This is a genomic window from Kitasatospora sp. NPDC058444 (assembly GCF_042721415.1).
Lineage (GTDB): Bacteria > Actinomycetota > Actinomycetes > Streptomycetales > Streptomycetaceae > Kitasatospora.
This window is the reverse complement of sequence record NZ_JBHXLL010000043.1, coordinates 1-57,671: the sequence shown is the minus strand read 5'-3', so window position 1 is coordinate 57,671 and position 57,671 is coordinate 1. Positions and strand designations below refer to the sequence as shown.

The 57,671-nt window shown below is 76.2% G+C and carries 12 protein-coding genes (1 of these 12 running past the window's edge); 1 reads left to right on the top strand and 11 read right to left on the bottom strand.

Annotation, left to right across the window (positions count from 1 at the left end):
- The 10 genes from ACFWP2_RS32015 to ACFWP2_RS31970 form a co-directional block, all read right to left on the bottom strand.
- Positions 1–873, bottom strand: the 5' portion of a protein-coding gene (locus ACFWP2_RS32015) for a zinc-binding alcohol dehydrogenase family protein (RefSeq protein ID WP_380457995.1). 87 nt of this gene lie to the left of the window's left edge; 873 of the gene's 960 nt are visible here — the first part of the coding sequence; it begins with the start codon at positions 871–873; its stop codon lies beyond the left edge, outside the window.
- Positions 874–955: 82 nt separating this feature from the next.
- Positions 956–1,570 carry a CatB-related O-acetyltransferase gene (locus ACFWP2_RS32010; protein ID WP_380457993.1) on the bottom strand — a complete coding sequence of 205 codons (615 nt, stop codon included), beginning with the start codon at positions 1,568–1,570 and terminating at the stop codon, positions 956–958.
- Between the two features lie 60 nt (positions 1,571–1,630).
- Positions 1,631–3,160, bottom strand: coding sequence for a class I SAM-dependent methyltransferase (locus ACFWP2_RS32005; protein WP_380457991.1), 1,530 nt, complete (start codon positions 3,158–3,160; stop codon positions 1,631–1,633).
- Positions 3,161–3,254: 94 nt separating this feature from the next.
- Positions 3,255–4,250 carry a quinone oxidoreductase family protein gene (locus ACFWP2_RS32000; RefSeq protein ID WP_380457988.1) on the bottom strand — a complete coding sequence of 332 codons (996 nt, stop codon included), beginning with the start codon at positions 4,248–4,250 and terminating at the stop codon, positions 3,255–3,257.
- 75 nt (positions 4,251–4,325) lie between these two features.
- Positions 4,326–5,531, bottom strand: coding sequence for an FAD-dependent oxidoreductase (locus ACFWP2_RS31995; RefSeq protein WP_380457986.1), 1,206 nt, complete (start codon positions 5,529–5,531; stop codon positions 4,326–4,328).
- Between the two features lie 33 nt (positions 5,532–5,564).
- Entirely contained in the window at positions 5,565–10,811 is a 5,247-nt protein-coding gene (locus tag ACFWP2_RS31990) for an SDR family NAD(P)-dependent oxidoreductase (RefSeq protein WP_380458028.1), read from the bottom strand.
- Between the two features lie 46 nt (positions 10,812–10,857).
- Positions 10,858–16,278 (bottom strand): type I polyketide synthase, encoded by a 5,421-nt coding sequence (locus ACFWP2_RS31985; RefSeq protein ID WP_380457984.1) that lies wholly within the window; start codon positions 16,276–16,278, stop codon positions 10,858–10,860.
- A 139-nt stretch (positions 16,279–16,417) separates the two neighbouring features.
- Entirely contained in the window at positions 16,418–28,129 is an 11,712-nt protein-coding gene (locus tag ACFWP2_RS31980; RefSeq protein ID WP_380457981.1) for an SDR family NAD(P)-dependent oxidoreductase, read from the bottom strand.
- Positions 28,110–37,634, bottom strand: coding sequence for a type I polyketide synthase (locus ACFWP2_RS31975; protein WP_380457979.1), 9,525 nt, complete (start codon positions 37,632–37,634; stop codon positions 28,110–28,112). Before ACFWP2_RS31975 ends, ACFWP2_RS31980 begins: the two co-directional genes overlap by 20 nt.
- Positions 37,635–37,717: 83 nt before the next feature.
- Positions 37,718–54,697: an SDR family NAD(P)-dependent oxidoreductase gene (locus tag ACFWP2_RS31970; RefSeq protein ID WP_380457977.1), complete on the bottom strand. Its 16,980-nt coding sequence runs from the start codon at positions 54,695–54,697 to the stop codon at positions 37,718–37,720.
- 287 nt (positions 54,698–54,984) lie between these two features.
- On the opposite strand from ACFWP2_RS31970, the gene ACFWP2_RS31965 reads away from it, so the two are divergent.
- Positions 54,985–55,734 (top strand): thioesterase II family protein, encoded by a 750-nt coding sequence (locus ACFWP2_RS31965; protein WP_380457975.1) that lies wholly within the window; start codon positions 54,985–54,987, stop codon positions 55,732–55,734.
- 216 nt (positions 55,735–55,950) lie between these two features.
- Here the strand turns inward: ACFWP2_RS31965 and ACFWP2_RS31960 are convergent.
- On the bottom strand, positions 55,951–57,671 hold a 1,721-nt coding region (locus ACFWP2_RS31960), incomplete at its 5' end, for a trypsin-like serine protease (RefSeq protein WP_380457973.1).

The window sequence follows — 57,671 nt, the reverse complement described above, 5'->3', positions numbered from 1 at the left end:
GATCCGGATCTCACCGGCGACGGCGGCCGCCATCAGGCGGTTGAACATGTCCAGGAAGGCCTGCGGCGGCGGGAAGCCGCCGCCGACGATGGTCAGGCCCGCGCTGCGGACGGTGCCGGCCGACAGCTCGATGGTGGCGCCCGCCGACTCGCCGATCTGCACCAGCCGGGGGCCGGAGCTCTTCAGGTGGAAGTCCTTGCGGGTCATCGCGGTCAGCAGCGCCTCGGTCGGCTTGCCCCACAGGTAGTCCAGGATCACGTCGTACCCGGTGTCGCCGGCCGCGGCGGCGAACGCCTCGGCGATCTCCTCCTGGGTGCCGTTCAGCGACACGGTGGCGTCCGCGCCGTACCCGCCCAGGGTGTCCAGGACCTCCTGGTCGCGGCCGGCGGCGACGACGCGGCCGGCGCCCAGGTGCTTGGCGATCTGGATCGCGAGCTTGCCGGCGGCGCCGGTGGCGCCCAGCACCAGGACGGTCTCGCCCGGCTGGAGCTTGGCGGCGTGCTCCAGCGGGATCCACGAGGAGAGCGCCGGGTTGGGCAGCGCGGCGGCGGTGAGGTCGTCCACGCCGTCCGGCACCGGCCAGGCGAACGGGGCGCGGGCGACGGTCAGTTCGGCCATCGAGCCGTACGGCTTGCGCGGCCCGCCGAAGAACACCCGGCTGCCGTCCTCCAGCCGGCCGACGCCGTCCAGGCCGACCACCGCGGGCAGGTTGTCGGAGCTGGCGAAGTGGCCGCCGCCGGCCACCGCCTTGGTGGAGGGGTTGAGCGCGGCGGCCAGGACCCGGACGAGCACCTCGCCCTCGCCCGCGACCGGCTCGGGGAACCGCTCGAAACGGGGCGGCCGGCCGAGCGTGTGGAGGACTGCGGCGTCCATGGTGCTACTCCATTCAGAGGTGATCGGGGCCAAACGGGCCCCGGTCCCCGGCCGTGGCGGGCCGGGGACCGGGCGGAGATGATCAGTCGAGCAGGCCGGCTTCCCGGGCGACGAGTTCGAGCTCGGCCGGGGAACCGGTGAAGATGGTGCGGACGTGCTCGGTGACGGCCTCGACCGGCCAGTCCCACCAGGCGATCCGGGCCAGCCGCTCGATGTCGGCGTCCTCGAAGCGCTTCTTGATCAGCTTGCCGGGGTTGCCGCCGACCACGCCGTAGGCCGGCACGTCGGAGGTGACCACGGCCCGGGTGCCGATGATCGCGCCGTCGCCGATCGTCACACCCGGCATGATCACGGCCTCCCGGCCGATCCACACGTCGTTGCCGATGACGGTGTCGCCGCGGCTGGCGATGCCGGCCAGGGTGTCCACGGTCCGCGCGGTCCAGTCCCCGCCGAACATGAAGAACGGGTAGGTGGTGGAGCCGATCATCGGGTGGTTCGCGGCCGGCATGATGAACTGGGTGCCGGTGCCGATCGCGCAGTACTTGCCGATGACCAGCCGCTCCGGACCGAAGTTGTAGAGGACGTTCCGGGTCTCGAAGGCCGCCGGGTCGTCGATGTCGGCGTAATAGGTGAATTCCCCCACCTCGATCAGCGGCGAGCTGATCAGGTTCTTCAGGAACACCACCTTGTTGTCCATTCCCGGAAGGAACGTCTGGGAAGGATCGGGGCTGACGGACATGGCTCTCCTCGAGCGGAACTATTCCTTGACGGCGGTGACGAACAGGAAATTGCCGGGGCCGGACAGGTCGCGCACGGTCATTCCGGCGTCGGCCAGCCAGCCGGTGAGCTGCTCCGGGTCGAAGGAGCCGCGGTGCGCCTGGCGCTCCAGCTTGCGCTGGAAGTGGCGGTAGAGCGGGTCGGCCGCCTGGCGGAAGGTCAGCACGGTGAAGGTGCCGCCCGGGCGCAGGCAGCGGCCGACCTCGCGGATCGCCTGCTCCGGGTCGGGGATGGCCTGCAGGGCGTTCCAGCAGTTCACCCCGCCCAGCGAGGCGTCGCCGAACGGCAGCTCCAGGGCGCTGCCGCGGACGGTGAGGACCCGGTCCAGCTTGGCCCGGAGCTGGGCCAGCATCTCGGCGGAGAGGTCCAGGGCGATCACCCGGTCCTCGCCGAGCGAACGGGCGAGCACCCTGGTCCAGCGGCCGGCGCCGGCCGCCAGGTCCAGCACCGGCCCCTCGGTGGGCCGCACCTGCCGGGTGAGGTAGGCGTCCTCGTCGTCGAGCGACACCCAGCCGCCCCAGTTGGCGCCCATGATCCGGACGAACCCGGCCCGCAGGCCGCGCTCGTAGCGCCCGGCCAGCAGCGGGTCGCTCGGGCCGGACGGCTCGTCGTGGAAGTCCAGCAGCCCGTCCACCACGGGGAACGCGGCCGAGCAGCCGGCGCAGACGGCGGCCTCGGCGCCGGCGGTCAGCGGCCGCAGGCAGCGCGGGCAGCGGAAGGCCTCGGCGTGGCCCCGGAAGACGTCCGCGGCCGGGGCGGCCCCGGCGGACCGCTCCTCCTCGGGGGCGGGCGCCACGAACGGGGAGACGGTGGCGCCGTGCTCGACGGCCCAGACCGCCTTGGCGCCGGAGTAGGCCAGCAGCGCCCGGGTCTCGGTCGCCCACAGCTCGGCGGCGCGCTCGGCGGGCAGGCCGAGCCACTGGTCGAGCGCGGGGTTGGCGGCCCGCTCCTCGTCGGTGAGGCCCCAGACGGCGGGGGAGGGGAAGACCCGGCCGAGGTTCCACCGGGTGGCGGCGTCCGCGCCCTCGTACGGCTGGAGGCAGCGAGCCAGCCGGGACAGGTCGTCCTCGTCCGCCCCGGTGCCGGCGACGGCGGCGAGGATCCGCGCGCCGTCGTCGGGGAAGTGGCCCAGCAGGAAGAGCAGGGCGGCGCCGCGCCCGGCGTCCGTCCGGCCGTCCCCCAGCAGTCGGAGGTACCGGTCCAGACCGGCGCGGACGGCCTCGCGGGCCGGGAGGCCGCCGTCCGGGCCGGCCGCCTCGGCCAGCAGCCCGAGCAGGAGGGCGAGCCGGGCCTGCCCGGCGGGCGGGACGGTGTCCAGGGCGTCCAGCAGGGCCGGAATTCCGGGGACCGCGCCCGGAACCAGGGAACCGTCCTCCCAGAATTCCGTGACGAGCCGGCGGAAAACACCGTCGAGTTCGGCGGGAACGGAGCCGGTGAATCCGGCGGGAATGGAGCCGGTGAATTCTTCGATCGTGGCGTGCGCGACCGAAATCGCGCTCGTTTCACTCATGGTGCGGAGCCTACCCGTCCCGGTCTGCGCGGCAGATCCGAATATGGTGCGAACTGGGGTGTTCTGAGGGGGATTCAGGGGCTGTAGGGGTGTCCTACGGGATGAGCAGGACGCGGCCGCTGGTGCGGCGCTCCTCGACGGCGGCGTGCGCCGCGGCGGCCTGGCCGAGCGGGAAGCGCGAGTCGATCCGGACGGCCAGCTTGCCCTCGCGCATCCACTGGAAGCAGCGCTCCAGGAAGTTCAGCGGCGGCCAGGACTCGTCGAAGAAGTGCGGCAGGCAGAAGCGGGTGACGTACAGCGAGCCCTTGTCGTTCAGCGTCATCAGGTCCATCGGCGGGACGAACCCGCTCGCCTGGCCGAAGTTGATCAGGTAGCCGCGCGGGGCCAGGCTGTCGAGGTTGGCCTCGAAGGTGTCCTTGCCGACCGCGTCGTAGACCACCCGGACGCCCTCGCCGCCGGTGATCCGCTTCACCTCGGCGGCCTGGTCCGCGGTGCCGCCGGAGACGATCACCGCCTCGGCGCCGGCCTCCTCGGCGACGACGGCCTTCTCCGCGCCGGAGACCACGCCGATGACCCGCGCCCCGCGCATCCGGGCGAACTGGGTGATCAGCGTGCCCACCCCGCCGGCCGCCGACTGCACCAGGGCCCAGTCGCCCTCGGCCAGCGGGTACGCCTCGTGGGTCAGCTTGTACGCGAGCAGGCCCTGCACCGGCAGGCCGGCCGCCTCGCCGAGGTCGATGTCGTCCGGCACCGGGATCAGCTGGGCGGCGGGGGCGATGACGTGGCTCGCGTACGAGCCGGCCGCCAGGGCCCAGGCGACCCGGTCGCCGACCCGCACGCCGGTGACGTCCGGGCCGAGCGCCTCGACGTAGCCCGAGCCCTGGTAGCCGGGCTCCAGCGGGAGCGCCGCGTCGGCCCGGTAGTAGTCGCGCTTGGCGAGGTCGCCGCGCCGGTTGAGGATGTCGAAGAAGGTGACGGCCGCGGCGTGGGTGCGCAGCAGCACCTCGCCCGGGCCGGGCTCGGGCAGTTCGAGGTCCTCCAGCTCCAGCACCTCGGGGCCGCCGTAGGCGTGCTGACGGATGATCTTCATGCGGGTGTCACTCTCTCTGGGAACTCTGCGGGAACGGCCGGCGCCGGCCGGGACGGCGTGGGAACGGGCGGCCGGTCAGCGGGGCTTGGCGTTGAGGTAGGTGCTGAACGCCTTGATCTGGAAGCGCTGGAAACCGGTGAAGGAGATGCCGTCCTTGGAGCGCGAGAAGAGCCCGGGCACCGACTGGCCCTGCTTCCCGGTCGCCGCGGCGTAGTGGTAGAGCATCTTGACCCGGCGCCGGCGGATCTTCTCGTAGCGGCGCAGCATCTCGGCGGGCGTGCCCTTCCCGGACAGCGCCCGTCCGATCACCCAGGCGTCCTCCAGCGCCTGGTTGGCGCCCATGCCGGTGCGCGGCGGGACGGCGTGCACCGAGTCGCCGACCATCGTCACCGGTCCGCGCCCCCACTGCTTGGGGACCTGGTGCAGGATGTGCGGGAAGACCTGGACGTCCTCGTCGCTGATCGACTCCAGCAGCTCGGGCAGCGGGGAGGCGAAGCCGGCGAACCTGGCCCGCAGGTTGGCCACCGCGGACTGCGGCTCGCCGTCGGCGCCGATCGGGCCGGTCCCGTCGGGGGAGCCGGGCGCGCCCGGCGGGACGGCGTCGCCGTCCGCCCACGGCGTCTCGAACGCCCAGTAGAGCATGGACTCGCCGAGCGGGTGCATCACGCACAGACCGTGCTCGCCGGCCATGGTCTGCACCCGGTTGCTGTTGGTCAGCTCCACCGGCAGCGGGGTGGTGCCGTGCCAGGTGGCCCAGCCGGTGTGCTCGGCCGGCGAGAAGCCGAAGAGGTGCTTGCGGACGAAGGAGCGGTGGCCGTCCGCGCCGATCAGCACGTCGGCCTCGATCCGCCGGCCGTCCTCGAAGGTGATCGCGACCGGCCCGTCGGTGCCCGGGGCGGGCTCCTCGATGGCGGCGGCGCGGGCGCCGAACCGCAGCACGCCCGGCGGCAGCGCCGCGGCCAGCACCTCCACCAGCTCGCTGCGGCGGATCACCTTGTTCGGCGAGCCGAAGTCGCGCGCGATCCGGTCGAGGTCGACCTTGACCAGCGGCTGACCGGTCTCCGAGGTGATGTCCACCCGGTCCAGCCGGTGGCCGAGGTCGGTGTGGTCGATGCCCAGCTCCTCCAGGATGCCCGTGGCGTTCGGCCAGAGGATCACCCCGTAGCCGCCCTTGCGGAGCTCGTCCGCCTGCTCGTAGAGCTCGACCTGGTGGCCGGCCCGGGTGAGCGCCAGGGCGGAGGCGACGCCGCCGAGTCCGGCACCGATGATGACGATCTTCATGGAACTGTCTCCTGGGGAGGTTCGAACGGTGGATCAGCGGCCGGTGGCGAGCAGCGGCTCGACGGTGTCGGCCAGCCACGCCAGCACGGTCCGTGCGGTGGTCCGGGAGTGGTCCTCCAGGACCGAGAAGTGGTCGCCGGGGGTGTCCAGGGCGGTGTGCGGAAGGCTCCAGACGGCCTGCCAGCCGGCCGACTCCCGGATCTCCTCGGTCCACGGGTCGGCCGCCCGCACCAGCAGGGTCGGGGCGTCGATCCGCTCCGGGCGCCAGCCGGCGAAGATCCGGTGGTAGGCGCCCATCGCGGCCAGCCGGGTGTCGTCGCTGAGCGCGAAGGCGGCCTCGCGGTCCTTCATCGCGGCGGACATCGACGGCTCCAGCAGCGGGAGCTGGTCGTAGTCGGGGTCGTAGCTGTCGACCAGGGCCACACCCGCCGGGGCCGACCCGAGCCGCTCCAGCCGGGCGGCCACCGCGTGGGCGATCCAGCCGCCGGCCGAGCGGCCCACCAGGACGAACGGGCGGCCGGCGGTGTGCCGGAGCACCGACCCGGCGTGCAGTCCGGCCAGCGCGTCGAGGTCGGCGGGCGGCAGCTCGCCGGACAGGAAGCCCGGCTGCGGCAGCACCAGGACCTCGCGGCGGCCCCGGCAGGCGGCGGCGAACCGGGCGTACTCGTGCGGGCCGGAGACCGGCCCGAAGGACGGCAGGCAGACCAGCACCGGGCCGTCCGGGCTCTGCGCGAGCCGGACGGGCTCGGGGGCCGGGGCGCCGTCGGCGTCCCGGAAGGCGGGCCGGCAGCCGGCGGCGGCCTTGAGCAGGTCCAGCGCGGCCATCGAGGAACCCCGCTCGCAGGCCTGCCAGTAGAGCGTGGCCAGCGGGCCGGCCGGCTCGGCGGCGGCCGCGGCGGCTTGTGCCGGCCTGGTCGATCCGGCCGATCCGCCCGGGCGTTCGGTGAGGCGCTGGTCGAGGCGCTCGCGCAGGTGGGTGGCGAGCAGGGCCGGTGCGGGCTGGTCGTAGATCAGGCTGGTGGCCAGCCGGAGCCCGGTGGCGGCGCCCAGCCGGTTGCGCAGCGCCAGCGCCGTCAGCGAGTCGAAGCCGAGTTCGAGGAACCGCCGCCCCGGGTCGACGTCCTCCGGGCCGGCGTGGCCGAGCACCCCGGCCACCTCGCCGCGCACCAGGTCGAGCAGGATCCGCTCCCGCTCCACCTCCCCGGCGCCCGCCAGGCGGCCGGTCAGCCGCTCGGCGGCGGACGGGCCCGAGGACTCCTCGGGGAACTCCCCGGCCGGTTCCGGGCGCCGGGCCGCGGCGGCCGCCGCCAGCTCGCGCAGCAGTGCGGGCAGCGGGGCGGGAGCCGCGCGGCGGCGGAGGGCGGGAAGGTCCAGCCGGGCGGTCACCAGGGTGGCGTCACCGGCCGCCAGCGCGGCGTCGAACAGGGCCAGGCCCTCGGCGGAGGAGAGCGGGGCGATCCCGCCGCCGACCATCCTGGCCAGCTCCGCCTCGCCGAGGTGGCCGGTCATGCCGCTGCGCTGCGCCCACAGGCCCCAGGCGAGCGACTGCGCGGGCAGGCCCTGGGCGCGCCGGTGCTCGGCGAGCGCGTCGAGGAAGGCGTTGGCCGCGCCGTAGCCGGTCTGGCCCGCGCTGCCGAGGGTGGCGGCGGAGGAGGAGAACAGGACGAAGGCGGCGAGGTCGTGGCCGGCCGTCAGCTCGTGGAGGTGGACGGCGGCGTCGACCTTGGGGCGGAGCACCGTGTCCACCCGCTCGGGGGTGAGCGAGTCCAGGATCCCGTCGTCGAGGACGCCGGCGGTGTGGACGACGGCGGTGAGCGGGTGGTCGGCGGGGATGGCGGCGAGGGTGGTGGCGAGCGCGGTGCGGTCGGCGGTGTCGCAGGCGGTGACGGTGACGGTGGCGCCGAGTGCGGTGAGTTCGGTGGCGAGTTCGGCGGCGCCGGGGGCGTCGGGGCCGCTGCGGCTGGTGAGCAGCAAGTGGCGGACGCCGTGCTCGGTGACGAGGTGGCGGGCGAGCAGGGAGCCGAGGGTGCCGGTGCCGCCGGTGATCAGCACCGTACCGGCCGGGTCGAGCGGCCGGGGCGGCTGCACGGGCACGGGCCGCAGGCGGGCCGCGTGGGCGACGCCCTCACGGATCACCAGCTGGGGCTCGTCGCCGGCCAGGGCGGCGGGGACCGCCGCGTCGGAGGCCTCGGAGCCGTCGAGGTCGAGCAGGACGAACTGGCCCGGGTACTCCGCCTGGGCGGAGCGCACCAGCCCCCACACCGGGGCCAGGACGAGGTCGTCGAGGCCGGGGCCGGCGGCGCGGCGGGTGACCAGGACGAGCCGGGAGTCGGCCAGACGGGGCTCGGCGAGCCAGGCGCGCAGCAGGTCGAGGGTGCCGTTGACGGCGGCGCGGACGGCCGTCGGCAGGTCGGTGCCCTCGCCGGCCGGGGCGGGCAGGTGGTGGAGGACGGTGGCGTGGACGGTCCCGGCGGCGGCGAGCGCGGCCGGATCGGCGTAGCGGACCGGCCCGTCGGTGGAGGCGGGGCCGGCGCCGAGGACGGCGATCGCGCCGGCCGGGAGTCCGCCGGTGGGGGAGACAGGCCGCCAGACGGTCCGGAACAGGGCGCCGTCCGACGCGTCCTTGCGGGGCCCGTCCAGCCAGTAGCGGCTGCGCTGGAAGGGATAGGTGGGCAGGTCGATCCGGCGGCCGCCGGCGAAGGCGGGGGTGAGATCGACCCGGACGCCCCGGACGTGCAGCTGGGCGGCGGAGGCCAGGAAGGCGCCGCGGCCGCCGTGGTCGCGGCGCAGGGTGCCGCAGGTGACGGTGGGGGCGGCCGTCTCGTCGAGGGTCTCCTGGAGTCCGGGGAGGAGGACGGGGTGGGGGCTGACCTCGACGAAGGTGGTGAAGCCCTCGGTGAGCAGGGTGCGGGTGGCGTCGGCGAGTTGGACCGTTTGGCGGAGGTTGCGGTACCAGTACGCGGCGTCCAGGGCGGTGGTGTCCAGCCAGGCGCTGTCGACGGTGGAGTGGAAGGGGATGTCGGCGGTGCGCGGGGTGACGGGGGCGAGCAGGTCGAGCAACTGCGGCTGGAGGGCCTCGACGTGGGCGGAGTGGGAGGCGTAGTCGACGGGGACGCGGCGGGCGCGGATGCCGTTCGCGGTGTACTTCTCGACGAGTTCGTCGAGGGCGTCGGTGTCGCCGGCCACGACGACGGAGGTGGGGCCGTTGACGGCGGCGACGGAGACGCGGTCCTGCCAGGGGGTGAGGTCGAGGTCGTTCGCCGGGAGGGCGATGGAGACCATGCCGCCGTGGCCGGCGATGGTGGTGATGGCCTGGGAGCGGAGGGCGACGACGCGGGCGGCGTCGTGGAGGGTGAGGGCGCCGGCGACGGTGGCGGCGGCGATCTCGCCCTGGGAGTGGCCGATGACGGCGTCGGGGTGGACGCCGTGGGCGTGCCAGAGGGCGGCGAGGGAGACCATGACGGCCCACAGGGCGGGCTGGACGACGTCGACGCGGTCGTAGCCGGGGGCGCCGGGGGTGCCGCGCAGGACGTCGATCAGGTTCCAGTCGGTGAACTCGGCCAGGGCGTCGGCGCATTCGGTGATGCGGGCGGCGAACACCGGTTCGGTGTCGAGGAGTTCGACGGCCATGCCCGCCCACTGCGAGCCCTGTCCGGGGAACACGAACACGGTCTTGCCGGTCACGTCGGCCGTCCCGGCCACCACGGCGGCCGGGTTCTGCCCGGCGGCGTAGGCGGCGAGCGCGGCGCGGTCGGCGTCGACCGCCACCGCCCGGTGGGTGAAGGCGGAGCGGCCGGTGGCCAGCGAGTGGGCGACGTCGGCGGCCGCGAGCGAGGGGTGGGCGTCCAGGTGCTCGGCCAGCCGCCGGGCCTGGGCCCGTACGGCGGGCTCGGTGCGGCCGGACAGCAGCCACGGGGCGCCGGAGCCGGCCAGGGTGGTCTCCCGGTCGGCGGGCTGCTCCTCGGGGGCCTGTTCGACGATGACGTGGGCGTTGGTGCCGCTGATGCCGAAGGAGGAGACGCCGGCCCGGCGCGGGCGGCCGGTCCGCGGCCATTCCCGTTCCTCGGTGAGCAGTTCGACCGATCCGGCCGTCCAGTCCACGTGCGGGGTGGGCTCGTCCACGTGCAGGGTTCGGGGCAGCACCCCGTGCCGCATGGCCAGCACCGTCTTGATCACGCCCGCCACGCCGGCCGCGCTCTGGGTGTGGCCGATGTTGGACTTCACCGAGCCCAGCAGCAGCGGGAGTTCACGCTCCTGGCCGTAGGTGGCCAGCAGCGCCTGGGCCTCGATCGGGTCGCCGAGCGTGGTCCCCGTCCCGTGCGCCTCCACGGCGTCGACCTCGGCGGCGGTGAGACCGGCGGAGGCCAGGGCCTGGCGGATCACCCGCTCCTGGGCCGGGCCGTTGGGGGCGGTGAGGCCGTTGGAGGCACCGTCCTGGTTGACGGCGCTGCCGCGCAGCACCGCCAGCACCGGGTGCCCGTTGCGGCGGGCGTCCGAGAGCCGCTCCAGGACCAGCATGCCGACGCCCTCGGAGAATCCGGTGCCGTCCGCCGCGCCCGCGAAGGCCTTGCACCGGCCGTCCGCCGCCAGGCCCTTCTGCCGGGTGAACTCCACGAACAGGCCGGGCGTGGACATCACCGCGACGCCGCCCGCCAGGGCCAGGTCGCAGCCCCGGCGGCGCAGCTCCTGGATCGCCAGGTGGATCGTCACCAGGGAGGAGGAGCAGGCGGTGTCCACGGTGACGGCCGGGCCCTCCAGGCCCATCGCGTACGAGACGCGGCCGGTGGCCACGCTGCCCGCGCTGCCGTTGCCCAGGTAGGCGGCGACCTCCTCGGGCACCTCGTCCAGCCGGGCGGCGTAGTCGTGGTACATCACGCCGGCGAACACGCCGGTCCGGCTGCCGCGCAGCGACTGCGGGTCGATGCCGGCCCGCTCGACGGCCTCCCAGGAGGACTCCAGCAGCAGCCGCTGCTGCGGGTCCATGGCGAGGGCCTCGCGCGGGCCGATCCCGAAGAAGCCGGGGTCGAACTCGGCCGCGTCGTAGAGGAATCCGCCCCGGGCGGTGGCGCTCTCGGTGCCGAGGTCCCAGCCGCGGTCGGCGGGGAACGGGCCGATCCCGTCGCCGCCCTCGGCGAGCAGCCGCCAGAAGTCCTCGGGCGTGCGCACCCCGCCGGGCAGCCGGCAGGCCATGCCGGTGACGGCGATCGGCTCCTCGGCGATCGCGGTCAGCCGCTCGTTCTGCTTCCTGAGCCGCTCGTTGTCCTTGACCGAGGCGCGCAGCGCCTCGACGATCCGCTCCTGGGGCGTCGTCATGGTGTCCTCTTCCTCAGATGCCTGCGGGGTCCACCGAGGTGCCCAGCGCCAGTTCGACCAGGTCGGTGATGTCCATGCCGTCGATCTCGGCCGCCCGGGCCTGCTCGGCGGCGGCCTGCTCCTCGGCGGCCTGCTCCTCGGCGGCCTCGTCGGCCGCCTCCGCTTCGGGCAGCAGCAGCGCCCGCATCCGCTCGGCCAGCGCGCCGGCGGTCGGGTAGTCGAAGACCGCGGTCGCGGGCAGGCGCAGACCGGAGGCCTGGTAGAGCCGGTTGCGCAGCTCGACGGCGGTCACCGAGTCGAACCCGAGCTTGCTGAACGGGAGTTCCGGGTCCACCTGCTCGGCCGAGGAGTGCCCGAGCACCCCGGCGATCTGCGCCCGGACCAGGTCGAGCACGGTCCGGCGGCGGTCGGCCTCGGAGAGCGCGGCCAGCCGTTCGGCCAGCTTGCCGCCGTCGTTCCCGGTACGGGACCGGGCGGCGCGCCGGGCGGCCGGCCGGACCAGGGCGCGCAGCAGGTGCGGCACCGGGGCCTGCCCGCGCAGCACCGCGAGGTCGAGCCCGGCCGGTACCACCAGCGGGGCGGGGACGGTCAGCGCGTCGTCGAACAGGGCGAGCCCGTCCCGCTCGGAGAGCGTCACCATGCCGCCCCGGCTCATCCGCTCCAGCTCGGCCTCGCCGAGGTGGCCGGTCATGCCGCTGGGCTGCGCCCACAGGCCCCAGGCGAGCGACTGGGCGGGCAGTCCGGCCGCCCGGCGGTGGGCCGCGAGAGCGTCCAGGTAGGCGTTGGCCGCGGCGTAGTTGCCCTGGCCGGGGCTGCTGAAGGTGGCGGCGGCGGAGGAGAACAGGACGAAGGCGGCGAGGTCGTGGCCGGCCGTCAGCTCGTGGAGGTGCGCGGCGGCGTCGAGCTTGGGCCGCAGCACCCGGGCGAGCGCCTCCGGGGTGAGGGTCTCGATCACGGCGTCGTCCAGCACACCGGTCGCGTGCACCACGGCGGTGAGCGGGTGGTCGGCGGGGATGGCGGCGAGGGTGGTGGCGAGCTGGTCGCGGTCGGCGGTGTCGCAGGCGGTGACGGTGACGGTGGCGCCGAGTGCGGTGAGTTCGGTGGCGAGTTCGGCGGCGCCGGGGGCGTCGGGGCCGGTGCGGCTGGTGAGCAGCAAGTGGCGGACGCCGTGCTCGGTGACGAGGTGGCGGGCGAGCAGGGAGCCGAGGGTGCCGGTGCCGCCGGTGATCAGTACGGTGCCGGCCGGGTCGAGCGGACGGGCGGGCTCGGCCGGGGTGGCCCGGACCAGCCGGGGGGCGAGCAACGCGCCGTCGCGCAGGGCGAGTTGGGGCTCGCCGCTGGCCAGCGCGGTGGACAGGACGGCGGCGGCGTCGGTGGTGCCGTCAGCGGTGCCGTCGGTGGTCTCGCCGGCGGTGCCGTCGAGGTCGAGCAGGACGAACCGGTCGGGGTGCTCGGCCTGCGCGGAGCGGAGCAGGCCCCACAGCGGAGCGTGGACCAGGGCGGGCACCTCGTCGCCGGGGGCGGCGGCGATCGCGCCCGCGGTCAGCACGGCCAGCCTGGTACCGGCGAACCGTTCGTCGGCGAGGAACTCCTGGAGCAGGCCGAGGACTTCACCGGTCACCCGGTGGGCGTCCGCCGGTGACCCGTCGCCGGCCGGCGGTGCGGGCAGGAGCAGGACGTCCGGTGCGGCGGCGGCCCCGGCGATCGAGTCCAGGCGGTCCAGCCCGGCCAGGGCGTCGAGCCGGAGTCCGGGCAGGGCCCCGGCGTCGCCGAGCACCGCCCAGCGCTCCGTCCGCTCGCCGTCGGCCGGCGCGATCCGGGCCCACTCCACCCGGAAGAGCGCGTCCCGCTGCCCGCGCCGGGCGGCCCGCAGCTGCCCGGCGGAGATCGTGCGGACGGCCAGCGAGGCCACCGAGGCGACCGGGGCGCCGGTCTCGTCGAACAGGGCCAGCGCCACCGAGTCCGGCCCGGTGGGGGAGACCGTCACCCGCAGCGCCTTGGCGCCGGTGCCGTGCAGCCGGACGCCGCTCCAGGCGAACGGCAGACCGGTGCCCTCGGCCGCGCCCTCCCGGCGGGCCAGGCCCATGCCGTGCAGCGCGGCGTCCATCAGCGCGGGGTGCAGGCCGAACCGGTCCGCGTCGGCGTGCGCCTGCTGCGGCAGCCGGACCTCGGCGTGCACCTCCGCGCCGAGCCGCCAGGCCCGGGTCAGGCCCCGGAACACCGGGCCGTAGCCGTAGCCGGCCCGCTCCAGCCGCTCGTAGAAGCCGTCCAGCTCCACGGCGGTGGCGCCGGCCGGCGGCCAGGCGCCCTGCTCGGCGGGCGGCTGCGCGTCGTCGGCGGCGAGCAGGCCGCCCGCGTGCCGGGTCCACGGCTCGCCGTGCGGGGCGTCCTGGGGCCGGCCGTAGACGGCCACCGGTCGCAGGCCGGACTCGTCGGCCGCGCCGACGACGGTCTGCAGGACGACGGCGCCGCGCTCCGGCAGGATCAGCGGGGCCTCGATGGTCAGGTCCTCGACCAGGCCGCAGTCGACCTCGTCACCGGCGCGGACGGCCAGTTCCACGAAGGCCGTACCGGGCAGCAGGACGGTGCCGGAGACGGCGTGGTCGGCCAGCCACGGGTGGCCGCGCAGCGACAGCAGGCCGGTGAGCACCACCCCGTCGCCCTCGGCCAGCGGCAGGGCCGCGCCGAGCAGCGGGTGCTCGGTGGCGCCGAGACCGGCCGCGGTGACGTCCCCGGTGCCGGAGGACGGTTCCAGCCAGTAGCGCTCGTGCTGGAACGGGTAGGTGGGCAGGTCGACCGGGCGGGCGCCAGCCGGCCGGCCGGAGAGGTCCACCGGGACGCCGCGCACCCAGAGTTCGGCGGCGGAGGTCAGGAAGCGGGCGAGCCCGCCCTGCTCGCGGCGCAGGGTGCCGCAGGTGACGGTGGGGGCGGCCGTCTCGTCGAGGGTCTCCTGGAGTCCGGGGAGGAGGACGGGGTGGGGGCTGACCTCGACGAAGGTGGTGAAGCCCTCGGTGAGCAGGGCGCGTACGGCCGTTTCCAGCTGGACCGGGTGGCGGAGGTTGCGGTACCAGTACGCGGCGTCGAAGGCGGCGGTGTCGGTCCAGCGGCTGTCCAGGGTGGACCAGAAGGGGATCTGCGGGGGCAGCGGCCGCAGGTCGGCCAGGGCGGTGAGCAGCTCGTCCTGGATGCGCTCGACGTGGGCGGAGTGGGAGGCGTAGTCGACGGGGACGCGGCGGGCGCGGATGCCGTTCGCGGTGTACTTCTCGACGAGTTCGTCGAGGGCGTCGGTGTCGCCGGCCACGACGGCGGAGGTGGGGCCGTTGACGGCGGCGACGGAGACGCGGTGCTGCCAGGGGGTGAGGTCGATCTGGTGGGCGGGCAGGGCGATGGAGACCATGCCGCCGTGGCCGGCGATGGTGGTGATGGCCTGGGAGCGGAGGGCGACGACGCGGGCGCCGTCGTGGAGGGTGAGGGCGCCTGAGACGGTGGCGGCGGCGATCTCGCCCTGGGAGTGGCCGATGACGGCGTCGGGGTGGACGCCGTGGGCGTGCCAGAGGGCGGCGAGGGAGACCATGACGGCCCACAGGGCGGGCTGGACGACGTCGACGCGGTCGTAGTCGGGGGCGCCGGGGGTGCCGCGCAGGACGTCGAGGAGGTTCCAGTCGGTGAACTCGGCCAGGGCGTCGGCGCATTCGGTGATGCGGGCGGCGAACACCGGCTCGGTGTCGAGGAGTTCGACGGCCATGCCCGCCCACTGGGAGCCCTGACCGGGGAACACGAACACGGTCTTGCCCGTCACGTCGGCCGTGCCGGAGGCGAAGTCGCCGAGGGCGCCCTGGAGTTCGGCGCCGGTGGCACCGACCACCGCCGCGCGGTGGACGAAGTCGGGGCGGGAGGAGGCCAGCGAGTACGCGAGGTCGGCGGGGGCGGGCGCGGGCTCGGCGGCGAGCAGCTCGCGAAGCCGCGCGGCCTGGTCCCGCAGCGCGGCCGGGCTCTTGGCGGAGAACAGCAGCGGGACCGGTCCGGCCGGCGGGGCCGGGGCTGCCGGGGCGTCGACCGGCGGGGCCTGCTCCAGCACGAGGTGGGCGTTGGTGCCGCTGACGCCGAAGGAGGAGACGCCGGCCCGGCGCGGGCGGCCGGTCTCGGGCCACTGCCGGGCCTCGGTGAGCAGCTCCACCGCGCCGGCCGTCCAGTCCACGTGTGGGGTGGGCTCGTCCACGTGCAGGGTCCGTGGCAGCACCCCGTGCTGCATGGCCAGCACCGTCTTGATCACGCCCGCCACGCCCGCGGCGCACTGGGTGTGGCCGATGTTGGACTTCACCGAGCCCAGCAGCAGCGGGAGTTCACGCTCCTGGCCGTAGGTGGCGAGCAGCGCCTGGGCCTCGATCGGGTCGCCGAGGGTGGTGCCGGTGCCGTGCGCCTCGACCACGTCGACCTCGGCGGCCGCGAGCCGGGCGTCGGCCAGCGCGTGCCGGATCACCCGCTGCTGGGAGGGGCCGTTGGGGGCGGTGAGGCCGTTGGAGGCGCCGTCCTGGTTGACGGCGCTGCCGCGGATCACGCCGAGCACCCGGTGGCCGTTGCGCTGCGCGTCGGAGAGCCGCTCCAGCAGCAGCATGCCGACGCCCTCGCTCCACGCGGTGCCGTCGGCGGCGCCCGCGAAGGCCTTGCAGCGGCCGTCCGCCGCCAGGCCCTTCTGCTGGCTGAACAGTACGAACATGCCGGGGTTGGACATCACCGTCACACCGCCGGCCAGCGCGGTCGTGCACTCGCCCTGGCGCAGCGACCGGGCGGCCCAGTGCAGCGCGACCAGCGAGGAGGAGCAGGCGGTGTCCACCGAGACGGCCGGGCCCTCCAGGCCCATGTGGTAGGCGATCCGGCCGGAGGTGACGCTGGAGGTGGTGCCGGTGCCCAGGTACAGGTCCACGCCCTCCGGGATGTCCGAACCGGTGCCGTACAGCTGCGAGGTGGTGCCGACGAAGACGCCCGTCCGGCCGCCGGCCAGCGACTGCGGGTCGATGCCCGCGCGTTCCACGGCCTCCCAGGAGGTCTCCAGCAGCAGCCGCTGCTGCGGGTCCATCGCCAGCGCCTCGTTCGGGCTGATGCCGAAGAAGCCCGCGTCGAAGCCGGCCGCGCCGTCCAGGAAGCCGCCGTGGCGGGTGTAGCTGGTGCCCGCGGCGCCCGGGTCGGGGTCGTACACCGAGTCCAGGTCCCAGCCGCGGTCGGTCGGGAACTCCGAGATCGCGTCGGTCTCGTCGACCAGGATCCGCCACAGGCCCTCGGGGCTGCGCACGCCGCCGGGGAAGCGGCAGGCCATGCCGATGATCGCGATCGGCTCGTGGAGCTCGTCCTCGAGCTCCTTGAGCCGCCGGTGGGCCTTCCGGGTGTCGGCCACCGCCCGCTTGAGGTACTCGCGAAGCTGGTCTTCGTTGGCCATCTCAGATCACTTCCTGCTACGGGTGGTGGCTGCCGGGGTGGTCCGGCTCCGGTGCGGGGCGCGGCCGCGCCGGGGGAGCCGCCGGGCCGGCCCCGCGCGGGGCGGGGGCCGGGCCGGCGGCGGAGGGGGACTCCGGGGACTAGTCCAGGGAGTCGACGAGGGCGAAGAGCTCGTCGTCGGAGGCGGCGTCGAGGTCGCTGTCGTCGGCCGCCAGGCGGGCCCCGGAGGCGTCCGGGCCGTCCAGGCGCTCCAGCAGGGCCCGCAGCCGCGGCGACAGGCCGTCGAGCGCGTGGCCGTCCGCCAGCCGCCGCTCCAGGGCGGCCTCCAGCCGGTCCAGCTCGGCGAGGACGGGCTCCTCCCGCGGCGCGCCCTCCCGGGGCAGCTGACCGTCGAGGAAGCCGGCGAGCGCGGCCGGGGTCGGGTAGTCGAACACCAGCGTGGCCGGCAGCCGCAGCCCGGTCGCCTCGTGCAGACGGCTGCGCAGTTCCACGGCGGTCAGCGAGTCGAAGCCGATCTCCTTGAACGCCCTGGCGGCCTGCACGGACTCCGCCGAGGCGTGCCCGAGCACGTCCGCGACCTGGGCGCGCACCAGGTCGAGCAGGGCCCGGGCCCGCTGCTCCCCGGTGAGGCCGGCGATCCGGCGGGCCGGATCCTGCCCGCCGCCGGTCTCGGCGGCCCGTCGGCCCGGGGCCCGGACCAGGCCGCGCAGCAGCGGCGGCACGTCCCCGCCCCGGAAGGCGGCCGGGTCGAGCCGGACCGCGACGGCCACCGGGTCGGCGCAGGCCCGGCCGGCGTCGAACAGCTCCAGGCCCTGCTCCTCCCGCAGCGGGGTCAGCCCGCCGCGGGCCATCCGGCCGAGGTCGGCCGCGCCGAGCCCGCCCGCCATGCCGCCCCGGGCCGGGTCGTCGAGCAGCCACGGGCCCCAGGCGATCGAGGTGCCCGGCAGGCCGTCCGCGCGACGGACGTGGGCGAGGGTGTCCAGGAAGGTGTTGGCGGCGGCGTAGCCGGCCTGTCCGGCGGCGCCGAACACCCCGGCGACCGAGGAGAACAGGACGAAGGCGTCAAGGTCCCGGCCGGCCGTCAGCTCGTGCAGGTTGACCGCGCCGTCCACCTTGGGGCGCAGGACGGTGGCGATCCGCTCGGGGGTGAGCGAGTCGATCACGCCGTCGTCGAGGACGCCGGCGGTGTGCACCACGGCGGTGACGGGGTGCTCGTCGAGCAGCGCCGCCAGGGCCGTCCGGTCGGCGGCGTCGCAGGCGGCGAGGGTGACCTCGGCGCCGAGCGCGGTGAGTTCGGCGGTGAGGTCGTCCGCGCCCTCGGCCAGCGGGCCGCTGCGGCTGGTGAGCAGCAGCCGGCGGACGCCGTGCGCGGCGACCAGGTGCCGGGCGACCAGCCGGCCGAGCGCACCGGTGGCGCCGGTGACCAGGACGGTGCCGTCCGGGCGCAGGGCCGGGGCGGCGGTGGCGTCGGCGGTGGCCCTGGTCAGCCGGGGCGCGGACACCGTGCCCCGGCGGACGACCAGCTGGGGCTCGTCGGTGGCCAGGGCGGCGGGCAGGACGGCGGCGGAGGCCTCGTCCCCGTCCAGGTCGACCAGGACGAACCGGCCGGGGTGCTCGGCCTGCGCCGAGCGGACCAGGCCCCAGAGCGGGGCGTGCGCGAGGTCCCGGACGTCCGATCCGGCCGCGTGCCGGGTGACGAACACCAGCCGGGAGTCGGCGAAGCGCTCGTCGGCGAGCCACTCCTGGAGGAGGGTCAGCGCCCGGCCGGTGGCCTGGTGCACCCGCTCGGCGAGCGGGCCCGCGCCGGTGGCCGGCCAGGTCACCAGGACGGTGCCCGGGGCGGCCCGGCCGACGTCGGTGCGGTCGGGATCGGCGCCGTGGACGTCGGTGCCGTGGAGGTCGGCCAGCTGCGGCCGGCCCGGCAGGCCGAAGGCCGGCTCGCCGAGCACGGCCCAGTCCGCGCGGTCCGCCGGGGCCGGGGCCGCCGGGAGCCGCAGCTCGGTCAGCTCGACCCGGTGGAGCGCGTCCCGGCCGCCCGTGCCGGCCCCGGTGATCGCCTCCGGCGAGACCGGACGCATCACCAGGGACTCCACCGAGGCGACCGGCGCACCGGTGGCGTCGGCGATGGCGAACGCCACCCCGCCGGTACGGGCCGGGGTGAGCCGGGCCCGGACGGCGGCGGCGCCGGACGCGTACAGCTCGACCCCGGTCCAGGCGAAGGGCAGCCGGCCGTGCGGGGCCTCGTCGGTGGAGATCCGCTCCAGCAGGGTGGAGGCGGCCATCGCCTGGAGCACCGCGTCGAACATGCCGGGGTGGATGCCGAACCGGGCGGCCGCGGCGCGACCCTCCTCGGGCAGCGCGACCTCGGCGAAGACCTCGTCCCCGCGCCGCCACAGTGCCGTCAGGCCGGCGAACAGCGGTCCGTAGGCGAATCCGGTCTCGGTGGCGCGCCGGTAGAAGCCGGTGAGGTCGATCGGCTCCGCGCCGGCCGGCGGCCAGGCCCGGAGGTCGAAGTCCGCGGCCGCGGTGCCCATGGCGAGCACGGCGTCGGCGTGGTGGGTCCACTCGCCCTCGGGGGCGTCCTCCGGCCGCGAGTGCACGGTCAGCGGGCGCCGGCCCGCGGCGTCGGCCGGGCCGACCCGCAGCTGGAGCAGCACACTGCCGGTGCGCGGCAGGACCAGCGGCGCGAGGTGGGTGATCTCCTCGACCCGGTCGCAGCCCACCTGGGCGGCCGCGTGCAGGGCCAGCTCGGCGTAGGCGACGCCGGGGACGACGGTGCGGCCCATCACCCCGTGCTCGGCGATCCACGGGTGGGTCCGCTCGGAGAGCGAACCGGTGAACAGGAAGCCTGTGCCGTCGGCCAGTTCGGCCATCGCGCCGAGCATCGGGTGCTCCGGCGAGCCGAGTCCGGCCCCGGCCAGGCCGACCGGGCCCTCGGCGTCCTCCAGCCAGTACCGCTCGCGCTGGAAGGCGTAGGTGGGCAGCTCGGTGCGGCGGGCACCGGGCAGCAGCCGGGACCAGTCGACCGCGGCGCCGCGCAGCCGCAGCGCGGCTAGCGCCTCGACCAGCGACTGCTCCTCGGAGCGGTCCCGGCGCTGGGCGGCGATCAGCGCGAACCCGGCGTCGGGCAGGCTCTCCCGGCCGGCCGCGGTGAGCACCGCGTCCGGGCCCAGCTCCAGGAAGGTGGTCACGCCCCGGTCGGCGAGCGCGAGCAGGGTGTCGTGGAAGCGGACGGCCTCGCGCACGTGCCGCACCCAGTACTCGGGGTCGGTGACCTCGGCCGGCAGCGGGATCTTCGGCTCGTGGTACGTCAGCGACCGGGCGATCGCGCGGAACTCCGCCAGCATCGGGTCCATCAGCGGGGAGTGGAAGGCGTGGCTGACCCGCAGCCGCCTGGTGCTCCGCCCGCGCTCGGCGAGCGTGCCGGCGACGGCCAGCACCGCGTCCTCCGGCCCGGCGATCACCACGGCCTCGGGGCCGTTGACCGCGGCCAGCGCGACCTGCGCGCCGAGCAGCGGGAGGACCTCCTCCTCGGTGGCGCGGACCGCCACCATCGCTCCGCCGGCGGGCAGTCGCTCCATCAGCCGGCCGCGGGCGGCGACCAGGCGGGCGGCGTCGGCCAGCGACAGCACCCCGGCCGCGTGGGCCGCGGCCAGCTCGCCGACCGAGTGGCCGGTGACGAAGTCCGGCCGCAGGCCGAAGGATTCGACCAGGCGGTAGAGGGCGACCTCGACGGCGAACAGGGCGGGCTGGGTCCAGCCGGTGCGGTCGAGCAGCTCGCCCTCCTGGAGCACCACCTCGCGCAGCGGCCGGTCCAGGTGCCGGTCCAGCTCGGCGCAGACGGCGTCGAAGGCCTCGGCGAACTCCGGGTAGACCTCGTACAACTCGCGGCCCATGCCGAGGCGTTGGGCGCCCTGGCCGGTGAAGAGGAAGGCCGTCCGCCCGGTCGCGACGGTGCCGCGCGGGCCGCGGCCGGCGGCCAGCGCCGCCAGGCCGCGCAGCAGGCCCTCGCGGTCCCGGGCCGCCACGGCGCCCCGGTGCGGCAGGGCGGCCCGGGAGGCGGTCAGCGAGTGGGCGAGGTCCGGCAGGCCGGTCTCCGGGTGCTCGGCCAGGAAGGCGGCCAGCCGCCCGGCCTGGGCCGTCAGCGCCTGCTCGGAGCGGGCCGAGAGCAGGAACGGCAGGACGCCGTGCCCGGCCGGGGTGGTCTCCCGGTCGGCGGGCTGCTCCTCGGGGGCCTGTTCGACGATGACGTGGGCGTTGGTGCCGCTGATGCCGAAGGAGGAGACGCCGGCCCGGCGCGGGCGGCCGGTCCCGGGCCACTGCCGGGCCTCGGTGAGCAGTTCGACCGATCCGGCCGTCCAGTCCACGTGCGGGGTGGGCTCGTCCACGTGCAGGGTCCGGGGCAGCACCCCGTGCCGCATGGCGAGCACCATCTTGATGATGCCGCCCACCCCGGCGGCCGCCTGGGCGTGCCCGATGTTGGACTTCAAGGAGCCGAGCTGGAGCGGGAGTTCGCGGTCCTGGCCGTAGGTGGCGAGGAGCGCGTTGGCCTCGATCGGGTCGCCGAGGCGGGTGCCGGTGCCGTGCGCCTCGACGGCGTCGACCTCGGCGGCGGTGAGCCCGGCGGTGGCCAGGGCCTGGCGGATGACGCGTTCCTGGGCGGGGCCGTTGGGGGCGGTGAGCCCGTTGGAGGCGCCGTCCTGGTTGATCGCGGTGGACCGGACCAGGGCCAGCACCGGGTGCCCGTTGCGGCGGGCGTCCGAGAGCCGCTCGACCAGCAGCACGCCCACGCCCTCGGCGAAGCCCGTACCGTCGGCCGAGGCGGCGAAGGCCTTGCAGCGGCCGTCCGCCGACATGCCGCCCTGCCGGTCGAACTCGGCGAACAGCCCGGGCGTCGACATCACGGCCACACCGCCGGCCAGCGCCAGGTCGCACTCGCCGCGGCGCAGCGCGGCCGCCGCCAGGTGCAGGGCCACCAGCGAGGAGGAGCAGGCGGTGTCCACGGTGATCGCCGGGCCCTCGAGCCCGAAGGTGTACGCCACCCGGCCGGAGATCACGCTGGCCGCGCTGCCGTTGCCCAGGTAGCCCTCGACCTCGCCGGGGACGCGGCGCAGCCGCGAGGCGTAGTCCTGGCCGCTGGTGCCGGTGAACACGCCGACCCGGGTGCCGTGCACCGAGGCCGGGTCGATGCCGGCCCGCTCGAAGGTCTCCCAGGAGGTCTCCAGCAGCAGCCGCTGCTGCGGGTCCATGGCGAGGGCCTCGCGCGGGCTGATGCCGAAGAAGGCGGCGTCGAACTCGGCCGCGTCGTGCAGGAAACCGCCCTGGCCGCCGGGCTCCCAGCCGCGGTCGGCGGGGAAGCCGCTCAGTGCGTCGCCACCGGCCAGCAGCAGCTGCCACAGGTCCTCGGGCGAGGCGACCCCGCCGGGGTAGCGGCAGCCCATCGCGACGATCGCGATGGCGTCCTGGTCGGAGCCCGGTGCGGCCGGGGCCGCCGTCACCGCGCCGGCGGCCGGGGCCTGCCCGTCGAGCAGCCGGCCGCGCAGGTGGCGGCCGAGCGCGGTGGGCGTCGGGTGGTCGAAGACCAGGGTGGCGGGCAGGCGCAGCCCGGTCGCCGTGCTGAGCCGGTTGCGCAGCTCCACCGCGGTCAGCGAGTCGAAGCCGAGGTCCTTGAACGCCCGGTCCGCCTCGATCGCCTCGGCCGAGCCGTGCCCGAGCACCGCGGCCGCGTGGCCGCGGACCAGGTCCAGCAGCAGCTCCGTCCGGTCCGCCTCGGGGAGGGCGGCGAGTCGGCGGGTCAGCGCCGAACCGCTCGGCCCGGACGCCGCCTCGGCCTTGCGCCGGGCCGGGGCCCGGAGCAGGCCGCGCAGCAGCGCCGGGACGGGCCCCCGCCCGCGCCGGGCGGTCAGGTCGAGGTCGGCCGGCATCAGCAGCGGCTCGTCCAGCAGGGCGGCCGCGTCGTACAGGGCCATGCCGAGCTCGGAGCCGAGCGGGGTCATGCCGCCCTCGCTCATCCGCTCGACGTCCCGGGCGTCCAGGTGGCCGGTCATGCTGCTGCGCTGCTCCCACAGGCCCCAGGCGAGCGAGGAGCCGGCCAGGCCGTGGGCGCGGCGGTGCTGGGCGAGGGCGTCCAGCAGCGTGTTGGCGGCCGCGTAGCCGCCCTGGCCCGCGCCGCCGAGCACACCGGCGGCGGAGGAGAACAGGACGAAGGCGGCGAGGTCGTGGCCGGCCGTCAGCTCGTGCAGGTTGAGCGCGCCGTCGGCCTTGGGCCGCAGCACCGTGTCGATCCGCTCGGGGGTGAGCGAGCCGATCACGCCGTCGTCGAGGACGCCGGCGGTGTGGACGACGGCGGTGAGCGGGTGGTCGGCGGGGACGGCGGCGAGGGTGGTGGCGAGCTGGTCGCGGTCGGCGGCGTCGCAGGCGGTGACGGTGACGGTGGCGCCGAGCGCGGTGAGTTCGTCGGTGAGCTCGGCGGCTCCCGGGGCGTCGGGGCCGGTGCGGCTGGTGAGCAGCAGGTGGCGGACGCCGTGCTCGGTGACCAGGTGGCGGGCGAGCAGGGACCCGAGGGTGCCGGTGCCGCCGGTGATCAGCACGGTGCCGGCCGGGTCGAGCGCGGGCGGTACGGTCAGCACGACCTTGCCGATGTGCCTGGCCTGGCTGACGTACCGGAAGGCGTCGACCGAGCGGCGGACGTCCCAGGTGGTGATCGGCAGCGGTCGCAGCGCACCGGCCTCGAACAGGGCGACCAGCTCGGTGAGCATCCGCTGGATCCGCTCCGGACCGGCCTCGAACAGCTCGAAGGCGCGGTACGCGACGCCGGAGTGCCGGGCGGCGACCTCCTCGGCGTCCCGGATGTCGGTCTTGCCCATCTCGACGAACCGGCCGCCGCGGGGCAGCAGTTCGAGCGAGGTGTCGACGAACTCCCCGGCCAGCGCGTTGAGCACGACGTCCACGCCGCGGCCCCCGGTGGCCGCCAGGAACCCGCGGCCGAAGTCCAGGGTGCGGGAGTCGGCCAGGTGGGCGCCGTCCAGGCCGAGCGGCCGCAGCGCCTCCCACTTGCCGGTGCTGGCCGTGCCGTAGACCTCGGCGCCCAGGTGGCGGGCGAGCTGGACGGCGGCCATGCCCACGCCGCCGGCCGCGGCGTGCACCAGGACGGACTCGCCGGCGCGCAGGCCGGCCAGGTCGGTCAGGGCGTAGTAGGCGGTGAGGAAGACGATCGGGGTGGACGCGGCCTCGGTGAAGTCCCAGCCCTGCGGCATCCGGACCAGCAGGCGGTGGTCGGTGACCGCGGTGGTGCCGAAGGAGCCGGCGAACATGCCCATCACCCGGTCGCCGGGGGCGAGCGCGGTGACGTCGTCGGCGACCTCCAGGACGGTGCCGGCGCCCTCGTTGCCGAGCAGGCCGGCCTGGCCCGGGTACATGCCGAGGGCGTTGAGCACGTCGCGGAAGTTGAGGCCGGCGGCGCGCAGGGCGACCCGGACGTGGCCGGGGGCGAGCGGTTCCAGGGTGTCCGGGCAGGCGGTCAGGGTGAGGTTGTCCAGCGTGCCGCGGCCGGTGGTGTCCAGCCGCCAGGGCGTGCCGGCGGGCGGGGTGAGCGCGCCGGAGCTTGCCGCGCGGGCCAGCCGGGCGGCCAGCACCGTCCCCTCGCGCAGGGCGAGTTGGGGCTCGCCGGTGGCGAGGGCGGCGGGCAGCGCGGCGGCCGAGGCGGCGGTGCCGTCCAGGTCGACCAGGACGATCCGGTCCGGGTTCTCGGACTGCGCGGAGCGCACCAGGCCCCACGCGGCGGCGCCGGCCAGGTCGGTGACGGCCGCGCCGGGGCGGACGGCGATCGCGCCGGTGGTGGCGAGGACCAGCCGGGCCCGGTCGAAGCGGTCCTCGGCCAGCCAGGTCTGCAGCAGCTCCAGCACCCGGTGGGTGACGGCCCGGACCTGCTCCGCGGCGCTGCCCTCGGCCGGCGCCTCGATCCGCACCAGGACGGCCTCCGGCACCTCGGTGGGCAGCGCGTCCAGGCTGTCGGTGCGGAACGGCTCGACGGTCTCCTCGGGGAGCGGGACGGCCGTCCAGTCGAGCCGGAACAGGGCGTCGGGGGTGCCGGGCCGGGCGACGGTGCCGGGGGTGGCGATCGGGCGCAGCACGAAGGAGTCGGCGCTCGCCACCGGGGCGCCGGAGCGGTCGGCGGCCAGCAGCGAGACGCTGTCCGGGCCGGTGCGGCTGAGCCGCACGCGCAGCTCGGTCGCGCCGGAGGCGTGCAGGGTCACGCCGCTCCAGGCGAACGGCAGCAGGCCCAGGCCCTCGCCGCCGTCCACGTCGCAGCCCAGCGCGTGCAGGGCGGCGTCCAGCAGCGCCGGGTGCAGCCCGTAGCGCTCGGCCCGCGGCCGCTGGTCCTCGGGCAGCCGGACCTCGGCGTAGACGTCGTCGCCGTCCAGCCAGGCGGCCCGCAGGCCGCGGAAGGCCGGGCCGTAGCCGAGTCCGCCCTCGGCCAGCTTGTCGTAGTACCCGTCCAGGTCGACGGCGGTGGCCCCGGCGGGCGGCCAGGCGGTCAGGTCCTCGGTGGCGGTCCGGGCGGACCGCGGGGCCTGGGCGAGCCAGCCGCTGGCGTGCCGGACCCAGGGGGCGTCCAGCGGCGCGTCCTCCCGCAGGGAGTGGACGGTGGCCTCGCGCCGGCCGTTCTCGTCCGCCGGGCCGACCCGCAGCTGGAGGGCGACCCCGCCGGTCTCGGGGAGCACCAGCGGGCTCTCCAGGGCGAGTTCGTCGACCCGGTCGCAGCCGGCCTGGTCGCCGGCGTGGACGAGCAGGTCGAGGAAGGCGGTGCCGGGCAGCAGGACCGAGCCGAGCACGGCGTGGTCGGCCAGCCAGGGGTGGGTGCGCAGCGAGAGCCGGCCGGTGAGCAGCAGGCCGTCGCCGTCGGCGAGGGTGAGCGAGGCGCCGAGCAGCGGGTGGTCGGCGGAGCCGAGGCCGAGGTCGACGGCGTCGCCGACGGTGGTCGCGGTGGTGTCCAGCCAGAACCGCTCGTGCTGGAAGGCGTAGGTGGGCAGGTCGATCCGCCGCGCGCCCGGGAAGACGGCCGGCCAGGCGACGGAGCGTCCCCGGACGTGCAGGGCCGCGAGCGCCGTGCGGAACCGGCCGGGTCCGCCGTGGCCCCGGCGCAGGGTGCCGGCCGCGACGGCGGTGGCCTCGGCGGCGTCCAGGGTGTCCTGCACGGCGGAGGTGAGCACCGGGTGCGGGCTGACCTCGACGAAGAAGGCGTGGCCGTCGGCGGCGAGCGCGCGGACGGCCTCCTCCAGCCGGACGGTCCGGCGCAGGTTGCGGTACCAGTACGCGGCGTCCAGGGCCGCGGTGTCCAGCCAGGCGTCGTCCACGGTCGAGTAGAACGGCACCTCGGAGGTCCGGGGGGCGACCGGGGCGAGCAGGGTGAGCAGCTCGTCCTGGATCCGTTCGACGTGGGCGGAGTGCGAGGCGTAGTCGACGGGGACGCGCCGGTTGTGGACGCCCCGGGCGTCGAGGGCCGCCTGGAGCTCGTCGAGGGCGTCGGCGTCGCCGGCCACGACGACGGAGGCGGGGCCGTTGACGGCGGCGACGGAGATCCGCTCCTGCCAGGGGGCCAGGTCGATCCGCTCGGCGGGCAGCGAGACGAGCAGCATGCCGCCGTGGCCGGCGATGGTGGTGATGGCCTGGGAGCGGAGGGCGACGACGCGGGCGGCGTCGTGGAGGGTGAGGGCGCCGGCGACGGTGGCGGCGGCGATCTCGCCCTGGGAGTGGCCGATGACGGCGTCGGGGTGGACGCCGTGGGCGTGCCAGAGGGCGGCGAGGGAGACCATGACGGCCCACAGGGCGGGCTGGACGACGTCGACGCGGTCGTAGCCGGGTGCGCCGGGGGTGGCGCGCAGGACGTCGAGGAGGTTCCAGTCGGTGAACTCGGCCAGGGCGTCGGCGCATTCGGTGATGCGGGCGGCGAACACCGGCTCGGTGTCCAGGAGTTCGACGGCCATGCCCGCCCACTGCGAGCCCTGCCCGGGGAAGACGAACACGGTCTTGCCGGTCACGTCGGCCGTGCCGGAGACCAGCTGGGCGGGCTCCTCGCCGGCCGCGAACGCGGCCAGGGCGTTGGCCAGTTCGGCGCCGTCCTCGGCGAGGACGGCAGCGCGGTGGGCGAACTGCGCGCGGGAGGCGGCCAGGGAGTGGCCGAGGTCGGGCAGGGCGGCGGCGGGGGTGGCGGTCAGGTGGTCGTGCAGGCGCCGGGCCTGGGCGCGCAGGGCCTGGTCGGTCCGGGCGGAGAGGAGGAAGGGGAGCGCGCCCGGTGCGGCGGCCGCCGCGGCGGTCTCCTCGGCGGGCTGCTCCGCGGGCTGCTCGTCGGCCTGCGTCCCGGCGGGCTGCTCGGCCGACGGCTCGGCGGGCTGCTGCTCGGGGGCCTGCTCCTCGGGGGCCTGTTCGAGGATGACGTGGGCGTTGGTGCCGCTGACGCCGAAGGAGGAGACCCCAGCCCGGCGCGGGCGGCCGGTCTCGGGCCAGTCCCGGGCCTCGGTGAGCAGCTCGACCGATCCGGCCGTCCAGTCCACCTGGGAGGACGGCTCGTCCACGTGCAGGGTGCGCGGCAGCAGCCCGTGCCGCATGGCCAGCACCATCTTCATCACACCGGCGACGCCGGCGGCGGCCTGGGTGTGGCCGATGTTGGACTTGATCGAGCCCAGCAGCAGCGGGAGTTCACGCTCCTGGCCGTAGGTGGCCAGCAGCGCCTGGGCCTCGATCGGGTCGCCGAGGCGGGTGCCGGTGCCGTGCGCCTCCACGGCGTCCACGTCGGAGGTGGACAGCTGGGCGTTCGCCAGCGCCTGGCGGACGACCCGCTGCTGGGAGGGGCCGTTGGGGGCGGTCAGACCGCTGGACGCGCCGTCCTGGTTGACGGCGCTGCCACGGACCACGGCGAGCACCGGGTGCCCGTTGCGGCGGGCGTCGGAGAGCCGCTCCAGCAGCAGCATGCCGACGCCCTCGCCCCAGCCGGTGCCGTCCGCCGCCTCGGCGAACGCCTTGCAGCGCCCGTCCGAGGCGAGTCCGCGCTGCTTGGAGAACTCCACGAAGGACAGCGGGGTCGACATCACCGTGACACCGCCCGCCAGGGCGAGCGAGCACTCGCCGGAGCGCAGGGCCTGGACGGCGAGGTGGAGGGAGACCAGCGACGCGGAGCAGGCGGTGTCCACGGTGACCGCCGGGCCCTCCAGCCCGAAGGTGTAGGAGATCCGGCCGGAGACCACGCTGGCGCCGATACCGGTCGCGAGGTAGCCCTCGGCCGCCTCCGGGGCCCTGGTCACCAGCGCCGCGTAGTCCTGCCCGTTGGTGCCGGCGAAGACGCCGGTGCGGCTGCCGCGCAGCGACTGCGGGTCGATGCCCGCCCGCTCGAAGGCCTCCCAGGAGGTCTCCAGCAGCAGCCGCTGCTGCGGGTCCATGACCAGCGCCTCGCGCGGGCTGATCCCGAAGAAGCCGGCGTCGAACCGCGAGGCCCCGTACAGGAACGCGCCCTCGCGGACGTACGAGGCGCCGGTGCCGTCGGCGTTGCCGCCGAGCAGGCGGTCGGTGTCCCAGCCGCGGTCGGCGGGGAACTCGCCGACGGCGTCACCGCCGTCGGCGAGCAGCCGCCACAGGTCCTCGGGGGTGCGCACGTCGCCCGGAAAGCGGCAGCTCATCGCGACGATCGCGATCGGCTCGTGCTCCGCGGCCTCCAGCTCGCGGACCCGCTGACGCGTCCGCCGCAGGTCCGCGGTCACCTTCTTGAGGTAATCGACGACCTTGTCATCCGTCCGCATTGCACACCTTCCAGGCAGCGTTGTCCGCTCAGAGGCCGAATCAGAGGCCGAATTCCGCATCGATCAGGGAGAGCACCTCATCCACCGACGCGGATCGCAGTTCGAGGTCCGCCTCGACAGTGGCAGTCGCACCCGGGGCCGGGACACCCCTGACGGACACCCCTGCACCCCTGAACTCGCGCCACTTGCCCAGCAGGGTCTCCAGCCTGGCGGTGACCCGGCGACCGTCCTGGTCGTCCAGCTCGGCGGCGGTGAGCGCCGCCTCCAGCGCGTCCAGCCCGGCGAACACGTCCGCCTCCCCGGCGGCGTCCTCCGCCGGCGCCAGCCGCTCCGCCAGCAGGCGGGCCAGCGCCACCGGGGCCGGGTGGTCGAAGAGCAGCGTGGAGGGCAGCGGGAGGCCCGTGGCGCCGCCCAGCCGGTTGCGCAGCTCGACCGCCGTCAGCGAGTCGAAGCCCAGCTCAAGGAAGCCCTTCTGCGGTTCCACGGCCTCCGGCCCGCGGTGCCCGAGCACCTCCGCGGTGAGCCGCCGGACCAGCTCCAGCAGGATCCGCTCGCGCTCCGCCGGGGAGACGCCCGCCAGCCGTGCCGCGAGCGCCGTCCCGTCCTCGGCCGCCCCGCCCCCGGCCGACCCGGCCGGGCCGTCCCGGTCCGGGGCCAGCGCCCGGACGGCCGGGAGCTCGGCGAGCAGCCGGCTGGGCCTGGCCGCGACGAACCCCGGTGCGAACCGGGACCAGTCCACGTCCACCACGGCGAGCGCGGTGTCGCCCTGGGCGAGCGCGGTGTCCAGGGCGGCCAGCCCCGACTCCGGGGCCAGCGGGGTCACCCCGGTCCGCCGGGCCCGCTCCAGCACCTCGCCCCCGGCGGCCATGCCGCCCTCGTCCCACGGCCCCCAGGCCACCGAGGTGGCGGGCAGGCCGAGGGCCGCGCGCTGCTCGGCCAGGGCGTCCAGACAGGCGTTGGCGGCGGCGTAGTTGGCCTGCCCGGGAGCGCCGAGCGTGCCGCTGAACGAGGAGAACAGCACGAAGGCCGCGGGCTCCAGGTCCAGGGTCAGCTCGTGCAGGTGGCGGGCCGCGGTGGCCTTGGCCCGCAGGACGGTCTCCAGCCGCTGCGGCGTCAGCGCGTCGATCACGCCGTCGTCGAGCACCCCGGCGGCGTGCACCACCGCGGTCAGCGGGTGTCCGGCGGGGATGCCGGCCAGCAGGGCGGCCAGGGCCTCGCGGTCGGCGACGTCGCAGGCCGTGACGGTCACCGCCGCGCCGAGAGCGCCGAGTTCGGCGGTCAGTTCGGCCGCGCCCGGTGCCTCGGGCCCGCTGCGGCTGGTGAGCAGCAGCCGGCGGACGCCGTGCTCGGCGACCAGGTGCCGGGCCAGCCGGGCGCCGAGCGCCCCGGTGCCGCCGGTGATCAGCACCGTGCCCCCGGCGTCCCACCGGGGTGCCGCGCCGCGCCGCGCCGGCGGCGCGGGCAGCAGCCGCCGCCCGTACAGGCCGTCGGGTCGCACCGCGACCTGGTCCTCGCCGCCGGTGCCCCGCAGGGCCCCGCACAGCCGGTCCCCGGCCGGGCCGTCGACCTCCTCCGGCAGGTCCACCAGGCCGCCCCAGCGGTCGGGGTGCTCCAGTGCGGCCGCCCGGCCCAGGCCCCAGAGCGCGGCCTGCGCCGGGTCCGCGACCTGCTCGCCGACCGACACGCCGGCCCGGGTCGCGCACCAGAGCGGGGCGTCCACGGCCAGGTCGCCGAGGGCCTGGAGCAGCGCCACGGCGCCGGCCGTGACGGTGCGCTCGCAGGCGCCGTCCGCGAGGGCCAGCAGCGACAGCACACCGGCCGGGGCCGCGCCGTCCAGGGCCCGCCGGAGCGGGCCCGCCAGGGCGCCGCGGTCGAGGCCGTCCGGGCCGACCGTCACCCGCAGCAGGTCCGCGCCGTGCCGCTCCAGCGCCGCCAGGGCGCCCTCCACGGCCGCCGGGGTGCCCCCGGCCGGCAGCACGGCCAGCCAGCTGCCCGGCAGCAGGGCGCTCTCGGGCTCCGGAAGGAGTTGCCAGGCCGCCCGGTAGCGCCAGGAGTCGAGCCGCGAGGCGTCCCGCTTCCGGTGGCGCCAGGAGGACAGCGCGGGCAGCACCTCGCCGAGCGCGCGCCGCTCCTCCTCGGCCAGCCGCAGGCTCGCGCCGAGCGCGGCCAGGTCCCGCTGTTCGACGGCCTCCCAGAAGGCGGTGTCCACCGGGTCGGCCACCGGCGCGGGCCCGTCCAGCCAGAACCGCTCGCGCTGGAAGGCGTAGGTGGGCAGTTCCACCCGGCCGGCCGTCGCCCCGGCGCCGGCGAAGAAGGCCGGCCAGTCCACCGCGGAGCCGAGCGTGTGCAGCGCGCCGACCGCCCGGACCACGGACGCGGCCTCCGGCCGGTCCCGGCGCAGCGCCGGCAGCAGGGTGAGGCCGCCCTCGGACGGCGCCCCGGCCAGGCAGTCCCGGCCCATCGCGGTCAGCACGCCGTCCGGGCCCAGCTCCAGGAAGCGGGTCACCCCTTCAGCGGCCAGCCGGTCGAACACCTCGTGGAACCGGACGGCGCAGCGGATCTGGCCGGTCCAGTACTCCGCCGTGCACAGCTCCTCGGCGGTCACCGGGCGGCCGGTGCCGGAGACCACCGGGATCTTCGGCGCGTGGTAGGTCAGCGACTCGGCGATCGCGCGGAACTCCGCCAGCATCGGGTCCATCAGCGGGGAGTGGAAGGCGTGGCTGACCCGCAGCCGCCTGGTGCGGTGCCCGGCCGCGGCGAGCTCCTCGGCGATCCGCAGGACGGCCTCCTCCGGACCCGCCAGGACGACGGCGCGCGGGCCGTTGACGGCCGCCACGGCCACGGTCGACCCGTCGCCGAGCAGCGCCAGCACCTCGGTCTCGGCGGCCTCCACGGCCACCATCGCCCCGCCGGACGGCAGTTGCTGCATCAGCCGGCCGCGGGCGGCGACCAGTCGGGCGGCGTCGGCCAGCGACAGCACGCCGGCCGCGTGCGCGGCGGCCAGCTCGCCGACGGAGTGGCCGGCGAGGAAGTCGGGCCGCAGGCCCCAGGATTCGACCAGACGGTAGAGCGCCACCTCGACGGCGAACAGGGCGGGCTGGGTCCAGCCGGTGCGGTCCAGCGTTTCGCCGCCCTCGGCGATCACCTCGCGCAGCGGGCGCTCCAGGTGGCGGTCCAGTTCCGCGCACACCTCGTCGAAGGCGGCCGCGAAGGCCGGGAACGCCTCGCACAACTCGCCGCCCATGCCCTGGCGTTGGGCGCCCTGGCCGGTGAACAGGAAGGCCGTCCGCCCGGTCGTGACGGTGCCGCGCACCAGCTCGGGGGCCGGTCCGCCCGCCGCCAGCGCCTCCAGCCCGGCCAGCAGTCCGTCCGGGTCGGCGGCCACCACGGCCGCGCGGTGGGCGAACTGCGCGCGGGAGACGGCCAGCGAGCGGCCCAGGTCGGGCAGGGCAGGCAGGTCGGGGGCGGGGGTGACGGTCAGGTGCTCGCGCAGGCGCCGGGCCTGGGCGAGCAGGGCCTGCTCGGTCCGGGCGGAGAGGAGGAAGGGGAGCGCGCCCGGTGCGGCGGTGTCGCCGGGGTTCGGGTCGGCGGGCTGCTCCTCGGCGGCCTGTTCCTCGGGGGCCTGTTCGAGGATGACGTGGGCGTTGGTGCCGCTGACGCCGAAGGAGGAGACGCCGGCCCGGCGCGGGCGGCCGGTCTCGGGCCAGTCCCTGGCCTCGGTGAGCAGTTCGACCGATCCGGCCGTCCAGTCCACCTGGGAGGACGGCTCGTCCACGTGCAGGGTGCGCGGGACGGTGCCCCGGCGCATCGCCTCGACCATCTTGATCACGCCGCCGACGCCGGCGGCGGCCTGGGTGTGGCCGATGTTGGACTTGATCGAGCCCAGCAGCAGCGGGAGTTCACGCTCCTGGCCGTAGGTGGCCAGCAGTGCCTGGGCCTCGATCGGGTCGCCGAGGCGGGTGCCCGTCCCGTGCGCCTCCACCACGTCCACCTCGGCGGCCGACAGCCCGGCCCGGTCGAGCGCCTGGCGGATCACCCGCTCCTGGGAGGGGCCGTTGGGGGCCGTCAGACCGTTGGAGGCGCCGTCCTGGTTGACGGCGCTGCCGCGCAGCACGGCGAGCACCGGGTGCCCGTTGCGGCGGGCGTCGGAGAGCCGCTCCAGCAGCAGCATGCCGACGCCCTCGCCCCAGCCGGTGCCGTCCGCCGCCTCGGCGAACGCCTTGCAGCGCCCGTCCGGCGCGAGCCCGCGCTGCCGGCTGAACTCGATGAACGAACCCGGCGTCGACATCACCGCGACACCGCCGGCCAGGGCCAGCGAGCACTCGCCGGAGCGCAGGGCCTGGCTCGCCAGGTGCAGCGCCACCAGCGAGGAGGAGCAGGCGGTGTCCACCGACACCGCCGGGCCCTCCAGCCCGAGGGTGTACGCGATCCGGCCGGAGGCGACGCTGGCCGAACTGCCGTTGCCCAGGTAGCCCTCCACCTCCTCCGGGACGGTGGTGAAGCGGGCCGCGTAGTCGTGGTACGAGACGCCGGTGAAGACGCCGGTCCGGCTGCCGCGCGCCGACACCGGGTCCACGCCCGCGTGCTCGAAGGCCTCCCAGGAGGTCTCCAGCAGCAGCCGCTGCTGCGGGTCCGTCGCCAGCGCCTCCCGCGGGTTGATCCCGAAGAACGCCGCGTCGAACCCGGCGGCCTCGTACAGGAACCCGCCCTCGGAGGCGTAGCAGGTGCCGGGCTGCTCGGGGTCGTCGCTGAACAGCGCGGCGGTGTCCCAGCCGCGGTCCTGCGGGAAGCCGCCGACGGCGTCCCGGCCCTCGGCGACCAGCTGCCACAGCTCCCCGGGGCCGCTCACCCCGCCGGGGTAGCGGCAGCTCATGCCGATGATCGCGACCGGGTCCTCGGCGTCCACCGGGCCGGCGGACGGATCGCCCGGGGAACCGTCCGCGCCGAGCAGCTCGCCCAGCAGCCGGGCGGCCACCGCCTCCGGGGTCGGGTGGTCGAACAGCAGGGTGCTGGGCAGCCGCACCCCGGTCGAGCGGGTGAGCCGGTCGCGCAGCTCCACCGAGGTCAGGGAGTCGAAGCCCTGCTCCTGGAACGGGCGGACGGCGTCGATCCCCTCGGCCGTCGGGTGGCCCAGGACGTCCGCCGCGAGGCCGCTCACCAGCTCCATCAGGGAACGGGACCGCTCGGCGACCGGCAGGCCGGCGAGATCGGCCCGCAGCGCCGAGGCGGCGTCGTCGGCGGGAGCGGGCCGCTCCTCGGCGCGCTCCAGGTCCCGCACCTCGGCCAGCGCGCCCAGCAGCGGGCTCGGTCGGACGGCCGTGAACCCGGGGTGGAACCGCGACCAGTCGACCTCGGTGACGGTCACGGTCGTGTCGTCCAGGTCCAGCGCCTGCTGGAGGGCCGCGACCGCGAGGTCCGGCGCCAGCGCGCCGAGGCCCATCCGCTTCAGCGGCTCCTCCTGCCCGGCCGACATCCCGTCCCCGGCCCACGGGCCCCAGGCCACCGAGGTGGCCGTCAGGCCGCGCGCCCGGCGCCGCTCGGCCAGCGCGTCCAGGAACGCGTTCGCCGCACCGTACGCGGCCTGGCCCCCGCCGCCCCAGACCCCGGCGACGGAGGACATCAGCACGAAGGCGTCCAGCTCCCGCCCGTCCAGCAGCTCGTCCAGGTGCGCCGCTCCGGTCACCTTGGCTCCGCCGGCCTCGGCCAGCGCGTCCGCGTCGAGCTCGCGCAGCGGCCCCATCGCACCCGAGCCGGCCGCGTGCACCACGGCGCTCAGCGGACCGACGGAGTCCAGCAGACCGGCCAGGGCCGCGCGGTCCGCGACGTCGCAGGCGGCCACGGTGACCCGCGCCCCCAGGCCGGTCAGCTCGGCCTCCAGGTCGGCCGCCCCGGCGGCCGCACCGCCCCGACGGCTGGTCAGCACCACGTGCTCCGCGCCGTTCCCGGCCAGCCAGCGCCCGATCCGGGCGCCCAGCGCGCCCGTGCCGCCGGTCACCAGCACCGTGCCGCGCGGCCGCCACTCGCGGACGGCCTCACCGCCGGCCGCGGTGCCGCCGGCCGCCGTCCCGCCGGCCGCCCGGACCAGGCGGCGCGCGTACAGCCCGTCCGCCCGGACGGCGACCTGGTCCTCGCCGGAGCCGCCGGCCAGCACCGCGGCCAGCCGGTCGCCCGTCCGGCCGTCCACCGCGTCCGGGAGGTCGACCAGACCGCCCCAGCGCACCGGGCACTCCAGTGCGGCCACCCGGCCCAGGCCCCACAGCGCGGCCTGCGCCGGGCTCGCGACCTGCCCGCCGACCGACACACCGGACCGGGTCGCGCACCAGAGCGGGGCGTCCAGCCCGGCCTCGTCCAGGGCGTTCAGCAGCAGCACGGTGTCCGCCAGGGCGGCCGGCACACCGGGCCGCGCCTCGCGCTCGTCCAGGGCCAGCAGGGACAGCACGCCGACCGGCGCCGGCTCGCCGGCGGCGGCGCGCAGCCGGGCGGCCAGCCCGGCGCGGCCCTCGCCCTCGGCCGCCGCGAGGGTCACCACCCGCGCGCCGCGGGCGCGCAGCGCTTCCAGGGCGCCGCCGGTCCCGTCCTCCGTCCAGCCGGCCGGCAGGACGGCCAGCCAGCCGCCGGAGAGCACCGGTGGACCGGCCGGGTCGGCGAGCCGCTGCCACTCGACGCGGTAGCGCCAGGAGTCCAGCAGCGAACGGTCCCGGCGCTCGCGCCGCCAGGAGGACAGCGCGGGCAGCAGCTCGCCCAGGGTCTCCCGGCCGGCGCCGTCGATCCGCAGGGTCTGCGCGACCGCGGCCACGTCCTGCTGCTCGACGGCCGCCCAGAAGGAGGCGTCCAGCGGATCGGCGACGGCCTCGGCGGCGGGCGTGACGTCCAGCCAGTAGCGGCGGCGCTGGAAGGCGTAGGTCGGCAGGTCGACCCGGCGCGCGCCGGAACCGGCGAAGAACGCCGCCCAGTCGGCCTTCACCCCGCGCTGGTGCAGCGCCGCCACGGCGGACACGGCGGTCCGGACCTCGGCCCGGTCGCGCCGCAGCACCGGCACGAACGCCTCGTCGCCGGCGGCGGCGTGGGCCCGCCCCATGGCGGTGAGCACGGCGTCGGGGCCGAGTTCCAGGAAGGTGGTGACGCCCTTCTCCCGGAGGGTGTCCGTGGCCTGGTGGAAGCGGACGGTGTGGCGGGCGTGGCGGATCCAGTAGTCGGGGTCGGTGAGGTCTTCGGTGGTGGCGGTGGTGCCGGTGAGGGTGGAGACGAGGGGGATGGTGGGGGCGTGGAAGGTGAGTTCGGCGAGGGTGTCGCGGAACTCGTCGAGCATCGGTTCCATGAGGGGGGAGTGGAAGGCGTGGCTGACGCGCAGCTCGCGGGCCTTGTCGAAGTGCCGGGCGATGGCGCGGACTTCGGTGGCGTCGCCGGCGATGACCAGGGAGTCGGGGCCGTTGACGGCGGCGATCGAGACCCGTTCGGTGAGCAGGGGTTGGATGTCCTGCTCGGTGGCGCGCAGGGCGATCATGGCGCCGTCGGAGGGCAGGTGCTCCATCAGGCGGGCCCGGGTGGTGACGAGGCGGGCGGCGTCGGGCAGGGACAGGACGCCGGCGGCGTGGAAGGCGGCGATCTCGCCGATCGAGTGGCCGGCGAGGAAGTGCGGCCGCACGCCCCAGGATTCGACCAGTCGGTAGAGGGCGACCTCGACGGCGAACAGGGCGGGCTGGGTCCAGCCGGTACGGTCCAGCGTCTCGCCGCCTTCGGCGATCACCTCGCGCAGCGGGCGCTCCAGGTGCCGGTCCAGTTCCGCGCACACCTCGTCGAAGGCGGCCGCGAAGGCCGGGAACGCCTCGGACAACTCACGGCCCATACCCGCCCGTTGGGCGCCCTGGCCGGTGAACAGGAACGCGGTCTTGCCGTTCACCGTCGCGGTGATCCCGTCGCCCTCGGCCAACGCGGCCAGCCCGGCGGCGAGTTCGGTGCGGTCCGCGGCGACCACGGCGGCCCGGTGCGCGAACCGGTCGCGGCCGGTGGCCAGCGAGTAGGCGAGGTCGGTGAGGTCCAGCCCGGGGTCGGCGTCCAGCCGGGCGCGCAGCCGGGCGGCCTGCTCCCGCAGCGCGGGGACGGTCTTCGCCGACAGCAGGTGCGGGACGAGCGCGGGGGCCGTCCCGGTCGGGCCGGCGGGCTGCTGCTCGGGGGCCTGTTCCTCGGGGGCCTGCTCGACGATGACGTGGGCGTTGGTGCCGCTGACGCCGAAGGAGGAGACCCCGGCCCGGCGCGGACGGCCGGTCTCGGGCCACTCCCGGGCCTCGGTGAGCAGCTCCACCGCGCCCGCCGTCCAGTCCACCTCGGGCGTCGGCTCGTCCACGTGCAGGGTGCGCGGGACGGTGCCCCGGCGCATCGCCTCCACCATCTTGATCACGCCGCCGACGCCCGCCGCGGCCTGGGTGTGGCCGATGTTGGACTTCAACGACCCCAGCAGCAGCGGCCGTTCGCGGTCCTGGCCGTAGGCGGCCAGCAGCGCCTGGGCCTCGATCGGGTCGCCGAGGGTGGTGCCGGTGCCGTGCGCCTCCACCACGTCCACCTCGCCGGCCGCCAGCCCGGCGCTCTCCAGCGCCTGCCGGATCACCCGCTGCTGAGCGGGGCCGTTGGGCGCGGTGAGCCCGCTGCTCGCACCGTCCTGGTTGATGCCCGACCCGCGGACGAGAGCCAGCACCGGGTGCCCGTTGCGGCGGGCGTCGGAGAGCCGCTCCAGCAGCAGCATGCCGACGCCCTCGCCCCAGGCCGTGCCGTCCGCGGCGGCGGCGAAGGACTTGCAGCGCCCGTCCGGCGCCAGCCCGCGCTGCCGGCTGAACTCCACGAAGCCCGCCGGGGTCGAGAGCACCGTGACGCCGCCGGCCAGGGCCAGCGAGCACTCGCCGGAGCGCAGCGCCTGGCTCGCCAGGTGCAGTGCCACCAGCGAGGAGGAGCAGGCCGTGTCCACGGTGACGGCCGGGCCCTCCAGGCCCAGCGCGTACGCCACCCGGCCGGAGGCCACGCTGCCGGCGCTGCCGTTGCCGAGGTAGCCCTCGACCTCCTCGGGGACGGACTGGAACCGCGCCGCGTAGTCGGCGGTGGCGATGCCGGCGAACACCCCGACCCGGCTGCCGCGCACCGAGGTCGGCGCGATCCCGGCCCGCTCGAAGGCCTCCCAGGAGGTCTCCAGCAGCAGCCGCTGCTGCGGGTCCATCGCCAGCGCCTCGCGCGGGCTGATCCCGAAGAACGCCGGGTCGAACTCGTCGGCCCGGTGCAGGAATCCGCCCTCGCGGACGTAGCTGGTGCCCGGCTTGTCCGGGTCGGGGTCGTACAGCGCCTCGACGTCCCAGCCCCGGTTGGCCGGGAAGCCGGAGATCGCGTCGACGCCCCGGTCGACCAGCTGCCACAGCTCCTCGGGCGAGGTGACCTCGCCCGGGTAGCGGCAGGCCATGCCGACGATCGCGATCGGCTCACGGCCGGCGTCGGCCAGCTGCCGGTTCTCCCGGCGGAGCCGCTGGATCTCCTTGAGGGAATCCCGGAGTGCCGCGACGACTTCCTGGGGTGCTGCGTTCATCACAATCTCCGTACGTCAAGCTCAGGTTCGGGGTCGGGAGCCGACGATCCGCGCCCGGGATCGGGGCGCGGACCGTCGGAGCCCTAGGAGTCGTCGCGGGCCAGGCGGAGCAGCTCGGCCAGGTCCATGTCGTCGATCTGCTCGTCGTCGACCGCCTCGGCGGTGCCGGCCGCCTCGCTGCCGGCCGCCTCGCCGCCGCCGCTCGTGGACGGTCCGAAGCCGGGCAGCTGCGGGTCCAGCGAGGTGCGCAGCTCCTTGGCGAGGGCGGCCGGGGTCGGGTAGTCGAAGATCAGCGTGCTGCTCAGCCGCAGGCCGGTGGCGTCGGTGAGCAGCTTGCGCAGCTCGACCGCGGTCAGCGAGTCGAAGCCCTGCTCCAGGAAGCCGCGTTCGGGGTCGAAGCCGGTGCGCGGAGCCTCGCCGAGCACCCCGGCGACGCACTCCTCGACCACCTCCAGCAGCAGCTCGTCGCGCTCCGGCTCGGTGAGTCCGGCGAGCCGCTCCCGCAGCCCGGCGGCCCGGTCCGGCCGGCCGCCGTCGCCCGGTGCGTCGGCACTCGACGCGTCGGCGGTCGGCGCGTCGGCCGGCCGCGGAGCGGGGACGGCCTCCCGGGCGGCGCGCCGCCAGGCGGCGAGCAGCGGCAGCGCGGCCCGGAGCTCGGACGGGAGGGCCCCGTCGCCGGCCGGCCCGTCCGGACCGCCCAGCCCGTCCAGCCCGTCCAGCCGCAGGACGGAGGCCAGCGAGGCCTCGTCCTGCTGCTCGACGGCCGCCCAGAAGGAGGCGTCCAGCGGATCGGCCGCCTCGGCTCCAGCCCCGGATCCGGCCTTCGGCTGGACGACGTCCAGCCAGTACCGCCCGCGCTGGAAGGCGTAGGTCGGCAGGTCGACCCGGCGCGCGCCGGAACCGGCGAAGAACGCCGCCCAGTCCACCGGCACGCCCCGCAGGTGCAGTGCGGCCAGCGCGGACGCCACGGTGAACTCCTTGGAGCGGTCCCGGCGCTGCGCGGCGACGAAGGCCGCCCGGCCGCCGTTCTCCGCACCGTCCAGGCACTCCTGGCCCATGGCGGTGAGCACGGCGTCGGGGCCGAGTTCCAGGAAGGTGGTGACGCCCTCAGCGAGGAGCGCGTCCATGGCCTGGTGGAAGCGGACGGTGTGGCGGGCGTGGCGGATCCAGTAGTCGGGGTCGGTGAGCTGGTCCGTGGTGGCGGTGGTGCCGGTGAGGGTGGAGACGAGGGGGATGGTGGGGGCGTGGAAGGTGAGTTCGGCGAGGGTGTCGCGGAACTCGTCGAGCATCGGCTCCATGAGCGGGGAGTGGAAGGCGTGGCTGACGCGCAGCTCGCGGGCCTTGTCGAAGTGCTGGGCGATGGCGCGGACTTCGGTGGCGTCGCCGGCGATGACCAGGGAGTCGGGGCCGTTGACGGCGGCGATCGAGACCCGTTCGGTGAGCAGGGGTTGGACGTCCTGCTCGGTGGCGCGCAGGGCGATCATGGCGCCGCCGGAGGGCAGGTGCTCCATCAGGCGGGCCCGGGTGGTGACGAGCCGGGCGGCGTCGGGCAGGGACAGGACGCCGGCGGCGTGGAAGGCGGCGATCTCGCCGATCGAGTGGCCGGCGAGGAAGTGCGGCCGTACGCCCCAGGATTCGACCAGGCGGTAGAGGGCGACCTCGACGGCGAACAACGCCGGCTGGGTCCAGCCGGTGCGGTCCAGTGTGTCGCCGCCTTCGGCGATCACCTCGCGCAGCGGGCGCTCCAGGTGCCGGTCCAGTTCCGCGCACACCTCGTCGAAGGCGGCCGCGAAGGCCGGGAAGGCGTCATACAACTCGCCGCCCATACCGGCCCGTTGGGCACCCTGGCCGGTGAACAGGAAGGCCGTCCGGCCGGACGTCGCCACCGACCTCAGCACCCCGGCCGCCCGCGGCGTCCCGGCGGCCAGGGCCCGCAGCCCGGTCAGCAGCCCGTCCCGGTCCGCGGCGACCACGGCGCCCCGGTGCGGGAACTGCGAGCGGGTGGTGGCCAGGGACAGCCCGAGGTCGGCCGGGTGCAGCTCCGGCCGCTCCTCGACCAGCTCCAGCAGCCGTTCGGCCTGCCCGCGCAGCGCCTCCTCCGACCGGCCGGAGAGCACCAACGGCCGTACGGTCGGGCCTCCCTGGGTCCGCTCGGGGTCCGTCGGCGCCGGGTCGCCCTGCTCCAGGACGAGGTGGGCGTTGGTGCCGCTGATGCCGAAGGAGGAGACGCCGGCCCGGCGCGGGCGGCCGGTCTCGGGCCAGTCCCGCGTCCCGGTGGCGAGCTCCACCGCACCGGCCGTCCAGTCCACGTGCGGCGAGGGCTCGTCGACGTGCAGGGTGCCCGGCAGGACGCCGTTGCGCATCGCGAGCACCGTCTTGATCACTCCGGCGACGCCCGCGGCGGCCTGGGTGTGGCCCAGGTTGGACTTCACCGAGCCCAGCAGCAGCGGGAGTTCGCGGTCCTGACCGTAGGTGGCCAGCAGTGCCTGGGCCTCGATCGGGTCGCCGAGCCTGGTACCCGTGCCGTGCGCCTCCACCACGTCCACCTCGCCCGCGGCGAGACCGGCGGCGGCCAGGGCCTGGCGGATCACCCGCTCCTGCGCGGTGCCGTTCGGGGCGGTGAGCCCGTTGGAGGCGCCGTCCTGGTTGACGGCGCTGCCGCGCAGCACCGCGAGCACCGGGTGCCCGTTGCGGCGGGCGTCGGAGAGCCGCTCGACCAGCAGCATGCCGATGCCCTCGGAGAACCCGGTGCCGTCGGCGCCGGCCGCGAAGGCCTTGCAGCGGCCGTCCTCGGCGAGGCCGCGCTGCCGGGCGAACTCGATCAGCAGCTTCGGCGTGGACATCACGGTCACACCGCCGGCCAGCGCCAGGTCGCACTCGCCGCGCCGCAGGGCGGCCGCCGCGAAGTGCAGTGCCACCAGCGAGGAGGAGCAGGCCGTGTCCACGGTGACGGCCGGGCCCTCCAGGCCCAGCGCGTACGCGACCCGGCCGGTGGCGACGCTGGCCGCGCTGCCGTTGCCGAGGTAGCCGTCGACCTCCTCGGGCACGTCCCGCACCCAGGTCGCGTAGTCGTGGTAGACCATGCCGGCGTAGACGCCGGTCCGGCTGCCGCGCAGGCCGAGCGGGTCGATGCCGGCCCGCTCGAAGGCCTCCCAGGAGGTCTCCAGCAGCAGTCGCTGCTGCGGGTCCATCGCCAGCGCCTCGCGGCGGTTGATCCCGAAGAACGCCGGGTCGAACCCGGCCACGTCGGTCAGGAAGCCGCCGGTACGGGTGTAGGTGCGGCCCGGGGTGCCCGGCTCGGGGTGGTAGATGCCCTCCAGGTCCCACCCGCGGTCGGTCGGGAACTCCGAGAGCACCGACCCGCCCTCGGCCAGCACCTGCCAGAGCGCCTCGGGGGTGGCGATCCCGCCGGGGAAGCGGCAGCTCATCGCGACGATCGCGATCGGCTCGTCGGGGTCGGCCGCGGCCGGCACCGCCGCGGTGACCGGCGCGGCGGCGTCCGCCTGCTCGCCGAGCAGCTCGACGAGCAGGTGCGCGGCGAGCGCGCGCGGCGTCGGGTGGTTGAACACCAGGGTCGCCGGAAGGCGCAGTCCGATCGCGGAGTTGAGCCGGTTGCGCAGCTCCACCGCGGTCAGCGAGTCGAAGCCCAGCTCCTTGAGGGCCTTCTCCTCCTCGACGGCGTCGCCCGAGCCGTGCCCGAGCACTCCGGCGACGTGGCCGCGGACCAGGTCGAGCACGGTCCGCCGGCGGTCCTCGGCGGAGAGTCCGGCCAGGCGCTCGGCCAGGCCGCCCGCCGGGGCGGTGCCCGGGGCGCCGGCCGTGCGGCGGCCCGGGCCGCCGGTGGCCAGGCCGCGCAGCAGCGCGGGGACGGTGGCCGCCCGGCCGCGCAGCTGTGCCCGGTCCAGCTGGATCGGCACCAGCACCGGCTCGCCCGAGGCCACGGCCGCGTCGAACAGGGCCAGTCCGGTCTCGGCGCTCATCGGCACCGCACCGCCGCGCACGATCCGCCGCAGGTCGGAGTCGTCGAGGCGCCCGGCCATGCCGGACCGCTCCTGCCACAGGCCCCAGGCCAGCGAGACGGCCGGCCGGCCCTGGGCCCGCCGGCGCCGGGCCAGGGCGTCCAGGAAGCTGTTGGCGGCGGCGTAGTTGGCCTGCCCGGGGTTGCCGAGCACCCCGGCCGCGGCCGAGAAGAGCACGAAGCTGCCGACCTCGCCCGCCAGTTCGTGCAGGTTGAGCGCACCGGTGACCTTGGGGGCGAGCACCCGGTCGAACTGCTCGGGGGAGAGGGAGAGGACGATGCCGTCGTCCACCACGCCGGCGGTGTGCACCACGGCGGTGAGCGGGTGTTCGGCGGGGACGCCGGCCAGCAGGGCGGCCAGGGCCTCGCGGTCGGCGACGTCGCAGGCGGCGAGGGTGACCTCGGCGCCCGAGTCGCGCAGTTCGGCGAGGAGTTCGGCGGCGCCCTCGGCCGCCGGGCCGCGCCGGCTGGTCAGCAACAGGTGCCGGGCGCCGTGGGCGGCGACCAGGTGGCGGGCGGTCAGCTCGCCGAGGCCGCCGATCGCGCCGGTGACCAGGACGGTCCCGGAGACGTCCAGCGTGCCCGGCTCCCCGCCGTCCGCGGCCGGGAGAGCGCTCGGCGCGGCGCCCGGCGCCTTGGCCAGGCGCGGGGCCAGCAGGGCGCCCTGCCGTACGGCCAGCTGCGGCTCGGTGTCCACCGGCAGTGCGGCCAGGGGAAGTTCACCGCCGTCGTGGTCGACCAGGACCAGCCGGTCCGGGTTCTCCGACTGCGCGGAGCGCACCAGGCCCCACACGGCGGCCAGGACCGGATCGGGCGCTCCGCCCTCGCCGGTGGCGACCGCGTCGCGGGTCAGCACGGCCAGTCGGGCGTCGGTGAACCGCGGGTCCACCAGCCACTCCTGGACCAGGCGCAGCACCCGCCCGGTCGCCTCGCCCACCGCGGCGGCCAGCTCGCCCGCCGCGTCGGACCCGCGGTACGGGGCGAGTTCCACCGCGACCACGTTGGGCACGGGAGCGCCGGCGTCCACCGCCGAGCCCAGTTCGGCCAGTCCGGCGTGGCCGTCCGTGCCGAGGACCGTCCAGGAGCGGGCGGTCGGGTCACCGGCCGGCACCGGCAGCCAGTCGATCCGCAGCAGCGACTCGCGCACGGCCCGGTCGGCGGTGCGCAGCCGCTCGCCGGAGACGGGCCGCAGCAGCAGCGAGTCCACCGAGGCGACCGGCGCGCCGCCGAGGTCGGTGACGGTCAGCGTCAGGGTCTCCGGCGCGGTGCGGGCCAGCCGGACGCGCAGCGCGGTCGCGCCGCTCGCGTGCAGCCGGATCCCGCCCCAGGAGAAGGCGAGCCTGCCCTGCTCGGCGTCGGGCACCAGGCCCATCGCGTGCAGAGCGGCGTCCAGCAGCGCCGGGTGCAGCCCGTACCGGGCGGCCGCGGCCTGCTCGGAGGCGGGCAGGGCGACCTCGGCGAAGACCTGGTCGCCGTCCCGCCAGGCGGCCCGCAGGCCCTGGAAGGCCGGGCCGTAGTCCACGCCGGCGTCCGCGAGCCGCCGGTAGGCGTCGGAGACGTCCAGCGGGGAGGCCCCGGCCGGCGGCCACTCGGTGAGGTCCGCCCCCGGCTCGTCGGCAGCCGTGGAGAGCGCCCCCGTGGCGTGCCGGGTCCACGGCTCGTCCTCGGCGGCGTCGGCCGGGCGGGAGTGGATCCGCAGCGGGCGGACGCCGTCGTCCTCCGCGCCCACCAGCACCTGGATCCGGACGCCGCCCCGTTCGGGCAGGACCAGCGGGGCTTCCAGGGTGAGTTCGTCGAGGCGGTCGCAGCCGACCTCGTCGCCGGCCCGGACGGCCAGCTCCAGGAACGCCGTTCCGGGCAGCAGGGTGGTGCCCATGACGGTGTGGTCGGCCAGCCACGGCGTGCTGTGCCGGGAGAGCAGCCCGGTCAGCAGGTGGCCGTGGCCGTCGGCGAGCGGGACGGCCGCGCCGAGCAGCGGGTGCTCGGGGGCGGTGAGGCCCGCCGTGGTGACGGCGGCCGAACCGGCCACGGTGTCCAGCCAGTAGCGGTGGCGCTGGAAGGGGTAGGTGGGCAGGTCGATCCGTCGGCCGGCGGTGAGCAGGGGGGTCCAGTCGGCGGGGGCGCCGTGGACGTGGGCGTGGGCGAGGGAGGTGAGGAAGCGGCGGGTGCCGCCGTCGTTGCGGCGCAGGGTGCCGAGGGTGTGGGCGGTGGTGTCGTGGAGGGTGTCCTCGATGGCGCCGGTGAGGACGGGGTGGGGGCTGATCTCGATGAAGAGGTCGTGTCCCTGGTCGGCCAGCTGGCGGGTGGCGTCGGCGAGTTGGACCGTTTGGCGGAGGTTGCGGTACCAGTACGCGGCGTCCAGGGCGGTGGTGTCCAGCCAGGCGCTGTCGACGGTGGAGTGGAAGGGGATGTCGGCGGTGCGCGGGGCGATCGGGGCGAGGAGGTCAAGCAGCTCGTCCTGGATCCGCTCGACGTGGGCGGAGTGCGAGGCGTAGTCCACCTTGATCCGGCGGGCCTGGACACCGTCCGCGGCGCACCGGGACAGCAGCTCGTCCAGGGCGTCGGCGTCGCCGGCCACGACGACGGAGGCGGGCCCGTTGACGGCCGCGAGGGAGACCCGGTCGGACCACGGCGCGATGGTGACGGCCGCGTCCTGCGCGGACTGCGGGAGCGACACCATGCCGCCGTGGCCGGCGATGGTGGTGATGGCCTGGGAGCGGAGGGCGACGACGCGGGCGGCGTCCTGGAGGGTGAGGGCGCCGGCGACGGTGGCGGCGGCGATCTCGCCTTGGGAGTGGCCGATGACGGCGTCGGGGTGGACGCCGTGGGCGTGCCAGAGCGCGGCGAGGGAGACCATGACGGCCCACAGGGCGGGCTGGACGACGTCGACCCGGTCGTAGCCGGGAGCGTTGTCGGCGCCGCGCAGGACGTCGAGGAGGTTCCAGTCGGTGAACTCGGTCAGGGCGTCGGCGCATTCGGTGATGCGGGCGGCGAACACCGGTTCGTTGTCGAGGAGTTCGACGGCCATGCCCGCCCACTGCGAGCCCTGTCCGGGGAAGACGAACACGGTCCGGGGGGCCGTGGACGCGGTGCCCTCGATGACGGCGGCGCTCTCGGTGCCCTCGGCCAGCGCCCGCAGGCCGTCGGCCAGTTCGGTGCGGTCCGAACCGAGCACCACCGCACGGTGGTTGAACACCGAGCGGGTCGTCGCCAGCGAGTGGGCGAGGTCGATCGGGGCGGCCTCGGAGTCCTGGAGCTGCGCGGCCTGGGCCCGCAGCGCGTCCGCCGACTTCGCGGACAGCAGCAGCGGCAGCACGCCGTGCGCGGCAGGCTCGCCCGCCGGCTCCTCCACCGCGTCTTCCACGAAGGGCTGTTCGAGGATCACGTGGGCGTTGGTGCCGCTGACACCGAAGGAGGAGACACCCGCCCGGCGCGGACGGCCGGTCTGCGGCCAGTCCCGTTCCTCGGTGAGCAGCTCCACGGCGCCCGCCGTCCAGTCCACGTGCGGGGTGGGCTGGTCCACGTGCAGGGTCCGGGGCAGCACCCCGTGCCGCATGGCGAGCACCATCTTGATGATGCCCGCCGCGCCCGCCGCGCTCTGGGTGTGGCCGAGGTTGGACTTCACCGAGCCCAGCAGCAGCGGCAGTTCGCGGTCCTGCCCGTAGGTGGCGAGGAGCGCGTGGGCCTCGATCGGGTCGCCGAGCGTGGTCCCCGTCCCGTGCGCCTCGACGGCGTCGACCTCGGCGGCGGTGAGACCGGCGGTGGCCAGGGCCTGGCGGATGACGCGTTCCTGGGCAGGGCCGTTGGGGGCGGTGAGCCCGTTGGAGGCGCCGTCCTGGTTGATCGCGGTGGACCGGACCACGGCCAGCACCGGGTGCCCGTTGCGGCGGGCGTCCGAGAGCCGCTCGACCAGCAGCACGCCCACGCCCTCGGCCATGCCGAAGCCGTCGGCGGCCGCCGCGAAGGCCTTGCAGCGCCCGTCCTCGGCCAGGCCGCGCTGGCGGCTGAACGCCACCAGCCCCTCGGGGGTGGCCATCACGGCCGCGCCGGCCGCGAGCGCCATCGAGCACTCGCCGGCGCGCAGCGCCTGGACGGCCAGGTGGAGGGCCACCAGCGAGGAGGAGCAGGCGGTGTCCACGGTGACGGCCGGCCCTTCCAGGCCGAGCACGTACGAGATGCGGCCGGAGACCACGCTGGCCGCGTTGCCGGTGACCAGGTAGCCCTCGTTGCCGGGCGGGGCGGCGGCCAGCAGGTTGCCGTAGTCCTGGCCGTGGGTGCCGACGAACACGCCGACCTGTTCGCCCCGGACGGAGGCCGGGTCGACGCCGGCCCGCTCGAAGGCCTCCCAGGAGGTCTCCAGCAGCAGCCGCTGCTGCGGGTCCATGGCGTGCGCCTCACGCGGGCTGATCCCGAAGAACGCCGCGTCGAACTCGGCGACGTCGTACAGGAATCCGCCCTCGCGGGTGTACGAGGTGCCGGCCCGGTCCGGGTCGGGGTCGTAGAGGCCGTCGAGGTCCCAGCCGCGGTCGGTCGGCAGGGCGCCGACCGCGTCCTGCCCGGCGTGGACCAGCTCCCAGAGGTCCTCCGGGGTGCGCACCCCGCCGGGGAACCGGCAGCCCATGCCGACGATCACGATCGGGTCGTCGTCCCGCGCCGGTGCGGCGGTGGCCGGGGCCGGTGCGGCCGCCGGGAGCCGGTCGCCGAGCAGCTGCTCGCGCAGGTGGCCGGCGAGGGCCTTCGAGGTCGGGTAGTTGAAGATCAGCGTGGCGGGCAGGCGCAGGCCGGTCGAGCCGTGCAGGCGGTTGCGGAGTTCGACGGCGGTGAGGGAGTCGAACCCCAGCTCCTTGAAGGTCCGTTCGGGGTCCACCGCGGTGCCCGCCGCGTACCCGAGCACCGTCCCGGCCGTGGCCCGGACGAGGTCCAGCAGTTCGCGGTCGCACTCGGGGCCGGTCAGGGCGGCCAGCCGCTGGGCGAGCGCGGAGCCGCCGGCCCGGTCGGCCGGCCGCCGACGGACCGGGCGGCTGCGGACGAGGCCGCGCAGCAGCGGGTGGACGGCGTCCGACTGGGCGCGCACGGCGGCCAGGTCGAGCCGGATCGGCATCAGCGCGGGTTCGCCGACCGCGCGGGCGGCGTCCAGCAGGTCGAGGCCCTCCTCGGCGGAGAGCGCCGCGGTGCCGACGCCGGCCATCCGGCGCAGGTCGGTGCCGGTGAGCCGGCCGCCCATGCCGTTGCGCTCCGCCCACAGGCCCCAGGCCAGCGAGACGGCCGGCCGGCCCTCGGCCCGCAGGTGCCGGGCGTAGGCGTCGAGGAAGGCGTTGGCGGCGGCGTAGTTGGCCTGACCGCCGGCCCCGAACACGGCGGCGGCGGAGGAGTACAGCACGAAGGCGGCCAGGTCCGTGCCGCGGGTGAGCTCGGCCAGGTTGAGCGCGCCGGAGAGCTTGGGCGCGAGCACCCGGTCGAACTGCTCGTCGGTCAGCGTCTCGATCACGCCGTCGTCGACGATGCCGGCGGTGTGCACCACGGCGGTGAGCGGGTGTTCGGCGGGGATGCCGGCCAGCAGGGCGGCCAGGGCCTCGCGGTCGGCGACGTCGCAGGCGGCGAGGGTGACCTCGGCGCCCGAGTCGCGCAGCTCGGCGAGGAGTTCGGCGGCGCCCTCGGCCTGGTCGCCGCGCCGGCTGGTCAGCAGCAGGTGCCGGACGCCGTGGGCGGTGACCAGGTGGCGGGCGGCCAGTCGGCCGAGGCCGCCGGTGGCCCCGGTGACGAGGGCGGTCCCGTTCGGGTCGAGCGCCGGAGCGCCCTGTTCGGCGGGCCGCACCCGGGTGAGCCGCGCCGCCCGTACCGAGCCGTCGCGCAGCAGCAGCTGCGGCTCGTCGCCGGTCAGGGCCGCGGGCAGGGCGCGGTACGAGGCGTCCTGGGCGTCCAGGTCGACCAGGACGACGCGGTCCGGGTGCTCGGACTGGGCGGAGCGGACCAGGCCCCACAGCGGAGCGGTCACCAGGTCCGGCAGGCCGTCCCCGGCCACCGCGCCCCGGGTCAGCACGACCAGCCGGCTCTCGGCGAACCGCTCCTCGGCGAGCCACTGCCGGAGCAGGCCCAGCAGCGTGTGGGTGGCCGCCCGGACGGCGGGGACCAGCTCGGCCGCGGCGGGCGGCGCGAGGGGCAGCAGGACGGTGTCGGGGGTACGGCCGTCGGCGGCGGCGAGGGCGGCCAGGTCGGCGTGCGCGTCGACCGTGCTGCCCGCCGCGGTGAGCCCGGCGGCCAGGCCGAGGACGTCCTCGCCGACCAGGGCGTAGCGGCCGGTGACCGGGGCGACCTCGGGCAGGTCCGTCCAGTCGACGCGGAACAGCGAGTCGTCGCCGTGCCCGGCGCGGACCGCGCGCAGCTGCTCGGCGGAGACCGGCCGGACGGCCAGGCCCTCCACCGAGACCACCGGCACGCCGTGCTCGTCGGAGGCCTCCAGGGCGACCGAGTCCAGGCCGGCCGGGGAGAGCCGGACCCGCAGGGCGGTCGCGCCGGCGGAGTGCAGGGAGACCCCGCTCCAGGCGAACGCCAGGTGGCCTTCGGCGGACTCCTCGCGGTGCCGGACGGCGCCGAGGTCCATCGCGTGCAGGGCGGCGTCCAGCAGCGCCGGGTGCAGCCCGTAGCGGTCTGACCGGTCGGCGACCTCCTCGGCCAGCACGACCTCGCTGAACACCTCCTCGCCGCGCCGCCAGGCCCCGCGGACGCCCTGGAACGCCGGCCCGTACCCGGCGGGCAGCCGCTCGTACAGGTCCTCGACCGGCAGCGGTTCGGCGCCGGCCGGCGGCCACTGGGTGAGGTCCGCCGGCGTGGCCGGGGCGGCGGGGGAGAGCGTGCCCGCGGCGTGCCGGGTCCAGGGGCCGGACGCGGCGGCGTCGTGCGGCCGCGAGTGCAGGCCGACCGGCCGCGCGCCCGTGGCGTCGGCCTCGCCGACCACCACCTGGACCTGGACGGCACCCTGCTCGGGCAGGACCAGCGGGGCTTCCAGGGTGAGTTCGTCGAGGCGGCCGCAGCCGACCTCGTCGCCGGCCCGGACGGCCAGGTCCACCATGGCGGTCCCGGGCAGCAGGGTGGTGCCCATGACGGTGTGGTCGGCCAGCCACGGGTGGGTGGTGCGCGAGATCAGGCCGGTCAGCAGGTGGCCGTGGCCGTCGGCGACCGGGACGGCCGCGCCGAGCATCGGGTGGTCGGCGGCGGCCAGACCGACGGTGGTCACGTCCGAGGCGGCGGAGGACGCCTCCAGCCAGTAGCGGTGGCGCTGGAAGGGGTAGGTGGGCAGGTCGATCCGTCGGCCGGCGGTGAGCAGGGGGGTCCAGTCGGCGGGGGCGCCGTGGACGTGGGCGTGGGCGAGGGAGGTGAGGAAGCGGTGGGTGCCGCCGTCGTTGCGGCGCAGGGTGCCGAGGGTGTGGGCGGTGGTGTCGTGGAGGGTGTCCTCGATGGCGCCGGTGAGGACGGGGTGGGGGCTGATCTCGATGAAGAGGTCGTGGCCCTGGTCGGCCAGGTGGCGGGTGGCGTCGGCGAGTCGGACCGTTTGGCGGAGGTTGCGGTACCAGTACGCGGCGTCCAGGGCGGTGGTGTCCAGCCAGGCGCTGTCCACCGTCGAGTAGAACGGCACCTCGGCGGCGCGGGGGGAGAGCGGCGCGAGGAGGGTGAGCAGCTCGTCCTGGATCCGCTCGACGTGGGCGGAGTGCGAGGCGTAGTCGACCTTGATCCGGCGGGCCTGGACACCGTCCGCGGTGAACTTCCCGACCAGGTCGTCGAGGGCGTCGGCGTCGCCGGAGACCACCACGGAGGCGGGGCCGTTGACGGCGGCGACGGAGACGCGGTCCTGCCAGGGGGTGAGGTCGAGGTCGTTCGCCGGGAGGGCGACGGAGACCATGCCGCCGTGGCCGGCGATGGTGGTGATGGCCTGGGAGCGGAGGGCGACGACGCGGGCGGCGTCGTGGAGGGTGAGGGCGCCGGCGACGGTGGCGGCGGCGATCTCGCCCTGGGAGTGGCCGATGACGGCGTCGGGTTCCACACCACGGGAGCGCCAGAGGGCGGCGAGGGAGATCATGACGGCCCACAGGGCGGGCTGGACGACGTCGACCCGGTCGTAGCCGGGGGCGCCGGGGGTGCCGCGCAGGACGTCGATCAGGTTCCAGTCGGTGAACTCGGCCAGGGCGTCGGCGCATTCGGTGATGCGGGCGGCGAACACCGGTTCGTTGTCGAGGAGTTCGACGGCCATGCCCGCCCACTGCGAGCCCTGTCCGGGGAAGACGAACACGGTCCGGGGGGTCGTGGACGCGGTGCCCTCGATGACGGCGGCGCTCTCGGTGCCCTCGGCCAGCGCCCGCAGGCCGTCAGCCAGTTCGGTGCGGTCCGAACCGAGCACCACCGCACGGTGGTTGAACACCGAGCGGGTCGTCGCCAGCGAGTGCGCGAGGTCGATCGGGGCGGCCTCGGAGTCCTGGAGCTGCGCGGCCTGGGCCCGCAGCGAGTCCGCCGACTTCGCGGACAGCAGCAGCGGCAGCACCCCGTGCTCGTCCGACGCTTCCGCCGGCTCCTCCGCCTCCGCCGCTTCGATGATGACGTGGGCGTTGGTGCCGCTGACACCGAAGGAGGAGACACCCGCCCGGCGCGGACGGCCGGTCTCGGGCCACTCCCGCTGCTCGGTGAGCAGCTCCACGGCGCCCGCCGTCCAGTCCACGTGCGGAGTGGGCTCGTCCACGTGCAGGGTCCGCGGCAGCACCCCGTGCCGCATCGCCAGCACCATCTTGATGATGCCGCCCACCCCGGCGGCCGCCTGGGCGTGCCCGATGTTCGACTTCAACGAGCCCAGCAGCAGCGGGAGTTCGCGGTCCCGCCCATAGGTGGCGAGGAGCGCGTTGGCCTCGATCGGGTCGCCGAGGCGGGTGCCGGTGCCGTGCGCCTCGACGGCGTCGACCTCGGCGGCGGTGAGGCCCGCGACGGCCAGCGCCTCCCGGATGACGCGTTCCTGAGCCGGGCCGCTGGGGGCGGTGAGCCCGTTGGAGGCGCCGTCCTGGTTGACGGCCGTGCCGCGGACCAGGGCCAGCACCGGGTGCCCGTTGCGGCGGGCGTCCGAGAGCCGCTCGACCAGCAGCACACCCACGCCCTCCGCCCAGCCGGTGCCGTCGGCCGAGGCGGCGAAGGACTTGCAGCGCCCGTCCTCGGCGAGGCCGCGCTGGCGGCTGAACTCGACGAACACCTCGGGCGTCGCCATCAGGGCCACGCCGCCGGCCAGCGCCAGGTCGCACTCCCCGCGCCGCAGCGCCGCGACCGCCAGGTGCAGGGCCACCAGCGAGGAGGAGCAGGCGGTGTCCACGGTGATCGCCGGGCCCTCGAAACCGAAGGTGTACGCCACCCGGCCCGAGGCCACGCTGCCCGCGGTACCGGTGCCGAGGTAGCCCTCCACCTCCTCGGGCACCCGGGGCAGCCGGCTGGCGTAGTCGTGGAACATCACGCCGGTGAACACGCCGGTCCGGCTGCCGCGCAGCGCCTCCGGGTCGATCCCGGCCCGCTCGACGGCCTCCCAGGAGGTCTCCAGCAGCAGCCGCTGCTGCGGGTCCATGGCGAGGGCCTCACGCGGGCTGATCCCGAAGAAGTCCGGGTCGAACTCGGCGCTGTCGTACAGGAATCCGCCCTCCCGGACGGAGGAGGTGCCGACGGAGCCGGGGGCACCGCCGAACAGGGCCTCGGTGTCCCAGCCGCGGTCGGCCGGGAACTCCGAGACGGCGTCCCGGCCCTCGGCCACCAGCTGCCACAGGGCCTCGGGCGAGACCGCCCCGCCCGGGTAGCGGCAGCTCATCGCGACGATCGCGATCGGGTCCCGGTCGTCGTCCCGGTCCGCCGCCGAGCGGACCGGGACGGCCGGAACGGGTGCCTCGTCCAGGAGTTCGGCGAGCAGGAAGCCGGCCAGCCGGTCCGGGGTGGGGTGGTCGAAGACCACGGTCGCCGGCAGGCGCAGGCCGAGCGCGGACCGCAGCCGGTTGCGCAGCCGGACGGCCGAGGCGGAGTCCACCCCGAGGTCCTTGAAGGCCCGCCCGGGTGCGATCGTCCGGGGCAGCCCCTGGCCGAGCACGCCGGCGGCCTCGGCCCGCACCAGACCGAGCAGCGCCTGCCGGGCCTCCGCCCGGGGCAGCGCGCGCAGCCGTGCGGCGAACACGGTGTCCGCCGCACCTTCGCCGGCGGTCGGGCTGTGGAAGAGGACGCCGGTGGTGTTCCGGGTGGCGACCACGGGGGTGTCGGCGCCGCGCAGGGCGGAGTCCAGCAGCGCTCCGAACTCGGCCTCGGACACGGCATCCGCGTCGGTGGTGTCCCAGGCCAGCGAGACGGCGTGCCGTCCGCCGGCCCGGCGGTGCTGGGCCAGCGCGTCCAGGAACGCGGCGCAGCCGCCCTGGTCGCCGTCGTCCGCGCCGCCCAGCAGGGCCTCGGTGGAGGAGACCAGCAGGAAGGCCGTCAGGTCGATTCCGGCGGTGAGCTCGTGCAGGACCACCGCACCGTCGATGCCCGTGCGCACCCAGCGGTCGGCCTGCCCGCCGGCGGTCAGACCGGGGGAGCCGGCCGCGTGCACCACCGCGGTGAGCGGGTGCTCGGCCGGGATGCCCGCCAGCAGGGCGGTGACGGACGGACGGTCGGCGGCGTCGCAGGCGGCCAGGGTGACGTCCGCGCCGGACTCGCTCAGCTCCACGGCCAGCGCGGCCGAGTCGGGGGTGGTGGAGGCCAGCACCAGGTGCCGGACGCCGTGCTCGGCGACCAGCCGGCGGGCGATCGCGGCGGCGGCCGTCCCGCCGGCACCGGTGATCAGCACGGTGCCGTCGACGCGGCGCCCGGCCGCGGCGGCGGCGACCGGCACCAGGCGGGGCACCCGCAGCAGCCCGCCGCGGACGGCGAACTGCGGCTCGCCGGTGGCCAGCCCGGCCGGCAGGGCGGCCGACGAAGCGGCCTCGCCGTCCAGGTCGGCCACGGTGAACCGGCCGGGGTGGGCGGCCTGCGCCGCGCGCAGCAGCCCCCAGACCGGAGCCTGCGCCAGCCCGGGGACCTCCTCGCCCGGGTGCACGGCCAGCGCGCCCCGGGTGAGCACCACCAGCCGGGTCTCCCGCAGCCGGTCGTCGGCGAGCCACCGCGTCAGCAGCTCGGAGGCCTCGCGGGCGGCACGCCGGGCCGCCTCCGCGACGGGCTCCGCGGCCGCGCCGGGCTCGGTGTCCGCGCCGGGCCAGGGCAGGTAGACGACCTCGGGCACGGACCCGGCCGCGGTCAGCTCCGTCAGGTCGGCGTACCGCGCGGCCGCCGGCCCGTCCAGCCCGTCCCCCGCGTCCAGCCCGTCCCCCGCGTCCGGCCCGTCGGATGGCCCGTCGGACGGGCTGCCGAGCACCGCCGCGCGCAGCGGTTCCACCGGCCCGGCGGGCACCGGCACCCAGTCCACCCGGTACAGCGACTCCTCCAGGGCACCCCGCGCGCCGATCAGCGTGCCGGGCTGCTCGAACAGCCGGTGCCGGGTGATCTTGCCCGAGGCGGTGCGCGGCACGACGGCGATCGCCCGGACCTCCTGCGGCACCTTGAACCAGGACAGCTGCTCGGCGCAGGCGGCGAAGACCAGTTCGGCGTCGACGCCCTCCGGAGCGGTGACCACGAACGCGACCGGCACCTCGCCGAGCACCTCGTCCGGCCGGCCCGCCACGGCGACGTCCAGCACGCCGGGCACCGAGCGGACGACGTCCTCGATCTCGCCCGGGTGGATGTTCTCCCCGCCCCGGATGATCAGCTCCTTGCGCCGCCCGCTGATCGTCAGCTGGCCGCCGGGTGCCCGGACCGCCAGGTCACCGGTCCGGTACCAGCCGTCCCGCAGCGCCTCGGCGGTGGCCTCCGGCCGGTTGTGGTAGCCCTGCATCAGGCTCGGTCCGCGCACCCACACCTCGCCCTCCGTCCCGGGGTCGGTGTCGATCCCGGTCTCCGGGTCGACCACCCGCACCTCCAGTCCGGGGACGGGCAGGCCGCAGGAGCCGGAGACCCGCTCGGCGCCCGGCGCCTCGGTGGCGATGGCGCCGCAGGTCTCGGTGGAGCCGTAGCTGTTGAGCAGCGGGATGCCGAACGCGTCCTCGAAGTCCCGGGCGAGCGAGGCGGAGGTCACCGCGCCGGTCGACAGGCAGACCCGCAGGTCCGGTGCGTCCAGCCGGCCGGCGCCGGCCTCCCGCAGCAGGTGGTGGTAGAGGGCGGGCACCCCGGCGAGGAAGGTGTACGCGTCGCCGCGCAGTTCGGCCAGCACCTCGTCCGCGGAGAAGCCCGGCATGATGTGCGCGGTCGCGCCGGTCGCGGTGACCCCGACCACGCAGACGATGTGCGCCAGGCTGTGGAACAGCGGCAGCGGCCACAGCACCCGGTCGCGCTCCGAGAGCCCGAGCACCGGCGCGTAGCAGGACGCCACCGTCCACAGGCAGCTGCGCTGGGTCGACAGCACGCCCTTGGGCGCGCCGGTGGAGCCGGAGGTGTAGAGCATGAAGGCGGTCTCGTCCAGGCCGAGGTCGTCACGCGCCGGCACCGGGGGCTCGACGGTGGCCAGGGTCTCGAAGGACGGCAGGTCCCGCGGGGCCGGGGCCGCAAGGTCTCGCGGGGCCGGGGCCGCACCGGAGACGATCACCAGCAGCCCGGCCCGGTCGGCCCGCAGCCGCTCCACCTGCTCCAGGTGACGGGTGTCGGTGACGACCACGGTGGCCCCGCTGTCGTCCAGGAGGTGGGCCAGCTCCTCGTCGCTGGAGTGCGGGTTGACCGGGACGGCGACCCCGGCGGCCCGGACGACCGCCAGGTAGGTCTCCACCACCTCGACGCCGGCGTCCAGGTGGATCGCCACCCGCTCGCCGCGCCCCAGGCCCAGGGCCGCCAGGTGCCCGGCGAGCCGTGCGGTCCGGCGCTCCAGCTCGGCGTAGCCCACGGTCCGCCGGCCGTCCCGGAACGCCGGCTTGTCGCGGAGCGATCCGGCCTGGGAGCGCAGCAGTTCGGACAGCGGCCTGATCAGCTCGGTACGCGGCATGTCAACGGCTCCTTGGGCGCGCGGAAACACACGGGAGGCTTGGAAGTCCCGGACAACAGAGAGGGGTGGGGCATCATGCGGTATCCCGTGGAAGTCTCGTCCAGCGGTCGGCGCGGGCCGCACCCCTACGGTTCCCCTACGGGCCCTTGTCCCGGCCGGGCCCACCGCAGCGAAGCGGGGGCGGTGAGCTGAGGGGTTGTCCGGCCGCCCGGCCTGCTCCAGCCTCGGAGTGGGGAGGACCCGCCGGTGGGGCGGGGGCCCCGCTCAGAAGGGACCACCGGAGCACGATGACGCTCACCGACACCGCGGCCGACAGCTGGATCCGCCGCTTCCACCCGGCCCCGGACGCCCGTGTCCGCCTGGTCTGCCTGCCCCACGCGGGAGGGTCGGCGAGCTACTGGTACCCGATGTCCGCCGCCACGGCGGCCGGGATCGAGGTCCTCTCGGTCCAGTACCCGGGCCGGCAGGACCGGCGCCACGAACCCTGCGTCGAGACCGTCGAGGCGCTGGCCGACCGGGTCACCGAGGCGCTGCTGCCGCACCGCGACCTGCCGCTCGCCCTGTTCGGCCACAGCATGGGCGCGGTAGTCGGCTTCGAGGTCGCCCGCCGCCTGGAGGAGCTCGGCACCCCGCCGGTCGCCCTGTTCGCCTCCGGCCGCCGCGCACCCTCCCGGCACCGGGACGAGGACGTCCACCTGCGGGGCGTCGACGGCATCGTGGCGGAACTGCGCAAGCTGGACGGCACCGACCCGCGGGCCCTGCAGGACCCGGAGCTGCTGCGGATGATCCTCCCCGCGGTCCGGGCCGACTACCGGGCCGTCGAGACCTACCGCTACCGGCCGGGCCCGCCGCTGTCCTGCCCGGTCCACGCCCTGGTCGGCGACAGCGACGACAAGGCCACCGTCGACGAGGCCGGCTCCTGGCGCGACCACACCACCGGCGAGTCCACCCTGCACGTCTTCCCCGGCGGCCACTTCTACCTGGCCCACCACCAGAGCGAGATCGTCCGCCTCGTCACCGACCGCCTCCTGCCGTAACGGCCCCGCAGGCGCCCGTTCACCCCGGCCCCGTACCCGCCGCCCGCCCGGGCCGCGGGTGCGGGGCCCTCGGCATGCGGGCGGCCCCCCGGGGGGCGGTCCGGCCCGGAACGCGGACAGGGACCGGCGCCGGGTGGCGCCGGTCCCTGTCGGGCCGCGGGGGCGGATCAGCGATCGGAGGGTTCCGACCGGAGGCCGGTGATCAGAGTCCGGTGATCAGAGGCTGCTGGTGATCATGGTGCCCGCGTGGTTGCCGGGGATGCTGGTGAGGTTGAGGCTTTCGGGGTTGGCCCAGGTGCCGTCGGCGTGGCGGGCGGTCAGGAGGATCCTGTTGTCGTTGGTGGTGACGGCGAACTGGGTGTCGGTGTCGACGGGGGCGGAGCTGATGCCGGTGCCGGTGATGTTGCCGACGACACCGACGAGGGAGGTCATGGGCGACCAGCTGCCGCTGGCGTAGCGCATGGTGTGGTACTGGCCGTCACTGGCGATGAGCGCGAGGTTGAGGTCGTTGTTCTGACGGGCGATGGTGACGGCGGACACCGGCCCGGTGGCGCCGGCGGCCTCGCCGACCGACCCCCAGCGCGACCAGTTCCCGTCGGCGGCGCGCCGGGTGTGGTACACCTTCCCGCCGGACACGGCGGCGATGTGCAGCTCACCGCCGGCGGCCCCGGCGGCGGCGATCGAGGTGATGCCGTTCAGCGGCCCGGTCACGTCGGTGACGACGTTGAAGTTGCTCCACTGGCCGTTCGCGGAGCGGACGCTGTGGAACAGGATGCCGTCCGCGACGACCACGACGTGCAGGTCGTTGCCGACCGGGGCGATGGCGACCTGGGTGATGTTGCCGAGGTCGGAGACGGTGGTGTTGACGTCGATGAACTTCTGGCCCCAGCCGCCGTTGAGGCCGCGGATGGCGTGGTGCAGGTGCCCGTCGCCGCCCAGCGCGATGACGTGGGTCTCGGCGTTGATGCCGGCCGAGGAGACCGCGCGGACGCCGCCGATGTTGCCGGCGGTGGCCTGGACGTCCTCGTACGGGGTCCAGGAGCCGTCGTACAGGCGGGTCGCGAAGTAGAGGTTGGCGTCGCTGCGCACCAGGGCCTGGGTCTTCCAGCCCAGGGCCTTGGCGCGGGTCTGCTGCACCCAGCCGGCGACGTTGTCGACCCGGGCGTTGTGGGCGCCGGTGCGGGTCTCGGTGGCGGGGACGCCCAGGCAGCCGCCCTGCCAGGAGCGGGAGGCGACGGCGACCAGCTCGGCCTTGCCGTTGACCTCGCGGATCACGGGGGCGCCGGTGTCGCCCTTGCAGACCGCCGAGCCACCGGTGCCGGTGGTGGCGATGCCGGCGGCACTCACGCTGTCGAGGCTGAACGTGCCGGTGTGGAGCTTGAGCGGCGCCCACTCGTCCTTGGTGCGCCCGTACGCGGGCACGCGCAGCGTCTGCCCGGCCGTCGGCGCGGCGGTGGCGACCGCCAGCGGCGCGATGCCGTCGATCGGCGTGGCGAGGCGGGCCATCACCAGGTCGCGGTCGGCGTTCGGCACCACCTCGGAGACCTCGGCGGTCTTGCCGGCGCCGGTGGTCAGGTCGGTGCGCCCGACGGTGACCGTGGTCTTCCACTTCGGCGCGCCGGCCGCCAGGGCCTGCGGCTGCGCCGGGTCGTCGGCGAAGCAGGAGGCGGCGGTGAGCACCCAGCTGCGGTCGACCAGGGCGCCGGTGCAGGCCCGCAGGTTGTCACCGATCGCCAGGTGCGCGGTGAAGGCATAGGTGCCGTCGGCGGCCGTGCTGCCGGCCACGGCGCCGGCCGGGGGCGTGGCGAGGGCGGTCAGGGCGCCGGCGGCGAGGACGGCGGTCAGCACACCCGCCCGCAGGTTGCGGGGCGAGGAGTTGCGAGGCATGAGGTGTTGCTCCCAACGTGAAGGGTGGATCCGGGTGGTGCTGGTCAGCC

Bases quoted from the DNA above. Each gene is read 5' to 3' on its own strand.
- ACFWP2_RS32010 (WP_380457993.1), bottom strand. From the start codon at position 1,570: ATGGACAACAAGGTGGTGTTCCTGAAGAACCTGATCAGCTCGCCGCTG.
- ACFWP2_RS32005 (WP_380457991.1), bottom strand. From the start codon at position 3,160: ATGAGTGAAACGAGCGCGATTTCGGTCGCGCACGCCACGATCGAAGAA.
- ACFWP2_RS32000 (WP_380457988.1), bottom strand. From the start codon at position 4,250: ATGAAGATCATCCGTCAGCACGCCTACGGCGGCCCCGAGGTGCTGGAG.
- ACFWP2_RS31995 (WP_380457986.1), bottom strand. From the start codon at position 5,531: ATGAAGATCGTCATCATCGGTGCCGGACTCGGCGGCGTCGCCTCCGCC.
- ACFWP2_RS31985 (WP_380457984.1), bottom strand. From the start codon at position 16,278: ATGGCCAACGAAGACCAGCTTCGCGAGTACCTCAAGCGGGCGGTGGCC.
- ACFWP2_RS31980 (WP_380457981.1), bottom strand. From the start codon at position 28,129: ATGCGGAATTCGGCCTCTGATTCGGCCTCTGAGCGGACAACGCTGCCT.
- ACFWP2_RS31975 (WP_380457979.1), bottom strand. From the start codon at position 37,634: ATGAACGCAGCACCCCAGGAAGTCGTCGCGGCACTCCGGGATTCCCTC.
- ACFWP2_RS31970 (WP_380457977.1), bottom strand. From the start codon at position 54,697: ATGCCGCGTACCGAGCTGATCAGGCCGCTGTCCGAACTGCTGCGCTCC.
- ACFWP2_RS31965 (WP_380457975.1), top strand. From the start codon at position 54,985: ATGACGCTCACCGACACCGCGGCCGACAGCTGGATCCGCCGCTTCCAC.